This window comes from Acinetobacter sp. FY731 (assembly GCF_059515905.1).
Map to the genome: position 1 here is coordinate 345,766 of NZ_JCAKNB010000003.1, position 57,671 is coordinate 403,436.

56 protein-coding genes and 1 other RNA gene (2 of these 57 only partly in view) are annotated in these 57,671 nt (G+C 36.4%); 21 read left to right on the top strand and 36 right to left on the bottom strand.

The annotated features are described in order from the left end of the window. The 10 genes from AC5YC8_RS05825 to AC5YC8_RS05870 all read right to left on the bottom strand — a co-directional run. Positions 1–386, bottom strand: partial view of a YqaJ viral recombinase family nuclease gene (locus AC5YC8_RS05825; protein WP_496163917.1) — the beginning only. It extends 634 nt beyond the left edge of the window; only the first 386 of its 1,020 coding nucleotides appear in the window; the start codon lies at positions 384–386; its stop codon lies beyond the left edge, outside the window. A gap of 191 nt (positions 387–577) precedes the next feature. Continuing rightward, positions 578–1,612 carry a DUF932 domain-containing protein gene (locus AC5YC8_RS05830; RefSeq protein WP_496163863.1) on the bottom strand — a complete coding sequence of 345 codons (1,035 nt, stop codon included), beginning with the start codon at positions 1,610–1,612 and terminating at the stop codon, positions 578–580. Between the two features lie 13 nt (positions 1,613–1,625). Beyond that, on the bottom strand, positions 1,626–1,814 hold the full coding sequence (locus AC5YC8_RS05835; RefSeq protein WP_496163864.1) for a hypothetical protein: 189 nt from the start codon (positions 1,812–1,814) through the stop codon (positions 1,626–1,628). Between the two features lie 245 nt (positions 1,815–2,059). Continuing rightward, entirely contained in the window at positions 2,060–2,401 is a 342-nt protein-coding gene (locus AC5YC8_RS05840) for a hypothetical protein (protein ID WP_496163865.1), read from the bottom strand. 113 nt (positions 2,402–2,514) lie between these two features. Beyond that, positions 2,515–3,207, bottom strand: coding sequence for a J domain-containing protein (locus AC5YC8_RS05845; protein WP_496163866.1), 693 nt, complete (start codon positions 3,205–3,207; stop codon positions 2,515–2,517). Positions 3,208–3,415: 208 nt separating this feature from the next. Further along, the gene (locus AC5YC8_RS05850; protein ID WP_496163867.1) at positions 3,416–3,712 is read right to left on the bottom strand and encodes a hypothetical protein; all 297 of its coding nucleotides are present in this window, start codon (positions 3,710–3,712) and stop codon (positions 3,416–3,418) included. A 645-nt stretch (positions 3,713–4,357) separates the two neighbouring features. Further along, positions 4,358–5,299, bottom strand: coding sequence for an ankyrin repeat domain-containing protein (locus AC5YC8_RS05855; RefSeq protein ID WP_496163868.1), 942 nt, complete (start codon positions 5,297–5,299; stop codon positions 4,358–4,360). Positions 5,300–5,880: 581 nt separating this feature from the next. Further along, positions 5,881–6,585, bottom strand: a complete 705-nt coding sequence (arsH, locus tag AC5YC8_RS05860; RefSeq protein ID WP_496163869.1) for an arsenical resistance protein ArsH — start codon at positions 6,583–6,585, stop codon at positions 5,881–5,883. A 5-nt stretch (positions 6,586–6,590) separates the two neighbouring features. Next, entirely contained in the window at positions 6,591–7,631 is a 1,041-nt protein-coding gene (gene arsB, locus AC5YC8_RS05865; protein ID WP_496163870.1) for an ACR3 family arsenite efflux transporter, read from the bottom strand. Between the two features lie 4 nt (positions 7,632–7,635). Further along, the gene (locus tag AC5YC8_RS05870) at positions 7,636–7,950 is read right to left on the bottom strand and encodes an ArsR/SmtB family transcription factor (protein WP_496163871.1); all 315 of its coding nucleotides are present in this window, start codon (positions 7,948–7,950) and stop codon (positions 7,636–7,638) included. Positions 7,951–8,032: 82 nt separating this feature from the next. Between AC5YC8_RS05870 and arsC the strand changes: the two genes are divergently transcribed. Next, the gene (gene arsC, locus AC5YC8_RS05875) at positions 8,033–8,461 is read left to right on the top strand and encodes an arsenate reductase (glutaredoxin) (protein ID WP_496163872.1); all 429 of its coding nucleotides are present in this window, start codon (positions 8,033–8,035) and stop codon (positions 8,459–8,461) included. Between the two features lie 126 nt (positions 8,462–8,587). Here the strand turns inward: arsC and AC5YC8_RS05880 are convergent, their stop codons facing one another. Next, positions 8,588–8,785 carry a hypothetical protein gene (locus AC5YC8_RS05880; protein ID WP_496163873.1) on the bottom strand — a complete coding sequence of 66 codons (198 nt, stop codon included), beginning with the start codon at positions 8,783–8,785 and terminating at the stop codon, positions 8,588–8,590. A 362-nt stretch (positions 8,786–9,147) separates the two neighbouring features. Continuing rightward, positions 9,148–10,389 carry a mechanosensitive ion channel family protein gene (locus AC5YC8_RS05885; protein WP_496163874.1) on the bottom strand — a complete coding sequence of 414 codons (1,242 nt, stop codon included), beginning with the start codon at positions 10,387–10,389 and terminating at the stop codon, positions 9,148–9,150. A gap of 310 nt (positions 10,390–10,699) precedes the next feature. Here AC5YC8_RS05885 and AC5YC8_RS05890 point away from each other — a divergent pair, with 310 nt between their 5' ends. The 3 genes from AC5YC8_RS05890 to AC5YC8_RS05900 all read left to right on the top strand — a co-directional run bounded on the left by AC5YC8_RS05890 (position 10,700) and on the right by AC5YC8_RS05900 (position 11,957). Next, the gene (locus AC5YC8_RS05890) at positions 10,700–11,020 is read left to right on the top strand and encodes a transcriptional regulator (RefSeq protein WP_496163875.1); all 321 of its coding nucleotides are present in this window, start codon (positions 10,700–10,702) and stop codon (positions 11,018–11,020) included. Next, a complete protein-coding gene (locus tag AC5YC8_RS05895) occupies positions 11,004–11,309 on the top strand; it encodes a helix-turn-helix domain-containing protein (protein ID WP_496163876.1) in 306 nt (101 codons plus the stop codon). Before AC5YC8_RS05890 ends, AC5YC8_RS05895 begins: the two co-directional genes overlap by 17 nt. Before the next feature lie 291 nt (positions 11,310–11,600). After that, positions 11,601–11,957, top strand: a complete 357-nt coding sequence (locus AC5YC8_RS05900; protein ID WP_496163877.1) for a roadblock/LC7 domain-containing protein — start codon at positions 11,601–11,603, stop codon at positions 11,955–11,957. Between the two features lie 192 nt (positions 11,958–12,149). On the opposite strand, the gene AC5YC8_RS05905 is transcribed toward AC5YC8_RS05900, so the two are convergent. Further along, positions 12,150–13,001 carry a YagK/YfjJ domain-containing protein gene (locus tag AC5YC8_RS05905; RefSeq protein WP_496163878.1) on the bottom strand — a complete coding sequence of 284 codons (852 nt, stop codon included), beginning with the start codon at positions 12,999–13,001 and terminating at the stop codon, positions 12,150–12,152. Positions 13,002–13,940: 939 nt separating this feature from the next. Between AC5YC8_RS05905 and AC5YC8_RS05910 the strand changes: the two genes are divergently transcribed. Beyond that, entirely contained in the window at positions 13,941–14,690 is a 750-nt protein-coding gene (locus AC5YC8_RS05910) for a hypothetical protein (protein ID WP_496163879.1), read from the top strand. Here AC5YC8_RS05910 and AC5YC8_RS05915 read toward each other — a convergent pair. Next, complete coding sequence (locus AC5YC8_RS05915; RefSeq protein ID WP_496163880.1) at positions 14,687–15,823, bottom strand: tyrosine-type recombinase/integrase; 1,137 nt, start codon at positions 15,821–15,823, stop codon at positions 14,687–14,689. The two genes, AC5YC8_RS05910 and AC5YC8_RS05915, sit on opposite strands and share 4 nt — an antisense overlap. Before the next feature lie 184 nt (positions 15,824–16,007). After that, positions 16,008–16,366, bottom strand: a transfer-messenger RNA (tmRNA) gene (ssrA, locus tag AC5YC8_RS05920). Between the two features lie 130 nt (positions 16,367–16,496). On the opposite strand from ssrA, the gene glpK reads away from it, so the two are divergent. Then, entirely contained in the window at positions 16,497–17,981 is a 1,485-nt protein-coding gene (glpK, locus tag AC5YC8_RS05925; RefSeq protein WP_496163881.1) for a glycerol kinase GlpK, read from the top strand. Between the two features lie 72 nt (positions 17,982–18,053). Here the strand turns inward: glpK and AC5YC8_RS05930 are convergent, their stop codons facing one another. From AC5YC8_RS05930 to AC5YC8_RS05940, 3 genes are all read right to left on the bottom strand, one after another. Then, the gene (locus tag AC5YC8_RS05930) at positions 18,054–19,583 is read right to left on the bottom strand and encodes a DHA2 family efflux MFS transporter permease subunit (RefSeq protein WP_496163882.1); all 1,530 of its coding nucleotides are present in this window, start codon (positions 19,581–19,583) and stop codon (positions 18,054–18,056) included. A 6-nt stretch (positions 19,584–19,589) separates the two neighbouring features. Continuing rightward, a complete protein-coding gene (locus AC5YC8_RS05935; RefSeq protein ID WP_496163918.1) occupies positions 19,590–20,741 on the bottom strand; it encodes an HlyD family secretion protein in 1,152 nt (383 codons plus the stop codon). Between the two features lie 298 nt (positions 20,742–21,039). Then, entirely contained in the window at positions 21,040–21,537 is a 498-nt protein-coding gene (locus AC5YC8_RS05940) for a thioesterase family protein (protein ID WP_496163883.1), read from the bottom strand. A 107-nt stretch (positions 21,538–21,644) separates the two neighbouring features. Here AC5YC8_RS05940 and hemB point away from each other — a divergent pair, with 107 nt between their 5' ends. Further along, entirely contained in the window at positions 21,645–22,658 is a 1,014-nt protein-coding gene (gene hemB, locus AC5YC8_RS05945) for a porphobilinogen synthase (protein ID WP_496119528.1), read from the top strand. Positions 22,659–22,737: 79 nt separating this feature from the next. Further along, positions 22,738–23,856 carry an NAD(P)/FAD-dependent oxidoreductase gene (locus AC5YC8_RS05950; protein ID WP_496163884.1) on the top strand — a complete coding sequence of 373 codons (1,119 nt, stop codon included), beginning with the start codon at positions 22,738–22,740 and terminating at the stop codon, positions 23,854–23,856. A 32-nt stretch (positions 23,857–23,888) separates the two neighbouring features. Here the strand turns inward: AC5YC8_RS05950 and AC5YC8_RS05955 are convergent, their stop codons facing one another. The 3 genes from AC5YC8_RS05955 to AC5YC8_RS05965 form a co-directional block, all read right to left on the bottom strand. Then, positions 23,889–25,133, bottom strand: a complete 1,245-nt coding sequence (locus AC5YC8_RS05955) for a diguanylate cyclase domain-containing protein (RefSeq protein ID WP_496163885.1) — start codon at positions 25,131–25,133, stop codon at positions 23,889–23,891. A 280-nt stretch (positions 25,134–25,413) separates the two neighbouring features. After that, complete coding sequence (locus tag AC5YC8_RS05960) at positions 25,414–26,313, bottom strand: TIGR01777 family oxidoreductase (protein WP_496163886.1); 900 nt, start codon at positions 26,311–26,313, stop codon at positions 25,414–25,416. Between the two features lie 76 nt (positions 26,314–26,389). Then, positions 26,390–26,839 carry an ABZJ_00895 family protein gene (locus AC5YC8_RS05965; RefSeq protein ID WP_496163887.1) on the bottom strand — a complete coding sequence of 150 codons (450 nt, stop codon included), beginning with the start codon at positions 26,837–26,839 and terminating at the stop codon, positions 26,390–26,392. A 408-nt stretch (positions 26,840–27,247) separates the two neighbouring features. On the opposite strand from AC5YC8_RS05965, the gene AC5YC8_RS05970 reads away from it, so the two are divergent. Both AC5YC8_RS05970 and AC5YC8_RS05975 read left to right on the top strand, forming a co-directional pair. After that, a complete protein-coding gene (locus tag AC5YC8_RS05970) occupies positions 27,248–28,501 on the top strand; it encodes an exonuclease SbcCD subunit D (protein WP_496163888.1) in 1,254 nt (417 codons plus the stop codon). A 9-nt stretch (positions 28,502–28,510) separates the two neighbouring features. After that, on the top strand, positions 28,511–32,104 hold the full coding sequence (locus AC5YC8_RS05975; RefSeq protein WP_496163889.1) for an AAA family ATPase: 3,594 nt from the start codon (positions 28,511–28,513) through the stop codon (positions 32,102–32,104). 33 nt (positions 32,105–32,137) lie between these two features. On the opposite strand, the gene AC5YC8_RS05980 is transcribed toward AC5YC8_RS05975, so the two are convergent. Further along, positions 32,138–32,938, bottom strand: a complete 801-nt coding sequence (locus AC5YC8_RS05980) for a thioesterase family protein (RefSeq protein ID WP_496163890.1) — start codon at positions 32,936–32,938, stop codon at positions 32,138–32,140. 115 nt (positions 32,939–33,053) lie between these two features. Next, positions 33,054–33,746 carry a YggS family pyridoxal phosphate-dependent enzyme gene (locus AC5YC8_RS05985; RefSeq protein ID WP_496163891.1) on the bottom strand — a complete coding sequence of 231 codons (693 nt, stop codon included), beginning with the start codon at positions 33,744–33,746 and terminating at the stop codon, positions 33,054–33,056. Positions 33,747–33,869: 123 nt separating this feature from the next. Between AC5YC8_RS05985 and AC5YC8_RS05990 the strand changes: the two genes are divergently transcribed. Together AC5YC8_RS05990 and AC5YC8_RS05995 are read left to right on the top strand one after the other, a co-directional pair. Beyond that, positions 33,870–34,907, top strand: coding sequence for a type IV pilus twitching motility protein PilT (locus AC5YC8_RS05990; protein WP_154772396.1), 1,038 nt, complete (start codon positions 33,870–33,872; stop codon positions 34,905–34,907). Between the two features lie 33 nt (positions 34,908–34,940). Continuing rightward, positions 34,941–36,062, top strand: a complete 1,122-nt coding sequence (locus AC5YC8_RS05995) for a PilT/PilU family type 4a pilus ATPase (RefSeq protein WP_496163892.1) — start codon at positions 34,941–34,943, stop codon at positions 36,060–36,062. A 58-nt stretch (positions 36,063–36,120) separates the two neighbouring features. Here the strand turns inward: AC5YC8_RS05995 and fur are convergent, their stop codons facing one another. Then, entirely contained in the window at positions 36,121–36,558 is a 438-nt protein-coding gene (gene fur / locus AC5YC8_RS06000) for a ferric iron uptake transcriptional regulator (RefSeq protein WP_496119506.1), read from the bottom strand. 112 nt (positions 36,559–36,670) lie between these two features. Between fur and AC5YC8_RS06005 the strand changes: the two genes are divergently transcribed. Further along, a complete protein-coding gene (locus tag AC5YC8_RS06005) occupies positions 36,671–37,069 on the top strand; it encodes an outer membrane protein assembly factor BamE (RefSeq protein ID WP_496119504.1) in 399 nt (132 codons plus the stop codon). 42 nt (positions 37,070–37,111) lie between these two features. Here the strand turns inward: AC5YC8_RS06005 and AC5YC8_RS06010 are convergent, their stop codons facing one another. From AC5YC8_RS06010 to AC5YC8_RS06055, 10 genes are all read right to left on the bottom strand, one after another. After that, on the bottom strand, positions 37,112–37,438 hold the full coding sequence (locus tag AC5YC8_RS06010) for an RnfH family protein (RefSeq protein ID WP_496163893.1): 327 nt from the start codon (positions 37,436–37,438) through the stop codon (positions 37,112–37,114). Continuing rightward, on the bottom strand, positions 37,438–38,520 hold the full coding sequence (locus AC5YC8_RS06015) for a hypothetical protein (RefSeq protein ID WP_496163894.1): 1,083 nt from the start codon (positions 38,518–38,520) through the stop codon (positions 37,438–37,440). Before AC5YC8_RS06015 ends, AC5YC8_RS06010 begins: the two co-directional genes overlap by 1 nt. A 155-nt stretch (positions 38,521–38,675) precedes the next feature. Then, complete coding sequence (locus tag AC5YC8_RS06020) at positions 38,676–39,131, bottom strand: bacteriohemerythrin (RefSeq protein WP_496119498.1); 456 nt, start codon at positions 39,129–39,131, stop codon at positions 38,676–38,678. 273 nt (positions 39,132–39,404) lie between these two features. Next, positions 39,405–40,253 carry a class II glutamine amidotransferase gene (locus AC5YC8_RS06025; protein WP_496163895.1) on the bottom strand — a complete coding sequence of 283 codons (849 nt, stop codon included), beginning with the start codon at positions 40,251–40,253 and terminating at the stop codon, positions 39,405–39,407. Between the two features lie 187 nt (positions 40,254–40,440). After that, complete coding sequence (locus AC5YC8_RS06030) at positions 40,441–41,220, bottom strand: GNAT family N-acetyltransferase (protein ID WP_496163919.1); 780 nt, start codon at positions 41,218–41,220, stop codon at positions 40,441–40,443. 123 nt (positions 41,221–41,343) lie between these two features. Continuing rightward, positions 41,344–42,249, bottom strand: coding sequence for an acetylglutamate kinase (gene argB, locus AC5YC8_RS06035; protein ID WP_496163896.1), 906 nt, complete (start codon positions 42,247–42,249; stop codon positions 41,344–41,346). 10 nt (positions 42,250–42,259) lie between these two features. After that, positions 42,260–43,684: a phosphomannomutase/phosphoglucomutase gene (locus AC5YC8_RS06040; RefSeq protein ID WP_496163897.1), complete on the bottom strand. Its 1,425-nt coding sequence runs from the start codon at positions 43,682–43,684 to the stop codon at positions 42,260–42,262. Between the two features lie 174 nt (positions 43,685–43,858). Beyond that, on the bottom strand, positions 43,859–44,311 hold the full coding sequence (dut, locus tag AC5YC8_RS06045; protein ID WP_496163898.1) for a dUTP diphosphatase: 453 nt from the start codon (positions 44,309–44,311) through the stop codon (positions 43,859–43,861). A gap of 25 nt (positions 44,312–44,336) precedes the next feature. Beyond that, a complete protein-coding gene (locus tag AC5YC8_RS06050) occupies positions 44,337–46,379 on the bottom strand; it encodes a UvrD-helicase domain-containing protein (RefSeq protein ID WP_496119485.1) in 2,043 nt (680 codons plus the stop codon). A 140-nt stretch (positions 46,380–46,519) separates the two neighbouring features. Further along, positions 46,520–47,170 (bottom strand): YiaD family glycine zipper/OmpA-like lipoprotein, encoded by a 651-nt coding sequence (locus AC5YC8_RS06055; protein WP_496163899.1) that lies wholly within the window; start codon positions 47,168–47,170, stop codon positions 46,520–46,522. Positions 47,171–47,414: 244 nt separating this feature from the next. On the opposite strand from AC5YC8_RS06055, the gene yihG reads away from it, so the two are divergent. From yihG to AC5YC8_RS06085, 6 genes are all read left to right on the top strand, one after another. Then, positions 47,415–48,338 (top strand): 1-acylglycerol-3-phosphate O-acyltransferase, YihG family, encoded by a 924-nt coding sequence (yihG, locus tag AC5YC8_RS06060; protein WP_496163900.1) that lies wholly within the window; start codon positions 47,415–47,417, stop codon positions 48,336–48,338. A gap of 11 nt (positions 48,339–48,349) precedes the next feature. Continuing rightward, positions 48,350–49,420, top strand: a complete 1,071-nt coding sequence (locus AC5YC8_RS06065; RefSeq protein ID WP_496163901.1) for a preprotein translocase subunit SecA — start codon at positions 48,350–48,352, stop codon at positions 49,418–49,420. Between the two features lie 118 nt (positions 49,421–49,538). Beyond that, positions 49,539–50,252, top strand: a complete 714-nt coding sequence (gene minC, locus AC5YC8_RS06070; protein ID WP_496163902.1) for a septum site-determining protein MinC — start codon at positions 49,539–49,541, stop codon at positions 50,250–50,252. A 67-nt stretch (positions 50,253–50,319) separates the two neighbouring features. Continuing rightward, positions 50,320–51,132, top strand: coding sequence for a septum site-determining protein MinD (gene minD, locus AC5YC8_RS06075; protein WP_496119475.1), 813 nt, complete (start codon positions 50,320–50,322; stop codon positions 51,130–51,132). Position 51,133: 1 nt separating this feature from the next. Further along, entirely contained in the window at positions 51,134–51,406 is a 273-nt protein-coding gene (gene minE, locus AC5YC8_RS06080; RefSeq protein WP_496119474.1) for a cell division topological specificity factor MinE, read from the top strand. Between the two features lie 245 nt (positions 51,407–51,651). Next, positions 51,652–51,939, top strand: a complete 288-nt coding sequence (locus AC5YC8_RS06085; RefSeq protein ID WP_496163903.1) for a PA4642 family protein — start codon at positions 51,652–51,654, stop codon at positions 51,937–51,939. A gap of 60 nt (positions 51,940–51,999) precedes the next feature. Here AC5YC8_RS06085 and AC5YC8_RS06090 read toward each other — a convergent pair whose 3' ends face one another. After that, the gene (locus AC5YC8_RS06090) at positions 52,000–52,623 is read right to left on the bottom strand and encodes a LysE family transporter (protein WP_496119470.1); all 624 of its coding nucleotides are present in this window, start codon (positions 52,621–52,623) and stop codon (positions 52,000–52,002) included. A 92-nt stretch (positions 52,624–52,715) separates the two neighbouring features. Continuing rightward, on the bottom strand, positions 52,716–55,811 hold the full coding sequence (locus AC5YC8_RS06095; protein WP_496163904.1) for a DNA translocase FtsK: 3,096 nt from the start codon (positions 55,809–55,811) through the stop codon (positions 52,716–52,718). Between the two features lie 250 nt (positions 55,812–56,061). Here AC5YC8_RS06095 and trxB point away from each other — a divergent pair, with 250 nt between their 5' ends. Then, on the top strand, positions 56,062–57,015 hold the full coding sequence (gene trxB, locus AC5YC8_RS06100) for a thioredoxin-disulfide reductase (RefSeq protein WP_496163905.1): 954 nt from the start codon (positions 56,062–56,064) through the stop codon (positions 57,013–57,015). A 110-nt stretch (positions 57,016–57,125) separates the two neighbouring features. Further along, positions 57,126–57,671 carry the start of a methyltransferase regulatory domain-containing protein gene (locus AC5YC8_RS06105; RefSeq protein WP_496163906.1) on the top strand. The gene runs 1,002 nt beyond the window's last position, so the window shows 546 of its 1,548 coding nt (coding positions 1–546); it begins with the start codon at positions 57,126–57,128; its stop codon lies off the right edge, out of view.

Sequence of the window (57,671 nt, forward strand, 5' to 3'; positions counted from 1 at the left end):
GCATAATCAAGATTTGCCAACATAAAAGATTTGTCAGAGTCAGGATGCTGTAACACAGCATTGACTCGACGTACCTTATGATGGGTATGCATGCTGTAATACTCAGCCACTAAAGGTTCAAGTTGTTTACCCCAATACAAGGGTGCAACACCTGTACTTTCATCTTCAATGGATTGTATTTGGCGTCCTGTTTTAATCATCCACAGTTCAAGCATCGACATATAGGGATTTAAACCACAAGCAGTGGCTGCATCACTACTGCCGATCCCCTGTTTACGGATATTTAACCAATCTTGATAGGCCATGTTTTTTGTATTGACTAAGCGTTTCGCTGCATTGGCTTTTTTATGCGTAATCAATTCTGAAAGAACAGCACCTGATGAAATGACGGGCTGTGATTGAATAGAGAGATTGTTTTGATTCATGATTCTTTCCTCATCGTTGTATGCAGTGAAACAAACGACATAAAAAAACCTGCCTGACTTTCGTCAGACAGGTTGTGATATGTCATGTGCATTGATGTTAATTTTGAATAATTCAGGCGTTTTAAATCTGAAGTGAAAGGATAGATTTCTGCTTAGGCTATAAGCTGTAAAGCATTGTCTAAGGCACGTTGTTTTAATCCAGCACCTGCCCCAAACCACGCAGAATCCAAACGGTGATCAGTACTCATGGCTCGACGTTCATGATCTACAAATTCCGTCATCGCACATAACAAGCCATAAGCGGTATCTTTAGCTGAAGACAACTCTGCTCCTCGCCCTTGACCATTAAACATGTTCATCGCTTTGGTCATCGCTCTGCCATTCGGTTCTGTTTTATTGGCTTGGTTCTGAACATTTGATGAGGCAACCTGGCGATAGAACTGAATAATGTTCTCTTCAGCATCAAGCATCGTGCTGTTATTAAATACAGAATCGAAATAAGCAGCAGCTTCTTGCTGTGATACTTTACGCTGGCTTAGTTGTTTCATTTCATACATATGTTCATTCCAGCTATTCACTGAAATACCCAATTGTTGTTTAACCTTTTGAGCATCAAACTTCGTGCTATGTGGGACTTTCACCACACCTGCACTGGCATTCGCACCTTTCAGTGCGATCGCTAAGGTGTTATTACACACCACACGAATTGAGGTAAATTGAGCCGTGGTTGCTAAACTACCATCACATGCAGTGGCGAGAAGAATATAACCGTTACTGACATCTTTGCCTTTTAAAGCGGTGGATTGTCCTGTTCGTGCTAAAGCCCACAACTTCTTACCGCCTTTTAATACCCCTGCGGTTTCTAACTCAAAGCCTGATTGCTCAGTCAAATCTCGATAAAATTCGAGGATTTCAATCGGCTGTACTTCTTGATAGCGTTGGCTGACAACCGATAAGGGTGCATGGGTATCAGAACGATACAGCACACGTTGCTCTTCAAAGGGCATGATGATGCTTTGCCCACGTTGGTTCTTGGCCATATAACTGACATCAGAAGATTCAATCCGCCAATCCATTCCTGCTTGTTGTGCCCAGACTTCAATCGGTTGTTTTTGTATAAGCTGATTGCCTAGACCATGCCAAGGGGTATCACCCACATAAGCCATGTGTTCAATATGATGTGCCATGATGATGTTCTCCTTAGCTTGTCGTATGGGTATTAAAGGGTTGATCTGGATTCGGATAATCGAAACTTTGCTGACAATCAGTGCATAGCATCACGGATAGCAAATCAGGCAGTTTCTTTGGGGTGAGGTGTTCTTGAATCGCGATGGCTACCCCACTCACCACAATCCCCACAGCTGTACCAATTAAAGGCGGGATCTTCATCCCTCGTGCAAGCTGAGTACATATTGCTGTAATGGTGGCTGAAGAAAATAAGCTGCTGGATGGATGGGCATTCCCAGTAGACAGTCGATCAATACGAATCAGTTGCTCTGATCCGCAATATGGACAATATTTCATTGTAGTTATTCCGATATAAAACCATAAAAAAAGCCATGCCCCCGAAAGGACATGGCTTAGATAACAGTGGTGACTGAAGTTAAGTTGAATTGAATAAAGTTAAATTAAGCTTAGTTAAAGCTGTAACTGAGTGTACCTTCAGTGGTTTCGATTTCTACACGCACCACATTACTGACATGACACTTCAGTTGTAACTTCAACATCTGCCCCATTTGGAAGTAACGTGGGAAATCCATATGCTGATAAGTACACTGTCCATTATTCACGGTGACATTAGTGACATCTACTTGCTCGGGAACATTGGAACGAATAATCAGTACTGAAGCGGTTTGATAACCTGCCCACCAGTTACTGGTGTCTTCTACTGAAGTTTGCACACTAAAGGTATCTGGATCTAAAGATGAGGATGTTGAACCACATGCGGTTAAAGTACCAATTGATAATAAAATCATAAAAAAGGTGCGAATGAATATTTTCATTGTTGAATCTCTCGCTGAATAAGATGAGTCCCTCGCCTGAATTCATCAGGCTGCTTTCATCTTGGTAATATGTATTTGAAATTGCTTTATTCTGATGTTGTTAACTCATCTTGCAGGAGATCACGTGCTTGATTGAGCTTTTGTGCATGCTCAATCAGTAACACTTGAACTGCTGTTGGCAATTGCTGATACAGATCAGGATGAAAGTCTGCAATTTGTTTACGGTAAGCTTGCTTTAAACTCATACGATTTAATTGCTTTGGGTCAAGCTTGAGTAAGGCAAAGGCTTGGGCAATCGACATTGCCCCATCCTCATGCACTGAATGGTCTTCGCTTTGTGATGAAGATTGTGCCTTGCCATGTAGTTGCACTAAGAAGCTATTCAGGAGCTGTGCAAAAAGCGTAATGCCCTGCCGAGAAGGTTGAACCAAATTCAGTACAATCCCCTGATTTAGAATCAAGTCATGATTCAGTACACCCAAATGAGCCTCTGCTTTTTTTAAGGCATAAAAAGGGAAATAACACATCGAACCAAAGTCAGGACGATAAAATAATCCTGATTCAGTCAGGGTTAAGCCTGCTTTCGCACTGCCAAATAAAGTGTCATCTAAGACTAAAAGTATCTCTGAACGTTCTATGTTCGGTGGTAAATAGTACTGTGCACCTAATAACTTTTTATGTGGAATATCTGGTGCGATATAAATACATTCTTCGGCTTTGAGTTGATGTCCCAAAGCCGTCTCTTGTAAAAAATATTGAATCGCCATTGCAGTCATCATAGATCCTCTTCTGTTCAGGATTGATCTTTAAAAGATCGATCCGAGTAGTTGAAAAGGCCATGTCAGGGCTTTACCAAATAAAAATGCTTTAGAGTACAAATCTGGATAGTTATAGATTAAATAAAACCAATAGATGAAGACCACAACAAAGTAGAAACCAATCATATTTCTCATTTTTTTTAAATCCTAAATACGTGAAGTTATTTTTTTATTTCAATTTATTGAGACATTGCAGCGTGTACGCTGAACCCCGTTCATTAAAGTCCGCAGGTACTTTATGAATATCTTCAATGTCTTTTAAGGTCTGTGTACCGTAATGTGCATCTAACTTAGTGTAGACACATGAACAGAACGCCTTATTCCCCCCTGCATCTTTACAGCCTTGTTTAAACTGCCGTTCGATTTTAGGGGCGCAGGCTGAAAGTAAAACAGCGGAAACAAATATAGAAACAATACGTACAGAAAAACGCGGTAAAGTTTTTACCGACAAAAAAGATGGATGCATCTTCACACCTATAAATCATGATTATTTTTTTATGGTGACTTCAGCAAAAAAGATAAAACTCATGCCATTAGCCAACAAGATTTTAAAAACTTCAGTGAATTAACATCGAAGCCATGATGAAGGTATGGAATCAAAAAAAGAGAAAAAGAATGAGGTGCGCATGGCGGACTCCTTGTGTAATAAGAAGTTCTACCGCATCACTGCTAAATAATGGTGGCAGAACGAAAAGGGGTTAGCAGACTGATACACAAGAATCAGCACACCCGAAGGTGTCCCCCTCCCGTTCTACCGCAGAGGGAGCACGAGGGTACTCACCAAAAAAATACATTTTTGGTGTGCTTGTGTAAAACGGCCTGCTAAAACCGACTGACAATGTGGTCAGCACCGCAAAGGATAATGAGCCAACTACGACTCGTCAAGTGCAAGCGTTTTAATATAAGAGCGATTCAATATAAATTTTTAATTATTGAGATTATCTAAATTAAATCGTGGAACATTGTTTAGATATTAAGCGTGGAACCATTCAAAACAAAGAAAAAGCCCACTCAATGGGAAGTGGGCTTTTTAAACATAGATAACATGATGAAAAATAACAACTAACTCACATCATTTCGTATAACGTGTATTATGTTAATTTTAGGAAAACTAATTAAAAGCTTCTAAATAGTCTATTAATTCAGTTTTCCCTTGTTTCTGTGCTCTTTCAAAAGCTGTTTCCTTGTATTTATTTTTATGTCTCATATCTATCCCATATTCAGCTAAGAACTGCAATCCGTATAAATTATTATAATCTACGAAAACATGTGGCATTTGGAAAACTGGATCTTTACCTAATGGGTCACAACCTAAATTTATCAGTAATTTATAAATTTCAGCGTTCTGATTAAGTCCCGCAATAGCTAAGCCTTTTTGTGTCACTGTCTTAATAAAATACTCTTTAAAATGATCGAAAAAATAAAAAACCATTTCATCTGAATATCTAAATGCCAATTCAAGTGGTGTGTAGGCAAATGATTTTTTCTTTGGATCTGCACCAAGCTTTAAGAGCTTTTTAGCTAAATCAGTATTATTTTCCTGAATGCTCAAACCTAAAGGTGTTCCTATTCCTTTAAGATTTCTATTTAATTCACCTTTACTTATTTTTTTTGAAAGTAACAAATCTATTTCATCTACTAAATTAAGATAACAGGCATATACAAGCGTTTTCTTGATTTTTTCTTGTGAAAGGCTTTCTTCTAATTGAGCTTTTCGTTCAGTATCAAATGGAATTACTCCATAAGTTTGATATAGGACTAATTCCATTGCATCATCCCAAAATAATTCAGGATTGTAGTTAGTGTGGTGGATTATTTTTTTATCAATAGAATAATAACTGTAGATGCCATTATCTAATTCATCATTATCCATAAGATCATGTATTTCTTGAAATATATCTTCAGCATTCCCTAGATTTCTGAATCCTATTCCATCTGTTTCATAAATAGTTGCATACCTTAAATGAGTGGTTTTATTCATCACAAAGAAAAAATCTTGAGTGAGCTTTAAGCTGTCTAATTTTCTTAAAATTGTCTCGATTGTTGGATTCATAAGTTGAGTCAAATATCATAAATTTTCATTTAGTATAAAAGAAAATTTCTCGAATATTGATACCATTTAACATAATGGCGCTTATACGAAACGCGCTTTATAAAACCCTTGTTTTTCATATAGTTAAAAATTTTTGACCGACTTAAAAAACAGCAAAAAACCGACCTGGAAACAAGTCGGCTTTTTTATGAACAGTTTTGATATATTCCGCCAATAAAATTGATCATTTTTTAATCAAACTAAAACTTTTCTCAATGTTCCCGGACTTGCCAGGGCAAAAAATATCCCCAATTTCTGCGGATAAAACCGGGATAATTTTTAGCCAACTTTGTAAGCATTTGCTCACATTAATTCCAGTATATGGCTACTAGTTCCAATACTTGAAAGTTCATATGATTAATACATCAGGAACAGGATGTTCCAGAACGTAAAAAGGAATTTTATGTTCTAACGCAAGGAATGTGAGGTACAACAGGATGTCGTACCAAGAACGGAATACGAAAAACCCCGACAGGATGTTGGGGTTTTTTATTGTTTAAAATTCAGTTCGCATAATTCGTATTATGTTAATTTTAGGAAATCTAAATACTCTTCTGATTCACACGTTTTGAAAGCTCTCCCGCACTTTCTACACGTTCAGAGTAACGATCAGTTAGATATGCTGATTGCCCCCTGGTTAAAAGTGTAAATTTATAAAGCTCTTCCATTACATCTACAATCCTACGGTAATAAGAAGAAGGTTTCATACGACCATCTTCCTCAAACTCAAGAAATGCTTTAGGAACTGAGGACTGATTTGGTATCGTAATCATACGCATCCAACGGCCTAAAATACGTAACTGATTTACTGCATTAAATGACTGAGAGCCGCCACATACTTGCATTACAGCTAAGGTTTTACCTTGCGTGGCACGTATTGCTCCTGCTGCTAATGGAATCCAATCAATTTGAGCTTTCAATATCGAACTCATTGAGCCATGACGCTCGGGAGAGCACCAAACCATGCCCTCTGACCACGCTAAGAGTTCATGTAGTTCTTTAACCTTTGAATGTTGCATATCACCATCTTCAGGGAGAGGTAGTCCTTTTGGATGGAAGATTTTCACCTCCGCACCAAAATATTCAAGGATTCGACCAGCTTCCTGAACAGCTAAACGGCTATAGGATCTATCACGATTTGAGCCATACAGAAGCAGTATTCTTGGAGGATGGTCAAGGTTCTTTGCCTGAATTTTTTCTAAAGTCGGTTTTTCTAAAAGACTAAGATCAATATTTGGTAAGTTCATTAGATTCATACCTCTTTAAACACTTTTTTTCTAAGCCATAGTGAAACTGTCACTAAGGCAACCAATACAGGTACTTCAACCAATGGGCCAATCACGGTGGTGAAGGCTACAGGAGAAGCTAATCCAAAAGTGGCAATCGCTACGGCCAGTGCTAATTCAAAATTGTTGCCTGCCGCAGTAAAGGAAATAGCAGTCGTTTTAGGGTAATCGTTGCCCATCCACTTACTCATAAAGAAGCTAATGAAGAACATTGCAACAAAATAGATCGTCAAAGGAATAGCGATTCTAAGCACGTCTAGAGGAAGGCTAATCACTTCACCACCTTTAAGACTGAACATGGCTATAATCGTGAATAAAAGTGCAATGAGGCTGATTGGGCTAATTTTTGGGATAAATTTAGTTTGATACCAATCCAAACCTTTCTGTTTGACTAAAATCAGCCGGGTTAAAAAACCAAGTAAGAATGGAATACCTAGATAAACTAGAACAGCATGGGTAATAGTCCAAAAGCTTACATCAATGATTTGTGCTTCTGCCCCAAAGAATGGCGGTAAGAAAGTCAAAAACAACCAAGCATAAGTACTAAAGAACAAGATCTGGAAGATACTATTAAATGCAACTAAGGCAGCAACATATTGATTATCGCCACATGCCAGACCATTCCAGACGAGGACCATCGCAATACATCGGGCTAAGCCTATGAGAATTAGACCAGTCATGTATTCAGGATAGGCATGTAAAAAAATAATTGCCAAAGCAAACATTAAGCAAGGTGCGATGATCCAGTTTTGAACAAGAGATAATGTAAGGGTACGCTTATCCTCAAAGACTTTAGGCAAGGTTGCATAGTCAACTTTGGCAAGTGGTGGATACATCATCAAAATAAGCCCTATTGCGATAGGGATATTCACTGTATTAATGCTTAATTTATATAATACAACAGATGTTTGAGGGAAAAACACCCCTATACATACGCCTAATGCCATGGCAATGAAAATCCATAGAGTTAGGTTTCGATCTAAGAATGAGAGCTTTGATGCGGACATTGAATTACTCGCATTGCATAGAGATAGATAAATTGCTCGCAGGTGTATTCAGTACTTCATCATTCAAAACATTGAGAACTGCATTTACCCATTCTGGTAAATCAGGATTTAATCGGTAATACACCCATTGTCCCTTGCGCTCATCTAGCAAAATTGAAAGGTTACGAAGTAAAGCCAAGTGACGAGAAATTTTAGGTTGGCTCAGTTGTAATATCTCTGTAATTTCACAAACACATACATTTTGTCTTTCTAAAATAATTTTTAAAATATCTAGACGTGTCGGGTCAGATAGGCATTTAAAGAAATCTGCTTGATCCATAATCTATACTCCAATATACGCTATTGCGAATATACGAATATCCATATATAAATGCAATATTATTAAATCCTGAGTAAGTCCAATGTCATCAAAAGTTAAGATCTATCATAATCCAGCGTGTGGAACATCAAGAAATACACTGGCGCTAATTAGAAATACCGGAGAAGAACCCGAAATTATTGAATATCTTCTCAACCCTCCAGGTAAAAGTGAACTCATTAATTTAATTGAGAAATCAGGTCTCTCTGTACGTGAAGCTATTCGCAAAAACGTGGAACCTTTTGAAACGCTCAAGTTGGATCAGCAGCACTGGACAGATGAGCAACTTATTCAGTTTATGCTGGAGTATCCAATTTTAATTAACCGTCCATTTGTCGTGACTGAACTGGGGGTAAAACTATGTAGACCATCTGAACTCGTTTTAGATATTTTGTCTGCACCTCAATTAGGAGCTCTTAGCAAAGAGGACGGTGAAATGATCATTGATAAAAGTGGACAACGAATTAAGTAAAAATAACCTATTTAATCTATTGAGCATTATACAAGATTTAAAAAAAATTATTAAAAATGGGAGCTTATAACTCCCGTTTTCGATTTCAAATAGTGTGTATCATACTAATTATAGAAAACTATAAATTTATCTTTCGAATAATTGACCTATTTCTAATCTGGTATAACCCCGTTCTTTAAAGATCAAAACAATAGCTTGTCTATAGTCTTCAGAAGTAGAAGTTTTATATTTATTGATTAATTGCAGCTCAGAATTAAGCTGAAGGTCATTTTTTATCGTCAATACTTCCGTAGAGACTTTATTAAAACTCTTGAAATTAAACATACAGGTGCTCTTTATCAACATTGTAGCGGCCCGACTACAACAAACACCTGCCTTAGCTTAGCTAGACACCCTTGGTGGCAAGGATTACAAATTAGAAAAGGATCTGCAAGCTTTTCTCAAAGCAAAGAGTGAATTTTCCACCAATTCACTATCCACTTAACATAATGGCTGTTATACGAAATAAAAAAGCCTAGACACTGGCCTAGGCTTTAAACTTTTAAAAATACATAAAAATCAGTGCCATAAATTCATTTTTAGAACTTCGTATAACGTGTATTATGTTAATTTTGGGTTTCCTTAATATATTAAGACGACATAATCTTTATTTTTCAACCATAAATTTCTAAAATTTATTTCTTAAACTAACACTTAGTTTCAAATAGTTTTCTTAAATCATTACTTGATGGTGCCATATATAGGCCTAAACCAAACTCTGGCAAAATTGCAATGAGGTGATCAAAAATATCTGATTGAATACTCTCATACTCTTTCCATACTGTGGTATTAGTGAACGTATATATTTCGAGTGGTAAGCCTTCACTAGTTAGTTCTAACTGGCGAACAATTAAAGTTTGAGTTTTGCTAATACCTGGATGTTGTTTTAGATAAAATTCAACATAAGCACGAAAAGTGCCTAAATTTGTTAATCGTCTATGGTTAGATTTTGATTGATTTATTAATTGATTATTAAATTTTTCAAGCTCTTCTTCTTTCAAGTCTAGATACTGATCTAGTAAAAGAAATTCTTTAAGTTTTTTTTGCTCTTCTTTAGTCATGAAGCGCACTGTAGTTTGATCGATCAATAAACAGCGCTTAATTCGTCGTGCTCCTGTATTTTGCATACCACGCCAGTTTTTAAATGTATCTGTAATCAACTTATTCGTTGGAATAGTGGTTAGTGTTTTATCCCAATTCTGAACAGTAACAGTATGTAATGAAATATCAATTACATCTCCATCAGCATTCAAAGATGGCATCTCAATCCAGTCTCCTATTCGAACCATGTTATAAGATGCAATTTGAACAGAAGCAACTAAAGATAAAATTGTATTCTGAAAAACTAACATTAATACTGCGGCCATTGCACCAAAGCCAGCAAGTAATGTAAAAACATCTTTTTGTAAAAATGTTCCGATAACCATCAATCCACATACAACAAAAACAAGAAGTTTTATTAATTGAAGATAACCTTTAATTGGCTTATTTCGTGAATGTGGATTTTTTTCATAAATGATATTAAAAATATTTAAAAATTCGGCAATAGCTAATGCAATCGTTAAAAAAATGAAAGCTTGAGCACCTACTTGAATAAAGCTTTCTGCTCGATCTGATAGATGCGGAACTGTCACAATTCCGTTCATAATAATTAGAGCAGGAACAATATTAGAAATACGCCTAATTACACTATATTGTGCAACAATATCACTCCTACCTGCTGAAATTTTGTAGATAACTTTACGTATTCCTTTAACAATAAATTGTTTTGCAACAAAAGTTGCTATAACGGCAACAACAATAAGAATACTTAATGATGTAAGCATTTCTAACCAAGGATATTGATCAGACCATTCTTGAATGTTTTTAATAAAAATTAAATCTTGCAAAACATACTCTCTCTACTATTTAGATGTGATTTTTACATTTATAACTTAAAACTTACTAAGAACCTATCTAGAATATTTTCTATTCAATATTGAGGTTAAAAAGACTAAATTAACAAATTGAAAGCTCCTATTTAAGTTCTATCGCACTAAGAATATTTAGAGCTGTTTTTAATATTAATATACAAATACTTATGAATAATAATTTATTTAACATAATGGGTATTATACGAAATTCCAAAAAATTATTGATTAAGTACTACTATGTAGTACAGTAAAATTACTACATAGTAGTAGATATTATGGAAGCTTGATGTATACAATATGTGAGACGTCTTTGTTCAGTAAGTTTTATTCAGACTATTGGACAGAAAAAGAGTACAACGAGTTTAAAGTTTTTCTTGCTTCCAATCCTGAGGTTGGAGATGTAGAACCTAACTCAGGTGGAATACGTAAAGTTCGTTGGGGATCTGGTAAAACAGGAAAAAGCGGTGGAGTCCGAGTGACCTATTACAACCGTTTAGCTAACGGACAAATATGGTTACTCACCATTTATGGAAAATCTGCTGTTGATCAACTCGATAAAAAAGTACTACGTGCTTTAGTGGAGAAGCTGAATGAATCACTTAAATAATATTGAAAGCCGTGATGCGGAACGAGATATTGGCGCTGAGTTACTTATGGCTGTCGGTGAAATGCTTGCCAATACTCCCGTAAAAACTTATACGATTACTCAAACAGATGTCGCTTTAGCTCGTCAAAAATCAGAGTTAAGCCAACGTCAATTTGCCGATACTTTGGGTGTATCTGTACGTACTTTAGAAAGCTGGGAACAAGGTGTACGTAAGCCATCTAAAGCAGCACAATCCTTAATTAAGCTGTTTATCAAAGACCCTTCTTTTGTCAGAGAGGCTCTTCGATAATTTCAAAAAACACAGTAAAAATGGGAGCTTAAGGCTCCCATTTTTATGTTATTCCCGAATAAAAATGTCCAATGCTGACACCTCCCATACCAAAATTGTCACTTGAGTTTGGTTCAATTAGAAGCGTGTAATTTTTCAATTATTTGTGTAACAAAGCCATTCATTAAATATATTTATGACTAAAAGTAAATTTTTACCATTGTTTTAAATCAATAAAAATGAGATTTTTAACTTAGGCTAATAAATTTCAATGCCTATTTTCAAATAAATTTAAAAGGGAAATATTTTCCAATGGCTAGATTAAACTTAGAAAATTTAAATGATATAGATGGTTTTATTGTTGGAGCACTAGTTGATAGTGAAAGTGGTTTAACATTAGCTTCTACTGGATTCGGCCTAGATTTAGAACTTGCAGCTGCTGGAAATACAGAAGTAATTCGTGCTAAACGTAAGGTAGGAAAGTCTTTAGGTCTAAATGACAAAATTGATGATATTTTGATTACTTTGGGTAAGCAATATCACTTAATACGACCGCTTGAAACAAATGATATGCTGTTCTTATATATTGTATTGGATCGTCAGAAAGCTAATTTAGCGATGGCTCGACATGAATTAAAGACTTTTGAAAAAGAATTAGATTTTTCTTAAACTTTAGAACCTATAGTTCGGAAGTTAAAAAATGGGAGCTCATATCCCATTTTTCTGATTTAACATAAAATCTCTTATACGAAATGTATATGTAACTCCAAAATAGAAATGTCCGCTTTAGAATATGCAGTTTTGCAATTTCCTCAGCGGACGGTTTGATAGGCTGGTATCCATGTCGGAAAAGCTTAGAGACTAAATAGGCTTTTTAATCCCTCTACGCTTCTTAATTTCAAATCGCCCCGTACCAAAGGTACGCATTCGAGGCAAGCGAACACGAAGATGCTGTAACTCCTTTTCAGGATTCACTAGATATCGAGCAATATTTAAGGCATTCCATACTTCTTGTGCATTGTTACGATGAATCATCCCAATCCCTAAAGTACCCTGCTCTTCAAATTGCTGCTTATATTTAGGATCATTACAAACAAAGCAGTACCCCTTTCCTTCTGTTAATTCAGTCCAATACTCGGCAATCTGTGATCCAAGCCAAAAATCCTTTTGATGTTTATTTCCATCATAGATCAGCAAAGTATGGCAATGCAGGCCTTTGTCTACCCCTTCCTCAATCGCCCATGCATAGCCCTGTAGATCAGAAAAACATCCATCTTGATTGGAGTAGCGATTATTCATAACTTTTAAATAGACCTGAAATTGCTCAATATCAATTTCAGCCTGATATTTTTTTTGAATCGAAAAATCCACACGTATAACGAGCAATCGTGCATAGTGCTTAAGAAGCTGTTCAACGTAATGGTGTAGAGTAATTTGATTTTGTTTTTCACAATTTCGGTAATATGCATCTTCTGCTTGAATACGCTTCTGCTGTGAAGAAATATAATCATATAATTCTTGATGTACTTCTCTCTGCGTAAACACTCGACCTGATGTCAAAATAGAATTAAACGCCTCATTCGCAATTAAAGTCGAAGCATTGTAGCTATAGTCAGGATTTAGTTTGAGTGGCCATCGTTTTGAGATAGTAGAAATTTGCTGAATAAAATCTTCTACTGAAATCTGATTTTTAACAACAGTACGAATTAACATATCCAATGATCGAATCATTTGATGATTAACTTCCATGATTATCTCGTGTTTGGTTTATTTCATACCAAACACACATGATGTAATTTTTTAATTCTTTATGTATTTCAGTATTCGTCTATTGGTTAATACAGATATAGATACAATTACTAGAATTCAATATCTTCACTTATATTAATAATACCTTCACTTCTATTAATAATGATCATAGTATCACTCAGTATTAGATCAGAATGAATACTGGATAATAATAGATTAAATATAAATAATATTAATAACCTGCTAATACCCCATCGAATAAATAAAGCTAATCCTATAAATCCCCAAATGCAACTATCTTAAAATTTCTTTTACAGCAGGAAAAAGTTAAAAAATCACTCAAGCTAAAGTTAATTCATCAGGCGTAATTCCAATGAGCAAATCCAACTACAACTAAGACCTCTCTTTTGCCTACAGCCCCTAAAAATCATCGTCCAATCAGATCTATCTTCCAACTCAAAGATCTGTACATGAGACCCATTTTAGATCATGAATACAATTTTTATTTATTTTTTGTATACAACAAAAATATACAGCAATGAAAGTAGACATTGTAATACTCTATTAACCCTAAACCCTTGTTTATCAATAACAGTAAGTAGAATGAATCTACGGAAAGTACTACGCAAACACCACGGCAATAAAACCAAAACATCTTGAAACGATAAGAAAAACAGTTAAATAAAAACTACATAAAAATAGCGTAGTAAACGTAAAAATAACCCACTTATTTTTACTTAATCTTTACTGTAGAATTTTATAGCGATGTTATACCAAAACGAAAAAACCGAAATTATCAATCAACTTTTGAACTCTTTTAAAAATAGGGAAACTGATTTAGTAAATTACATAATTTATTCGATTAACAATAGTTGCTGTAACGACAAGATATATACGATGAGAATGGCATTAAAAACCGCACCCGATCTAAAAAAGATCGATACACTCTCAGAAATATGGCTTAAAGATTTAGATTATCCAACATTACAAAATATCAAAAATTATGATGAGCATAATTTCAATATATTTATTAACATTAATGAAATTAGAAATATAATAAAGGATAAAAGACTCTTAAATTTATTAAAGAGATATGCACAATATAGTGATTATTTTTTTAGCTATGAATTTAATTTTGCCTTAGATGAACTTTACTTAAATGACTTTTTTAATATTCAAAAAATCATATTATCAAAAGCAAGCAAAGAGCTTGTTTTAACTGATATTGATTATAGATATTCAAAACTAATCAACCACAACAAAAATTTAAAAAAATATATAGCGAATGAAGATTTCTTAATATGGGCATATCAATACTTAAGCAAGAAGAATACGTATGCTCTTAATCCAGCAACAACAAATAATGAATATTTAGAAAGCATAAATCTATATTTTGATTTAACTTATTTCCACAACAATCTGTTCTATGAAACAGAAATCGACACAATCAAAAAAGCATGGAGACAGAAAAAATTCAGAGATCAAGGAAAGGGAAAAAAAGCATATCATCTACCCCTAACTAAAAAAGCCAAGAAGGAATTAATGCTCTTAGCTAACATTAATAACCTGAATGAAAATGCAATGCTGGAGCAACTTATTCATAAAGCCCATACAGATCAATTCTGCGATGAGAATGGCAAACCTGTTTATTAAGCCATCCATTTCTTAACTTTATCACTATACCAATCCATGATCTTTACTCGCTCATCCCAATACTGTGCTCGGTTATATGCAGAACGAATACGATTCTGGGGTACATGAGCGAGTTGTCGTTCAATAGCATCAGGATTAAAGAGATTAGACTCATTCAATACTGTACTAAATAAGGATCTAAAACCATGTGTTGTCATTCGACCTGCATAACCAGAACGCTTAATCACAGCTAATATTGATTCACTACGCATGGATTCTTTGTTATTTAAACGATGTGGAAACAACAAATTTTGGTTGTGTGTTAGACGCAGTGCTTGAAGTTCATCAATCATCATGTCCGTTAAGGGTACTCGATGGGGTAAACCGTTCTTCATGCGCTCAGCAGGAATATCCCATGTACGCATATCTAAATCAAACTCATCCCAACATGCTTGCAGCAACTCACTTACTCGAACACCTGTCAACATAATCAAAATTATTGCATGGTGGGTTTGAGCATCTGCTGGATAAGCTTTAATACGCTTCAAAAATTCTGGTATTTCTGTTTCAGGTAATGAAGCCAAGTTCTTCACTTTTTTATTCTTAAGCGCATAAACTAAATCACTTGCAGGATTATCATATCTATATCCATGTGCAATTGCATACTTCATCACCATACCGCAACGTGACAAGGTACGTTTAGCCACCTCTAATGAGCCTCTAGCTTCGATCTTTTTAATGATCTGTAATATCTCTGGTGCTTGGATTTGATTGATTCGTTTGTTTGCGAGAACAATATAAAGCTCATCTAAAGATGCTCGTACATTACTAATGTGCTTAGATGACCAAGTCTCTCTTTGGTTCTCAAACCAGTCCTCTGCAACCTCTTTAAAGAATGGCTTGATGTCTTCGTATAAGACTGACTTGGAATGTTTGTATTTCAATTCAAGTGCAAGCTCCCTTGCTTTCTTCAAACTTAGTTCTGGATATGGACCGAGTGACTCAGACTTACGCTGACCATGAACGGTATAACGTACATTCCAATATTTTTGTCCAACTGTTGTGACCAAGAGTGATAAACCATTTTCATCTGAAAGACGATAACGCTTTTCTTGAGGTTGTGCTTTTCTACATTCCGTATCAGTCAATTTCATCTGTATTTACCCTTTATTTAGACTAAAAATTATTGGGTAAATTTTCCCAATAATTACCCACAAAAGGCAAAAATTGGGTCACACAGCTTAGGATAGTATCGGACAATACAGCCAATGAAAAAGCCCTTAAACATTGAGTTTAAAGGCTTTTTTACATTCAGTCGAACATCTCTGAATTGAATTTTGGTGGAGATGGCGGGAGTTGAACCCGCGTCCGCCAGCATTACGCTCGAGAATACTACATGCTTAGATATCGTCAATTAGTTTAACCCGTTGCGACCCGACGAACAGGGTGCTAAGGCGATCCTCTAAATTTAGTACAAAGCCCCGAGGCGTGACTTTAATACGGACTTGTGTGCGTGCGCTTCAGTCGGACTCTCTAACCACAAGTATTCGGAGAGGCGGACAAGCTGCCCTTAGGCAGCTAGAGCGTATGATTCGTCGTTTGCGACTAAAAAATGCAAATTTGATTTACGAGAGAAAATGCGCTCTCGGCATGCATCTATGAGTTTCATCACCAGCGTCGAAGCCAGAAACATCCCCAAAGTACCCAATCATCATAGCATAAAACTCCAAAATCAATGCTTGTTTTTTACACACTTACACAACTAGATGCGTTTATTTACAAAATTGCGCTAATATTTAAAGCTTCAAATCTTATAAATGCATTTCTATGAGCTACTTACTTGCACTCGATCAAGGAACGACATCCAGTCGTGCAATTATTTTTAATGAACACGGCATTGTTCAGGCGACAGCTCAACGTGAAACACACATACAAACACCACAATCAGGTTGGGTGGAACAAGATGCTAAAGAAATTTGGTCATCACAAATTTCCGTTGTTCAACAAGCTCTCGCAGATGCAAGAATTTTAGCCAAAGATATTAAAGCCATTGGTTTAACCAACCAACGAGAAACCACTGTCATTTGGGACAAACGCACAGGTAAACCTCTTGCCCCTGCTATCATTTGGCAAGATCGTAGAGCGACAGATTGGTGTAATGATCTTATTCAACAAGATTTAAATCAGCTAGTACAAACAAAAACAGGCTTAAGAATAGACCCATATTTTAGTGCAGGAAAATTAGTTTGGCTTTTAAAAAATATCGATGGTTTAAAAAATTTAGCGGCTCAAGGACATGTTGCATTTGGCACAATTGATAGCTGGCTCATTTGGAATTTAACCCAAGGTGCAGAACATGTGATTGAAGCAAGTAATGCTTCTAGAACTATGCTTATGAATTTAAAAAGCCAGTCTTGGGATGAAGAATTACTCGAATTATTTGATATTCCGAAATCAGTTTTACCTAAAATTATTCATTCAGACCATTATGTTGCAGACACAGCCGAAGGCTTATTAGGTGCAACTATTCCTATTACAGGTATTTTGGGAGATCAGCAATCTGCCCTATTTGGTCAATCTTGTTTTGAAATAGGAACAGCAAAAAATACTTATGGCACAGGTTGTTTCATGTTATTTAACACAGGACATGACATTCAATATAGCCAAAATAAATTACTTTCTACACTCGCTTGGCAAGCTCAGGGGCAAACAACCTATGCACTAGAAGGTAGTGTATTTATGGCGGGTGCAATTGTTCAGTGGCTCAGAGATAGCTTAGGTATTATTCAAAAAAGTTGTGATATCGAAAAGCTTGCATCTACTGTTGAACATACAGACGGCGTTGTTCTTGTACCTGCCTTTACGGGCTTAGGTGCTCCACATTGGGATAGCGATGCTCGTGCCCTTTTATGTGGTATGTCACGTGGAACAACCAAAGCTCATATTGCTCGTGCAGCTTTAGAAGCAATTGCCTTTCAAGTTTCAGATGTATTAAGTGCAATGCAGTCTGACATTGCTCAACCCCTTAAAGAGCTTCGGGTAGATGGTGGCGCAAGCCAAAATGATATGCTCATGCAATTCCAAGCAGATATTTTAAACGTACCTGTTTTGCGTCCTAAAATGTTGGAATCTACCGCTTGGGGAGCTGCAGCCATGGCAGGTTTAAAAGCAGGTGTATTCACAGATTTGTCAGATATTTCTGCCTCTTGGAAACTTGACCGATGTTTTGAACCAAACATGAAACAAGATCAACGTGAAAATCATTTAGAACATTGGAAAACTGCACTCAAACGTGCCAAATCTGATATCTGAATGTAAAGTAAATAGAAGATAGATCTCTGTCCTTTTACTGGAATAGAAATGACAGAGATCTAAATCATTCAATTAATGTGCATGACCACCGCCAGATACACCTATTTTAGGTTTTGGACACAGCCAAATTATTAAGCCTGCAAAAATAAAGACCATTGCTAAAACAAGAAACACATGGTTAGCAGACAAAGTGCTGGCTTCTTTATCTACAAGACTAGATATATATCCTAAAGCACCTTGCGCACTAAAACCTGTTTGCATCAAAGTATTTTGCGCCTCTTCCACATGTAAATTTCCAACCAATTCACTTCGGGAAAGCTTCGCGTGATCATCCCAAATGGTGACTGCAAGAGAAGCACCTATTGCACCCGCCATAGTCCGTAGAAAGTTCATCAAACCTGCAGCGGAAGCCATTTCATGTGGCAAAACTGAAGCAAGTGCCATATTTGATAATGGAATGAAGAAAAATGGGACAGCAAAACCTTGAATAATTTGTGGTAAAGCCAATGCCATGAAATCTGCATCTGTTGTCCAAAATGCACGCATTAACGTCACAAAACCTAGCAACATTAAGCCAAAACACGCCAACGCACGCTGGTCGTATTTGGTTGCAAGTTTAGCGGCAATGGGCGACATCAATAAACTACCAAAGCCCATGGTTGCTGTTAAATATCCCGCCCATGTTGCGGTATAACCTAAATTGATTTGTAACCACTGCGGAATAAGCACAATACTGCCAAAGAATGCCCCAAAACCAAAGGCAAGTGCCAATACGGAAATGGTAAAACCCCTATATTGAAAAATCTTAATATTTACAATAGGGTTGCGTTCGGTTAGTTCCCAAATCGTAAATACAATTAATCCAACAAAAGCGGTAATTGCCATAATGCTAATGGCTGGATGATTAAACCAATCATATTCGTGCCCCAAATCGAGCATGAGCTGTAAAGCACCAATCCACAAAACAAGAAGGAATAATCCACCTGTATCAATCTTCAGCTTATCTGTTGGTGTTTCGGCAGATTTTAATAAGCGCATTGCTGCAAAAGCACAAAATATGCCGACTGGAATATTAATAAAGAAAATCCAGTGCCAAGAGACGTTATCGCTTATTGTACCGCCTAAAATAGGTCCAAGAATTGGTCCAACCACTGTAGTCATTGCCCACATTCCCATTGCCTGAGATTGCTTTTCAGGTGGAAATATTCGCATGAGTAACATTTGGCTAAGAGGCATAATAGGACCACCAAAGATCCCCTGCCCAATTCGGCAGAACACCAACATTTCTAAGCTTGTAGATAAACCACATAAAATAGAAAAAATAGTGAAGCCCAATAAACCAACACTAAATGTACGAACTGCGCCAAATCGTCCTGCTAACCATCCTGTTAATGGAACACAAATCGCCTCAGCAACAGCATAAGAGGTAATAATCCATGTACCTTGCGAGGCAGATACCGCAAGACTTCCTGTAATATGTGGCACAGACACATTGGCAATGGTCATGTCTAAAACGACCATAAAGTTTGCCAATGCCAATACAAACGCAGCGAGTATTAAGCGACCACCTTTAAGGTCACTCAGTGCAGTATCGTATTTCATAAGTGATTACTTCGACTTCAAATCGACTTTAGCTTCCATCGACAAGCCAACACGAAGTGGATGTTCTGCCAACTCTTTCGGGTCTAACTGAATGCGTACAGGTAAGCGTTGAACGACTTTAATCCAATTACCTGTGGCATTTTGTGCAGGAATCAATGCAAATGCAGCGCCTGTACCACCAGAGAAACCAACAACCGTGCCTGTATATTCAACAGCATCGCCATATAAATCTGAAATTAAAGTGACCTTTTGACCTGGTCGTACTTTTTCTAATTGGCTTTCTTTAAAGTTTGCATCTACATATAACTGATTTTCAGGAACAATCATCATTAAAGATGTGCCCGGTGAAACACGCTGTCCAACTTGAATATTTCGGCGTGTCACTACACCATCAAGAGGTGCTTTAATTTGCGTGCGTTCTAAATCAAGTAAAGCTTGTTTTAGTCTTGCTTGCGCAACCAATACATCTGGTGTGCTTTGCTCATTCGCACCACGAATTAATGCTTCATTTGCTTCCAAGTTACTTTGTGCTGCTTTTTGGCTAGATTTTGCTTGAGCTAAACTTGCTTGAGCAACATCAAATGCAGCTTTTGCTGTATTCACAGCTGCTTTCGATGTACTAAGCTCTTCTTTAGAAATCGCACCCGAAGAACTTAATTGCACACGGCGATTATAATCGTCTTGCGCTTTACTCAAGTCTGCTTTTGCTTTAGCAACTTGAGCAACTGCACTTTGAATTACATCACCACTCACAAAAATTTGTGAACTTAAAGAACTGCTATTTGCTTGAGTTTGCTTATATTGACGCTGTGCTTTAATTAATTCTGCTTTAGCTTGAGCCACTGCAATTTCAGCATCTCGTGGATCTATTTGAACAAGTAAATCACCTTTTTTGACTTGCTTCGTGTCACTTGTAAATACCTCAGAAACTTGTCCAGTGACCATAGATGTAATAGATGCTGTTTCAGCACCCACATAAGCATTATCTGTAGATACCGTGTTGTTAAAAACAAACTTCCAAATTAAAAATAAAACCAAAGCAATCACCAAGAAAATGGCTACTAAACTCAGCGTTTTTTTACGTTTGGCTTTTAATTGTTGATCTGTTACCTGATCCGAAAATGGTGTTTCTGGCAGCGTATCTTGAACATCTGTCATCGATTTTTTCCTAAATTCGATAAACTTGGTCATCAGGCATCCCCTTGTAAAACAAGGAATGGACTTTTTATGTCCTCGCTGAGGTGTCGATGAGAAAGTCTTGCTTTTTTTAATTGTCGTATTTTATAGATAAAAAATCACATTTTGAGAATAAAAATATAACTCATCAGTATTTTTTCATGATTTCACTATAGTTTTCAAAGTTATATCAAATGTATAAAAATCATTATAAAGGCCTCTTTCACAAAAAAGAGGCTTTTAATCTTCAATTAAATCATTTTTTTGGGACTTATCAAGGTTAATACGCATACGATGCTATTGCAGTTGCTATTGCTTTATTTTCATCATTTATTAACGTCATACGCATGGTACAACCTTTGCGTCCCAAACGTAATGTTTCCGCACGTGCAGTAAAATATTGTCCACGACCTGGTGCTAAGTAATCAACACGCATATCTACCGTAGCTAAACGAGAAACCTTTTTGCCTGTTTCAGCAAATTCATCTATAGATGCTTTTTTATAGAGCTCCCCCATTGCGGTAATTCCACCAATACTATCCAAAATAGTCGCAGCAACTCCACCATGTAAAATTTGGAAAGCAAGATTGCCTATTAAATCTTTTTGCATTTCTACATGTGCTTCAATTTCACCATCTACAACACGCATGGTCATGCCACAAAACTTATAGAAGGGAGAGCCATTAAATGCCTGACATAATTGTTCTAACAGAACGTCTATTTCAACATTCGAACCTGCTTCAATATTCCCTGTCCAACTTTTTTCCATTTCTTTCATCGTTAACTCGAATTACCAAAATTAAATAAAAAAATAAGATGTATCGCGCACAACCCAAGATAAGCGACTACAATAGACGAAGTTTAATACTGATCAATGAGATTGTTATGACTTATACGTTCAATCGTCCTGCTTTTCCTGCTACGCGTATGCGCCGTATTCGTAAAAATGACCAATTACGCTCCATGGTAAGAGAAACCCATTTGACGGCTGATCATCTCATTTATCCTGTATTTGTTTTGCCAGGTCAAAACCAAACTCAAGATATTCCAAGTATGCCAAATGTTCAGCGTTTATCTGCTGATTTACTTCTTAAAAAATCTGAAAAACTATTAGAGCTTGGTGTATCTAAACTTGCTTTATTTCCAGTTACTCCACAAGAAGACAAAAGTTTAACGGCTGAAGCTGCTTGGCGTGATGATGGCTTAGTTCAAAACACCGTTCGTTTGTTGAAAAAAGAATTACCTGAGATGGTACTCATTACTGATGGTGCACTAGATCCATACACGACTCATGGTCAAGATGGCATTATTGATGACACAGGCTATGTACTAAATGATGAAACTGTCGAATGCTTAATTAAGCAAGCACTCAGCCACGCAGAAGCTGGGGCAGACGTTATTGCTCCTAGTGACATGATGGATGGTCGTATTGGTGCAATTCGTCAAGCATTAGAAGCAAACGGACATATCTATACCAACATCATGGCATATTCTGCAAAATATGCGTCTAGCTTCTATGGTCCTTTCCGTGATGCTGTTGGCTCTGCAAGTAATCTAAAAGGTGGTAATAAATATAACTACCAAATGGATATTGGCAACCGTGCAGAAGCGTTACATGAAATTGCGCTTGATATTCAAGAAGGTGCAGACATGGTGATTGTAAAACCAGGTATGCCTTATTTAGATATCGTTCGTGAAGTAAAAGATACTTTTGGCGTACCAACTTTCGTTTATCAAGTCAGTGGTGAATACGCTATGCTTGCAGGTGCAATTCAAAATGGCTGGTTATCGGACAATGTGATTATTGAATCACTCATGTCTTGCCGCCGTGCTGGTGCAGATGGTATTTGGACTTATTTTGCCGAAGAAGCTGCAATCAAACTTAAAGAAATGAACTAAATTATTTCCTTAAAAGCCCTCCCTCTATGTGAGGGCTTTTTTATCTCTCCCATTTTCAGGAATAAAGGATTCAAACCTGATGCACATTGCCATCATTGGTGCAGGTATTAGCGGATTAATGACTGCATTGGAACTGATTGAGCAAAATTGTTCTGTCACTATTTTCGATCAACAACACGCTGGTAAAGCAGCCTCTTGGGCGGGTGGCGGAATTCTTTCTCCTATGTATCCTTGGCGTTATAACCCTGCTGTTAATGCACTCGCAAAATATGCAAAACCCCTGTATCAAGAATGGAATAAAAGATTAATTCCACATACGGGCATTGATTTTCAAGTTCATGAAACAGGTATGCTTATTTTTGATGAAGATGATTTCGAAATTGGCTTAAATTATTCAAAACAACATCATGAACCATTACAACATGCAGAATATTTACAACGAGAGCAACTCGAACAAATTAATCCATTTATTCATGAAAACTATAAGCATGCGCTATATTTCCCACATTTAGCCAATGCACGAAATCCTAGAGTTTTGCAATCCATCACAGCTTATTTAAAACAGCATCCTAAAGTTCAATTTTATGAACATTGCCCAATTGAACAGTTAAAAATTCAAAACCAGAAAATTATCTCTATACAAGATGCTTCAGGAATATCACATCAAGCCGATGCTTTTGTTATAGCAACAGGTGCTTGGTCTAAACTTTGGGAAGAGCAACTCGATTTACATATTCCAGTAGAACCAATTCAAGGACAAATGGTGCTATTTAAAACACCTGAAAACTGGCTACCAACCATGTGCATGAACAAAGTGATGTACCTCATCCCACGTATGGATGGTCATGTCGTTTGTGGTTCAAGTATGCGTCAAATCGGTTTCGATTTATCTTTAGATGACACCGTAAAATCGAATATTTTAGACGCCTGTTTCGATATGGTACCTGAACTTGAAAACTTCCCCATTGTTCAGCAATGGGCTGGTTTAAGACCAAGCTCACCTAATGGCGTGCCATTTATTGGACAAGCGCCCAATACAGAGAACCTATGGTTTAACTTTGGACACTTTAGAAATGGTTTATGTATGGGCGCAGGTTCTGCACGTTTATTACGCCAACTAATGTTAAATCAAAATACTTTGGAAGATGCTGCAGCCTATAATCCAAAGCGTTTAGCTAAACTTGATTTGGTGTATTGATAAAATATGAAATTAGAATCTGCATAGTTATGCTATGCAATTTTTTCTGCAAAATAATATCTATTTTTACCCTTCGCTTTTGCTTGGTACATTGCTTGATCTGCAACACGTAATAAGTGTTCTGGCTCTTCACTATGTACCTTGTAAACTGCTGCACCTAAGCTTACAGAAATATGAATTGATAAATCTGAAATCGTAATTTGCTCACTCACAACATGAACAATTCTTCTTAAAATATTTTCTGCTTGCTCTATTGATTCTACTTCATTCAAGATAATGACAAATTCATCGCCTCCGATTCTTGAAATAAAATCATTTGCTTTAATTACACCCGAAAGTTTTTGAGCAACAACTTTTAAAAGTTGATCGCCTACTTCATGTCCATACGCGTCATTGACTGCCTTAAAGCCATCTAAATCTAAATAACACACCACCACTTTATGCTTTTCATTGTTATTATTTTTAATAAAATTATCGAGTTTAATATTTAATAATCGTCTATTTGCTAAATTGGTTAAAGGATCGTACATCGCAATTTTTTTCAATTGTTCTTTTTGCTCTAACATTGTGAGTATTAAATACGTTAACCACATCATCAAGCTTGCCCAAACCAATACAAACACAACTTCAAGCACTAACTTATAAAAACTGATTGGAGGATTTAAAGACGAAACTTTAAGCTCCCAATCTGCACCATATAGCTTTATTGGAACTTTGACAGCCGTGTTAGAAATAGGCTCTTTTGATTGATCAATAATCTCTTTTTGCTTCGTTAGTGGATTAATTCCTGATAACTCATAAGCATAGCCATTTTTTGCTAATCTATTTAAATGCACATCAGAAAAGGCATTCGGCAGCTGTAAAGTCACTACGGTATATCCCCAGAAATACTTTGTCCCATCTTCTTTTTTAAGAAATACAGGAAGCATTCCAATCGCACCTTGAGGACCTTGTATTAGCTTAAATGGACCTACAAACTTAAGATCACCTTCTTTAATATTTGCAATTTCTTTCTGTTTATCTTTACCTTCAAATATATCGTGATTTTTAATTAATGTATTTTGTAATGTTGGTTCTATTTGCTGCAGAACACCATCAGGTGCCGTTGATAAAGCATAGGCTCCTTCATACATTGGCAGCATGTACCGAGCAAGTTCTCCATAATTTGGAATAGAACCATTACTTTGATGTACCAAAACAGCTAAGCTATTTACAGAAGACAAAGAGTGGCGGATTGTTTTTTCTAAAGAGCTCGCATAACTATTTGAAATTTGCATAGTATGAGCTGTTTTGGCTTCTGTTTCTGCCTGATTGAGCTTTAAACAAAAAAAAGCGCCTATTGCACAACATAAAAAAAATACACTTATCGATATATTTTTTTTATTCAAAAACCTGTTTTCCTTAAACAGCGCAACCATACAAAACAACCCAACCCAAATACTTAAAATTTCACCGATTTTTACAAGATTATTTTTCTAATATAATCATCATTGGTATACAGCTTTATTTTAACATATCCTTGTTTCCACTTATAAAATTCCGATAAACCAACTCCTTTTATAACAAATTTTTTAACGCTTCTTTTAAGGTAGGATATTTGAACTCAAAACCCGCATCTTGCAAGGCTTTAGGCTGTATATATTGCCCATTTAATATCAATTGAGATTGCTCGCCCAATATCCATTTCATAATAGAACGAGGCAATGTAAATAAAGGTTTTTTCTTTAATATAAGTGCAGCCAATCCTGCAAAAAACTTTTGATTCACTTTTTCTGGTGCAACGAGATTAAAAATTTGTGCTGTAGTGTCTTTTTCTATCAGAAATTCAATGGCAGAAATCACATCATCTATGTGAATCCAAACACAAGGTTGCATACCCGTACCAATGCGTCCCACTAAATTGAAGCGAATAGGCAACAACATTTGTGGCAAAATACCACCACCCATACTAAACACGACACCTAAACGAATAATTTTTGTATTTTGTTCAGGATATTGCTGTGTGACAGCTTCCCATTTTTGGCAAAGTTCGGACATAAAAATTTCTTGAGATGAGGATGCTTCCGTACAATCATCGCCCCACTTTTCTTCAACATCTATACCGTAATAACCTACAGCCGAGCCCGAAACAATTCGCTTTGGCTGTATGTTTCGTTTATTTAAATATTGATAAAGTTGCTCTGTCGTTTTAATTCTACTTTGTAATAATTGTTCTTTTCTATCATCTGTCCACCGACCTTTACCTATACTTTCACCTGCTAGGTTAATGACATAATCAATCTGATCTGTTTTCAAGTCATTTAAATCTGAAATCCACTGTAAACATGGGTGATGAGGTACTTTATTCTTTTGTCGTGTAAGACCTACAACCTGATAATCTTGTTTTAATAAGTGCGTCACTAACCTAGAACCAATAAAGCCAGAAGCACCTGTAATTAAAACCAAAGGCTTGTTCATTCAGTAATCTCATTATTATAGCGAATTCATCTATTCTATATAAAAAGATTGCTGAATAATCAAGCATTAATAATCATTAATTATTCATCATTTTATCAGCCATACGCTGAGCTTGTTTTCCATAAAACCAATATGTTAACAAATACAATGGAATTGCAATGAGTAAAAACATTATGAGAGTAATCATTAAAAACTGTGTATTTTGTAAATATACGATTAAATCTTGCCATACCGTAGGATTTGACCGTGAAGCAATTCCGATACCTAAAAGTAAAAAGCACAAATTATACAGCCAGTAAATTACACTAAAACCCAAAGTAAATTTTTGACGTTCTGCTTGTGTAGGTGCACGACTTTGTTGTTTTAAAAATTTAAATAACACCCAAATCATCGCTGTTAAATACGGGACAATAGTTAAAACAGCTCCCATTCCTTCGGGCATAAGCGCAGCAAGTACACCGCAAATGCAAGTCAAGACTAAACAAATAGCAAAAAACCAAATAAAATAACGAGTTAAAGCGACCATTAAGATGACCAATACAACTTCAAAGTCTTAGTATAAAAAAAAATGAGTTTTTTTTCATGTTCATGTCAACCATCTATGTATATATCTCGTTATATAGGGAGCAAGGTCAGCAACAACCGTAAATTTGTACCGGCATCCACAATATTTTCGGTGACCTTAAACCTAAAGCAATAAGCTTGCTTAAACATAAAATTTGATTAGTAGCCAAATTTTTGTTCTAAGCAGATTTTTTTGACCGACGATTCCCCCATCACTCGAATCGTCGGTCTTTATTTTTGTCTAAAAGATTTTTCTCATTAAAATGATAAAATTCTCTTACGACTTATATTGTCGTTTTCATGCTGTTCAGTACTAGAATTATTCTATAAAGATTCGTTACTATGCCAATAAGGGCATAGGACAATAAATATGAGCGTTCGTTTTTTTCATACGTCAGATTGGCATTTAGGGCAATTTTTTCACAATCATGATCGTGAATTTGAACATACCCAATTTTTAAATTGGTTACTTGAGCAAATCAAAGAAAAACAACCCCATGCCTTACTCATTGCTGGTGATATTTTTGATGTCATTAACCCAGCATCTGCCGCACAAAAACAACTTTATCAATTCCTTGCCGATGCGCACGATATTGCACCAAACATGCAAACACTCATGATTGCTGGTAACCATGATTCAGGTTATCGCATTGAACAAGTAGAGCCATTACTAGAAAAATACAATGCGAAAGCTGTGGGTGTGATTGCTTGGAATAAAGATAAATCACTCAATATTGATCGTTTATTACAACCTATTTATAACGAAGAAAAACAAATTGTTGCATGGTGCCTTACCCTGCCCTTTTTACGTTCTGCTGAAATTACAGGTTTTAATGATCAAACTACCAACAGCCAAAATGCCATTGCCTATTTACATCAAAAATTGATTGCCGAAGCGAAAGCTCGAAAAACAGCAGATCAAGCTTTGATTCTGATGTCACACGCCCACATGCAAGGTGGTGAAACGTCAGATTCTGAACGCCCTATTATTATTGGTAATGAAGAAGCCCTTTCCACTACCCTGTTTGATGATGTGATTGACTACGTAGCACTTGGACATTTGCATAAACCGCAAAAAGTTGGACAAGCCCATATTCGCTATAGTGGCTCACCTATTCCTTTGTCATTTAGTGAAATTAATTACAAGCATCAAGTGGTTGAAGTAGAAATAGACCCCTTACTTAAAGATGGAAATCGTTTTAAGTTTCAAGTTTTAACCATTCCACGTAGCGTACAACTGCATAAAATTTCAGGCGAGTTGCAACACGTTTTTGAGCAATTAAAAGCATTGCCATCGGGTGAGATTGAAGCTATTAATCAGCGTGAATATGTCGATATTGAATACCACACAGATACACCACCTCAACCCAATTTACGCCAACAATTTGAAGAATGTTTAGCACCAAATCGTTACAGGTTGGTGCGAATTTCACGTAAATATTTAAACCAACAAAACGATCACAACGCTGAAAATAAAATAAGCTTAGAGCCACCAACACCAGAAAAGCTCTTTCAACAAATTTGGGAGAAACAAGGCTACAGTGCAGATGAATCCGTCTTAAAAGATTTTTTAAGCTTGGTTGATGAAGCACAAAAATCACTTGAAGATGATGCGAGCGTTTAAGGAATTGCCATGAAAATTTTATCTATTCGTATTAAAAACTTGGCATCCTTAGCAGGTGAGCATTTTATTGATTTTGAAAGCGAGCCTTTAGCAAGCGCAGGTCTAGTCGCTATTGTAGGAAAAACAGGCGCAGGGAAATCGACTATTTTAGATGCCATGTGTTTGGCATTGTTTAATCAAATTCCTAGATTAAAAGGCAGTGATGGAAAACTCATTGATGTTGATGGTTCAGAGCTATTAACCAACTCCCCTCAAACGATATTACGTCGTGGTACAGCGCATGGTTTTGCTGAGTTAAGTTTTGTCGCACAAGATCAAAAAGTCTATTTGGCACGCTGGGAAATTAAACGCGCGCGTGAAAAAGCCGATGGCAAGCTACAAAGTGTTCAACGCTCACTCAAATGCTTAACCGATGGCAATGTGGTCGCAGATAAAACCAAAGCTGTTGAAGAAAATATTAAAAGAATTACCCAACTGAGTTTTGAACAATTTACTCGTGCAGTATTATTAGCTCAATCTGAAGTAACTGCTTTTTTAAAAGCCCGTGATAATGAACGTGGCGAACTATTGGAATACTTAACCAACTCTAGTATCTTTGCAAAAATTGGGCAACTCGCATTTGAAAAAACCAGAGAAATTGCCAATCAACGGAAAGAAATTGAAAATGTTTTAGGACATATCGAAATTTTATCTGATGAAGACTTAGCAACAACAAGCAATCACTTTGATACGGTTTCTACGGCGTACAAAAAACTAGAACTAGAAAAATCTGCGCTAGAAAAAAATCAGCAATGGTATGAACAAAAGCAAAAATACGAAATTGATGTGCAAACACGTCAGCAACAATTACAACATCAGCAGCAACAACTTGATGCCCTTGCACCTGAAAAGCTACAACTGCAACAACTTGAACACTTTTCCGCTATTCGACCAAGTGTGATTCAACAAAAAAATATTCAGCTTGAAGTTGCACAATTACAGCCTCAATTGACACAAGCCCAACAGCAATTTGCAGAGATTGAACAACAATTTAATGCTGAAAAAATCATCTTTGAAAAAATTGATCTAGAACAAAAGCAACAATACCAATTTGAAGTTCAGCATCAAGACAAAATTAAATTAGTACGTGAACGAATTGCTGAGCGCCATTTGTTAGAGGGACAATTTAGAAAAGTACAAAGTGATTTTAAAGAACTTGAAAATCAGCTTATTCCTCATATTAACAATGAAAAACAGATGAAGGAACAGCTTGAGCAACTGCAAAATAATATTGCTCAACATACGGCGCAGCTAGAAAACTCAAACCACTTTGCCTCACTCGATGATGCACTTTCAGCACATATCACACAAACTCAACGCTTTATTCAAAGCTATGCGCAATTTGAAAAAAACTATGGCAATGTGCAACAAGCCAATTCTCAATTACACATGCAACAAAAACAACATGAAGAATTAATGCAAAAATTTGGGCAAGAAGATGTGCTCAATCAGAAAATTTCATTGCTACGTTCCGAGCGTGATCAGCTTATACAGCAGTTAAATCAACTCAGTGTTGTTCAGCAAAAAATACAAAACTTCCAAAATATTGATGCTGAAAACAACCATTTAGTAACGGTGAAAAATACACTCTCTCAACAAATTAAACAGAGTCATACACAGCTCAAAACGACTGAACTTGCCTATCAAACACAAAAAAACGAGCGTGAAAAACTGCAACAAATGTTGCAACAACAACGCTTACTCAATACGGAAAATATTGAAAAACTACGTGCAGATTTAGTCGATGGCGAAGCATGTTTAGTCTGTGGAAGTACCCATCATCCTTATGCAGAAAAAGAAGCTTTTTCTGATGAATTATTCAAGTTACAAGTACAACAAGAACAGCAAGCACTTGAGTTGGAAAAAATTTCTTTCGAAGCTTGGCAAGAATCACACACTACCTTCACTCAGCAAACTGCTTTAATGGATGCCAATGCGCAACAGTTAGCAACCTTAACCATACAACTTGATCAGGCAAAAAATACGCTTCAACAACAATTAAGTGCCTTAAATATTTCTTTTGATTTTTCACAGAAGTATGAAGCCTTAACGCAACTAATTCAGACAAAAATTAATGAAGCACAACAAATGCAAAAACAAACTGAAGATGCCTTAATTTCACATGAAAAAGCTCAACAACAAAGTCATGGACTTGTAAGCTCAATCCAACAAACCACACAGCATTTATCTAGTGTGCAACAAGCTGAAATCAATATTCAGCATATTCTGAACGTATTGAATGACACAGAAAAACAATTATGGGAACAATCGACATTAAATACTGCTGAAAAAGTTTGTCACGTACTACAACAACGTCAAAATTGCTTAAAGCAACTCAATCAATTAAATACTCAATATAATCAAACTTCTCAACAATTTGAGCAATATCAGCAACAAGTTAAATTTAGTCAGGAAAAAATTCAGTCAGCTCAAGATCAAATTAAAAATTTAACAACAGAAGGTAAAAAAAATAGTGATGTTGCGATTCAAGCAATTCTTGAAATGACAAATGATACTGTTGAAAAACCACATGATTGGTTGAATGATTTTGACCAAAACAGACAACGATTACAAACAAGATTTAATCAGGCACGCCAAACATTCGACCAAATACGTCAAGCCTTTGAAACAGCTCAAAGTCGCTTAAAAGAATGCCTCACCCAGCAAGCACAATTACTTACTCAAATGAAACATGTTGAAAATACAATTCAACAGTGGATGAGCCAAAATTTAGAATTTAATCAAACACAATTAGCGCAACTGAGTACAATTTCACATGAACAAGAACAGCAACTTAAACAGCGTGTTTTAAATGTAGAACGTGCTTATTCAGATGCTCAAGCAGGCATTCAAGCTATTCAGCAAACATTAGCTCAACACCTACAAACACAGCCAGAAATACAAATAGTACAACTTGAACAAGCGATTGCGAATAATCTTAAATTATTATCAGAACAGCAAGAACTAAGAGAGCAACTCAAAAGTAAACTAGATATCCATCATGCGAATATCAATAGACAAAAACAATTTGCTGAGCAAATTCAGCAAATTCAAACCGAAGAACACCGTTGGAATAAAATTTCGAGCTTAATGGGTGACTCTACGGGTAAAAAATTTCGTGATGTTGCTCAGCAATATAACCTCGATATTTTAATTGAATATGCCAACCAACAATTGGCACAACTATCACAGCGTTATATCTTAAAGCGTTTAGATAACTCTCTTAGCCTTGCCATTGTCGATCATGATATGGATGGTGAAACCCGTTCGGTTTCATCACTTTCTGGTGGTGAATCTTTCTTAACAGCCCTCGCCTTATCACTCGCTATTGCGAGCATGGCTTCAGGCTCAATGAAAATTGAATCATTATTTATTGATGAAGGCTTTGGTACGCTTGATGCTTCATCACTGCATATGGTGATGAATGCACTAGATCAACTACAGAGCCAAGGGCGTAAAGTTGTGCTCATTTCACATATTCAAGATATGCATGAGCGTATTCCTGTGCAAATTCAGGTACAGCCTATAGGTGCTGGTGCAAGTCAAATTGAAGTAGTCGGATAAAAATAAAAAAGCCGTCATCATGACGGCTTTTTCTTAGTTCACTTTACGTAAAGTCAAAATCTGCTCACTGCGTCCAAAAGAACCTTTTTCATCGTGAAGAATTGAACTTGTTAAGCCAACACCATCTGCCCCATATTGTTGAACTGTTTCAAGCCCAAGCCATTTCCCTTGCGGAATACGGTACAAATGGATTTGCAAATCTAAATTTGGAAAAGCATATTGAAAAGGAACATCTTGACGCGTTGCTACGCCATTTGCTGTATCTACCATACCCATTAAACGTACAAAATCCGAAGATTGCTCATTTTCAATCATCGAGTATGGATTGCTTAACCAAACTATACCTTTACCCTGACGCCTTTGAGAAGATCGAGCTTCTAATGATGCAATATAACCACCAGGCCATGTACAAATTTCATTCCAAACAGGCTGATGTTCAGGACTTTCTATTCGTTGATCTTCTATACCATAAATTGAAGATGTATCACTGATCATCATTCGCCACGTATGAGCTTGAATACATGCCTTACCTTGAGCGCTCATTATTGACTCGATCAATTCAATGGTTTTACCAGCACGAATGACCTTTGTTTCTATTTGAAATTCGCCAGCAGGAATCAACCCTAAAATATCTAAGCTTATACGCCCTATACGTACATCTGACCGCGGTGAAAAAAGATCTAATTCAGCACAAATAATTCCTGTTGCAGGTGCCATATGTTGTTCATGTTCATTCCATGCACCTTGGGCATGGATAGTAGATCTATACTTTGCGATTACACTGCCATCTTCCTGAACTTGTCGATCAATGAGTTGATAGTACGCTGATGTCATTTCCCTATTCACTTATTTTTCAGATCAGGGCTTAGTCTTACATATAGCTGTTTTCATACTCAATCGCAAAATAGACCAAAAGGTGAACGCACAATTCACCTTTAAATTTATTTGATTATTCTTCTTTTGAATAATCCCTCGCCCCAAACAATGCTGTTCCTACACGAACCATTGTCGAACCTGAAGCAATTGCAGCCTCCATATCTCCTGACATCCCCATACTTAAAGTATCCCAGTCTTCAGGATGAGCATGATTCACTTTTACTTGTTCAAAAAGCATCTTTGCATCTGCAAATGCTTGTGTATTATTTGGTGCAGGAATCACCATCAGACCACGCAGTTTCAAATTGGGTAATTGGCTAATTGTTTCTACTAATTCTGCAACTTCCGCAGGCTGACAACCATCTTTAGTATCTTGAGCATCAATATTCACTTGCAAACAGATATTCAAAGGTGCCTGAGATGCTTCACGTTGATTCGACAAACGCTCAGCAATAATTAAACGATCAATACCATGCACCCATGCAAATTTTTCAGCTAAATGCTTTGTTTTATTACGTTGTACATGACCAATAAAGTGCCATTCAATTTCTAAGTCGTTTAAAGCTTCAATTTTATCTAATGCTTCTTGTAAATAATTCTCCCCAAATGAACGCTGCCCTGTTTCATACATTTCTTGCAACATTTCACTTGGATGTGTTTTTGAAACAGCCAATAACTGAACATCTTCTTCTAAACGATTCGCTAATTCACATGCACTTTTTATTTGTTCTAAAACTAAATTTCGCGATGTTTGTAGACTATTCATTGACGTATTTCTCATTTCAAGATGATTATTTACATTCGACTTGAACAAACTGTTGGTTAAGCCGATGGAAAACCGTATTATTCTAACAAAATAATTAAGATTTACTCACTATCGGGGACTTAAATGGATATTACAGAACTACTCGCGTTTTCTGCAAAAAACAATGCTTCAGATTTACACCTTTCAGCAGGCATGCCACCCATGATTCGTGTGGATGGTGAAGTACGTAAAATCAACTTACCTGCTTTAGAGCACAAAGAAGTTCATAAACTTGTTTATGACATCATGAACGATAAACAACGTCGTGACTATGAAGAAAAATTAGAAACTGACTTTTCATTTGAAGTTCCTGGTGTAGCTCGTTTCCGTGTGAACGCATTTAACCAAAACCGTGGTGCAGGCGCAGTATTCCGTACAATTCCATCGAAAGTACTCACTATGGAAGATTTGGGCATGACCCAAATCTTTAAAGATATTTGTGAATATCCACGCGGGATTGTTTTAGTTACAGGTCCTACTGGCTCGGGTAAATCAACAACACTTGCAGCAATGATTGACTACATCAACGACAATCGTTATGACCATATTTTAACAGTCGAAGACCCAATCGAGTTTGTACATCAATCTAAAAAATGTTTGGTTAACCAACGTGAAGTTCACCGCGATACGCATGGCTTTAACGAAGCACTTCGTTCTGCACTGCGTGAAGACCCTGACATTATCTTAGTCGGTGAGATGCGTGACCTTGAAACCATTCGTTTGGCACTTACTGCTGCTGAAACAGGTCACTTAGTTTTTGGTACGCTACATACCACATCTGCGGCAAAAACCATTGACCGTGTAATTGATGTATTCCCTGCCGAAGAAAAAGATATGGTTCGTGCCATGTTATCTGAATCACTTCAAGCTGTTATTTCACAAACACTTTTAAAGAAAAATGGTGGTGGTCGTGTTGCTGCACACGAAATTATGATTGGTATTCCTGCTATTCGTAACCTTATTCGTGAAAACAAAGTGGCACAAATGTATTCTGCAATTCAAACAGGTGCAAACTACGGCATGACAACACTAGATCAAAGCTTAAAAACTTTAGTGAATAAAGGTGTTATTAGTGCTCAAACTGCGCGTACTGCAGCAAAACAGCCTGAAACATTCTTATAAAGATGGCATTAAAATTCAATTAAGGATTTGCTTATGGACTTTAATGACTTATTAAATCTTATGATTCAGCAAAAAGCATCGGATCTATTTATAACGGCAGATGTTGAACCATCAATGAAAATTAATGGTCAAATCGTTCCTGTGGTTAAAACCAAATTATCTGGTGAGGTTGTTGGACAGCTTATACAGTCTATTATGACCGATAAGCAAAAACTAGAATTTGCTGAAACACGTGAATGTAATTTTGCTATTTCCAATAAAGATAAAACAGCACGATTTCGTGTAAGTGCATTTCAACAACGTGACCAGCCTGGCATGGTATTACGTCGTATTGAAACACGTATTCCAGAAATAGAAGAGTTAAACCTTCCACCTATTTTAAAAGATCTTGCTTTAAAAAAACGTGGCATTGTGATTTTTGTAGGTGCAACGGGCACTGGGAAATCAACTTCACTAGCATCTATTGTTGGATTTCGTAATCAAAATTCTAAAGGTCATATCATTACCATTGAAGACCCAATTGAATTTATTCACGAACATGCAGGCTGTATTATTACCCAACGTGAAGTTGGTATTGATACAGACTCATTTGAAGTTGCATTAAAAAATACGCTACGTCAGGCACCAGATGTCATTATGATTGGTGAAATTCGCTCTCGCGAAACCATGAACTATGCCATTGCATTTGCAGAAACGGGACATCTTGTATTTGCAACCTTACATGCAAACAATGCGAACCAAGCTTTAGATCGTATCATTCACTTTTTTGATGCAGATCGTCATAGTCAATTGTTTATGGATTTATCTTTAAATTTACAAGCAATTATTGCTCAACAACTAATTCCAACTGTTGATGGCAATTCTAGACGTGCAGCAATTGAAGTTTTAATTAACTCACCTCTTATTTCAGATTTAATTCGAAAAGGTGAAGTCAATGAAATTAAAGAGCTTATGAAACGTTCACGCGAGCTAGGAATGCAAACCTTTGACCAAGCATTATTTGATTTGTATCAAGCAAAACAAATTAGCTACAAAGAAGCACTGAAGCATGCAGACTCTCCAAATGATTTACGCCTACAAATTAAACTCTCTGAAGAAGGTGGTTTAAACCGCTTATCAGAGTCGACAAGTCGTATTACATTCGATGGTCAATAATTTTAGTTCCATTCTGAAATAAAAAAGGCTTCTTTACGAAGCCTTTTTTATTCATATCTTATTTTTTACGGAATGCTTCTTGGCACTCTGGAGCATCGCAATAACCATAAAGGTTAAGCGAGTGACCTGTTAGCTCAAAACCAAACTTTTTCGCAACTTCGTGCTGTTCGTTTTCAATAATATCATTGTGGAATTCCACAACTTTATTACAGTTTTGACAAACAATATGGTCATGATGATCATCTTGCATAATTTCAAAAACAGAATGATTGTTTTCAAAATGATGGCGCTGAATAATACCGGCAGCTTCGAACTGTGTTAATACACGATATACAGTTGCTAAACCGACATCTTCCCCTTGATCGAGTAAAGTTTTATAAATGTCTTCTGCGCTTAAATGATGTTGTTTTGAATTTTCTAATAATTCCAATATTTTAATTCGCGGAAGTGTAACTTTTAGTCCAGCTTTACGTAAATCTTGATTTGAAATAGGCATGTAATTAAGTCTCTCAACAAAATGAAAGTTGGAATATGCAACAAAGTTTAGATGCAGTATGATCTATCCTTGGATCAAATGCATCATAATTAATTCGGGATAGTGTAGCAAAATGCAAAAAATCATGTTGACGTTATTCGTCGCTTCACTGCTCACAGGTTGTTCAACCTTGGGCGTTTATAAAGTAGATATTCCTCAGGGTACACCTTTAACCCAAGCTCAGGCATCAAAAGTACAGGTTGGTATGAGTCACCAGCAAGTACGCTTTTTGCTTGGAAGCCCTACAATATCAGACCCTTTAAACCCTTTACGCTGGGATTATATCTATAACTACATCCCAGGAACTTATGCTAAAAAAGCAAAAATTTCCGCAGCATCTGGTCAGCATTTAAAAATTTACTTTGATGCAAATGGCATTGTACAAAATATTGAAGGCTTAGAAACGATTCCTGAAACACAACCAGGTTTACCAGGATCTAAAGAAGCAATTCTTGATGCGCCCCCACTATAACTAGTTTAAATTTAAAAAAAACCCCTCAATGAGGGGTTTTTTTTATGACGTCGATTGTTTAAAGCGATTACTTCTACAATAACGGCTTGTTGGATTATTTTCTGCACGTTTTCTTCGAATATCTTTAGGGTTAATCGTAAGTGCCCTATAAATTTCTACACGATCTCCAATTTCAAGCATTTGAGATAAATCTTTTATACGTACACCAAAAATCCCTAACTGTAGGTTTTCAGGTAATTCTATTTGCTTACGAATACCACTTTTTTCAATGGCATCTAGTGCTGTCATACCTTCAACATAATCTACACGTATATGAAATTGTTGATCTTGGGCTGCATAAGCAACCCAAACATCCTGATTCACTGACATTATAAAATTTGTCCAAAGTACGACACAATCGCAAGAATAATCGCAAGTGGTAAAACAATACGAACAGCAATACGCCAAAGGTTATAAACTGCTTCATTACTAAAATTTAATGCTTTTCGTAAGTGGCTAATTTTCATTATCCAGCCGACAAATATTGCATAGATGAAGCAAATCAATAAGCCCCAAAGTACAAGTACAATATTAAAGATAGGTGCTATAGATGGAATCGCCCAGATTAGGGTTGCAATAACCAGCATAGCCCATTGAATGGCACTATTTATATTGCGTTGTGCTAGCTGTTCACGTGCAAGCTGTAAAACTAGTGCTGCTGAAGTGATCACTGCAAAGATAAATGCAAAAGCTGGAATTTCTGCTTGAGCAGCAAAAAAACCAAATGCTACAACAGCCAATAATTGGGCAATCCAAATAGGAAGCGCTGTTTTAGTTGCAACATCTTCATTTTTAACAACAGCTAAGCTACTTTGCCAGTAAATTCCCATACCTAGCCCACTTGCGACTAAAGCAAGAATAGTGGCATTTGCCCACTCACCAAATACCAACGAAGTTACCGTCCATTCTGGTAATGTAGTACCTGTTGTATTTGCTAAAACAATCGATGCAATAACTGCAACTGCTGTTAAAACAACAACAACTTGACGTGATACAAAAGAAATAACAAAAGCAGCAATCGCAAGTCCAACAAAAATAAAATGCGTTTCAATTCCTGTCACAGCAAATTGGCTCAGTAATTGACCTGCATTAGATAACATTCCACCTGCAAGAAAAGGAATGAAAACCACAGCTAACCAACCCACTAAACGCCATCTTTGAGAAGCATCAGCATCACGAGTTAAACTAGACAACGCCTCTAAAGCTGTTGTTTTTGAACGCTTTGCTAAAGCTATTTCTAAGTAACAAATAGGTAAAGCTAAAATCACCATTGTTCCAAGCCAAAGCAGCCAAAAGTCAATTTGACGCTCAACTAAAATACCTGTGACTGGTGCGAGTGTTGCAATAATAATAAATGATAGACAAAACGCCATCAGCGGCGAGATCCATCTTGATATAGCATTATCTTGCATTGATGCTTTCCTAATAAAAATCTATGGCTATTTTGCCCTGCTCATCACGGAAAATCAAAACCCTATAAAAAGAAAAGCAAACTATCTCGAAAGATAATTTGCTGCGCTGAATATTAAAACATGCCTCTAATTATTATTATTTCATTTATCCCCAATTATGAAAAAAAGCGAGCGAACCAATTTTTACCTTTCTTCTGCTCTTTTTCTTTAATAATTCCCATCATATTTTCTTTTACAGCGCCAACATAATCAGCATCATCGTGCTGAATATGATTAATTAACCACTTCGATAATACTTCGTGTAATTCAGCCTCAATCGATTGCCCCATATCAAAACGATCACGATAAGACTCAATTTTTTTAATAAATATGTCATGTACACGTTTATGTGGCACACGATATTTATAATCTGCTTCTTCTTGTAAAGATTCTTCAAACGTAAAATGTGACTGCGTATAATCAATAATATTGTCTAAAATTTGTTTGATACGAGATCTATCCGTATGCCCCTCAATATCTACAATTTCATTGATATAGTCTAGAATTCGTCTGTGTTGATCGTCTATCACATCGATACCAGTATTATATTCTGGAATCCATTTCATCTTCATACGATCACCTGTTGATCTTAAGTTACTAAACGCTTACAAAGCATAGTAGCCAACTTGTGATGAAATAAAAATCAACTAAATTACTCTACTTTTCACATTTTTCAGGAGAAATACAACAAAGCGCTGTTATATATAGCTTTATTTCTTAAACCCTACTAAAAGAATCAATTATTTATTAACCAATATATTATTTTTTAACAATATAAAATACTGTCCACACTTTACAATAAATATGTGGACTATTAGACATATTAATAATTTATTGTAGAAAATCTAATATTGATCAGCCTTTGTTATACGCTTTAATTCAGGGTTTAAACGCTCACGTTCCAATCGTTCAATTCTTGTAAGCTCATGACGGATTGGACGTCCATGCTGAAATAAAATCATTTCACCAGATTCGTATGCTAACCACTTTTCATTCTGCGTTAATGGCTCTGTAGTAATTACTGCAACACGATCTTCTGGTGTTGTCACTTGGCTGAAATCGACCTCAACATCAATATCAATTAATTGTGCAGGTTGAAATGGATATTCACGAACCAACCAATGTAATTTTGTTACGGCATAACTAAAGAGTGCCTGACCATTCGATAAACAAAAATTAAATGTTCCGTGTTCCGCAATTTTAGGTGACAATTCAACTAATAAATCAAAAATCTGATCTAAACTTGGCTCTTTATAACCAAATTTTTCAACAAGTTGGTCTAATAAATAACAAAATGACAATTCACTATCTGTGTTTCCTACAGGTGTATAACGACCTGAAAGCTGAGGACTAAAGCCATGTAAATCACCATTATGAGCAAAAATCCATTGTCTCCCCCAAAGCTCGCGTATGAATGGATGTGAATTTTCTAAATTAATCTTACCTTGCGTTGCTTTACGAATATGTGCGATTACATTACGTGATTTAATTGGATAGTTACGTATTAATTCAGCAATTGGCGACTCAACAGCCGACTGATTATCAACAAATAAACGACAGGCTTTATCTTCAAAAAAAGCAATTCCAAAACCATCACAATGATCAGAAGTAATACCAGCACGTTGTGAAAACCCACGAAATGAAAAGGTAATATCCGTAGGTGTTGCGCAATTCATTCCAAGTAGTTGACACATATTTTTTAATTCAACAAATCAATTTGTATTGATCTATATTCTGCATGAGCCATAGACAAATTTGCAAATCACATCACTCAATATTCTCTTCTTTTTTCTACTTATTTATAAATACATATTCTTGTTGTGATGGACTTAAAATCTTAGACATAGATATCCGAGTAATTATTGATTATGCAATAAAATATCAAACTGCCACCTTCTTTTGTAGAATAAAATTTTTTGCCATATTTTTAACATCTAAAAAGACAAAATAATCCAAACAATTAAAATCTTGATCATAGAAAGCTTCTTTAGAGAGCTTCGCATTCATTTTTAAATATACATCAAATAACTTTGGAATTTTTTCATCCTGTACAAAACTAAATTTTGGATGTTGTGGTTCATATTTTTTTTGTGCTGCAATTGTACATGTTTGCTGTTCACCTAAATTTTTAATGTATTGGTGAGTAAAGTAAGCTCTGGCTTCATTACCGACCAACCGAATGCTCACACATCCAATCAAATATTTAGCACGCATTTTCCATAAAATTTTAGGTAATAGATTCATCCACAAAACTGACAATGCTTTGCCAGAACGATAATGTGGATGAACACAAGTTCGACCTATTTCAACAACATTTTCTAAATGATTAAGCTCAGGAAATATTTTAAATTCATGCTGACTATAACTTTGAGCTAAATCTTTCCCTTGTAAGAGTTTCAGTCGTGTATAAGCAACTATTTCATTTTTCCATTTATCTCGAAGTACGGCATGTTCACAATTAAAATCATAGAGATCTTGATCTAAGCCTAAAGGAAAATGAATTCCAAACTGTTCTGAAAACTGCTCTGCTCGAAACTTTTGTACTTCAATAATTTGCTCTAAATCATCAACCCATTCGAATTTATATTGAGTTGGCTTGTTTATTTTTTTTATAAGAGGAAAAGTAATCGCCTGACTATACTGAGTAATTTTATCTAGCATCATCAACTTCTCATGTTGTTTTTTATACCCTAATCAATCCTTATGACATATTAATGACGAACAGTTTCAAATTTTAAAAATAAAAAAAGAGGCAAATAAAGCCTCTTTTCCTGTTTTAAATACTTACTTTTTAACTTGATTACGGTTAGTAATTAAAGTTCCAACACCATGATCTGTAAAGATCTCTAGTAATGTTGCATGTGGTACACGACCATCAACAATGTGAGCACTTATTACACCGCCTTTAACAGCATCTAGCGCACAGCCCACTTTAGGAATCATACCGCCATAAATCACGCCTGTTTCAATTAAACGATCAACTTCTTGTGTCGTTAAACCTGTCAACAAGTTTTTGTTTTCGTCTAATACACCTGAAATATTAGTCAGTAATATGAGTTTTTCTGCACCCAAAGCTTCAGCAACTTTGCCTGCAACCAAATCTGCATTGATATTATAAGTATTCCCTTCATCATCAACACCTAAAGGTGCAATTACAGGAATAAAATCACTACTTGTAAACATCTCAAGTACATCAGTTTTAACACCAACGACTTCGCCAACTAAACCAAGATCAATCTCTTTAACAGAACCATCTTCAGCAGTTTTTTGCATCAATAACTTTTGTGCACGAATTAAGTTGCCATCTTTACCTGTTAAACCAATGGCACGACCACCATGTTGATTAATCAAGTTAACGATTGATTTGTTTACGCTACCGCCCAATACCATTTCAACAACTTCCATTGTTGCAGGATCTGTCACGCGCATACCATCAATACGGTCAGATTCACGACCTAATTGCTTCAGGAAAGAATCAACTTGCGGACCACCGCCATGAACAACAATAGGGTTTAAACCTACTGTTTTAAGCAATACGATGTCACGAGCGAAAGAACTTTCTAACTCAGGATCAGTCATTGCATTGCCGCCATATTTCACGACCAGCGTTTTACCTGCAAAACGTTGAATATACGGCAAAGCTTCTGTCAGAATTTGTGCTTTGTCGATGCCTGTATGCTGATATGGCATTCGCCTCTCCTTATTGAGCATCTAAAATGTCTTGAGCGATAGTTGGATACTTATCGCGAAGCATTGTAACAAATGTATTTCGAATATCGTCTAATCGTGCAGAATTATCGGCATCAAATCGTACTGTAAAATATTCACCTGTATTCGAAGCTCGAATAATGCCAAAACCATCATCAAAATCAAGCCGAATCCCATCTATTTTACTTAATTCTGCATTCAAACTTTGGCTATATTTTTCAATATCTTGTAAAACTTGAGCTGTTTTAAATCCTGAAGTATGAATGTATAAGTCTTCTGTACTTGCGCGTTCAGGATATGCTGCAAATAAATCAGATACTATTTTAAATTCAGATTCACTTAAATATTCTAAAATACGTAAAGCGGCATATAAGCCATCATCATAGCCCAATCCACGACCATCATTAAAAACATAATGTCCTGCGTATTCTCCACCAAATACAGCGTATCCATTCGAGTGTGCTAAATATTTACGTAGAAATGTACTACCTGTTCGAATCATTTTAGGTTTTCCACCTAAATCTCGAATCGTATTTCTCACCATCGTTGAACATTTCACATCAAAGACAATTTCATGCTGAGGATAAGTTTTAAGGCACATTTCGCTAAACAATGATAATAATTGGTCTGCAGAAATAAGTTGTGCATGTTCATCAACAATCACAAGACGATCACCATCACCATCTAAAGCAATACCAATATCTGCCTGATGTTGCTGTACTGCAGATTTAAGCTTTGAAAGATGCTGTGCTTTTGATGGATCTGGTGCATGATCTGGAAAATTACCGTTCGCCTCACAGCGTAATGCGATTACATCGCAGCCTAACTTTTCTAAAATATGAGCAGCACACTGTCCTGCTGAACCATTTAGACCATCAAGCACAACTTTAAATTTTCTTTTTAATTTTATATCTGAAATAAGATGTTGCTCATATGCTTCACAAAATTGTGGAATATGCTCTGATTTATAATTTTGCAGAATAATATCGTGCGCTTTTAAAAAATGTTTTTGCGCTTTTAATGCAACATCTTGAATCATTTCAGGAGTTGGCGGCAAGCCCTTGAGTATCCACTTAATACCATTGTCTGTTTTTTCATTATGGCTTGCGGTCACCATAATACCATTGCCATCATTTCCACGTGAACTAAAGTACATAAGCGGACTAGAACATAACCCAATTAACGTGACATTCAATCCTTTTTCAACACAAACTTTTCGAATAATTCCTGCATATTCTGCACTAGTTAAACGCGCGTCATAGCCCAATACAATACGACTTTGCTTTTGCTCAATAAATTGTTCTGCCAGTCCATTTGCCACAGCATAAATTAATTCGGGCGTCAGTATGCTGACCTTGCCACGAATGTCATAAGCGCGGAAAATTTGTATTGGAAACATTTGCTGAGTTAAATTCATAAGCAATAAGATTTAAAATGGATTTTAGGAAATAGATAAATGTGATTTGAGGAAGATTGTAGAACTTACAATTTTTATTGTCGCAGTTATCTGTAATTTTTAATACACTTTTTGTTACATGTAAATAAAAAGCGATAAAGCTACAATGTCTTTATCGCCTTTGAAGGTCAAATTTTAGTTTTTACCTGTATGTCCAAAACCACCCGCACCACGCTCAGTTGCAACAAACTCTTCAACTAAATCAAATTGTGCTTGAACAACAGGAACAAGAACATATTGTGCTAAACGCTCACCTGGCTCTAAAGTAAATGCTGTTTGGCTACGGTTCCAAACTGAAACCATAAGTTCACCTTGGTAATCTGAATCAATTAAACCAACAAGATTACCTAATACGATGCCATGTTTATGACCTAAGCCCGAACGTGGCAAGATTAAACCTGCAAAGTTAGTATCTTCGATATAAATGGAAAGACCTGTTTTTACTAAAACTGTTTGACCTGGCTCAATTACAGTTGCTTCTTCAACACATGCACGTAAGTCTAAACCTGCTGAACCTGTTGTTGCATACGTTGGCATCGGCCATTCTTGACCAAGACGCTTATCGAGCACTTTAACTTGAACTTTCATATTTATTTCCTATTGAATCAATTTATTAACGTTTAATGAGTGAACGTAAGTTTTCTAAATACTGTTGGGCTTGTAACTTAGGATCTATATCGCCTGCAAGCTTTTTCTTGCGACCTAACCAATCCAATTCATCTTGTGGTAATTCATCTAAGAAACGGCTTGGCGTCATTTGTTTCATTTGACCGCCTGCTTTACGTTGTTCAGCCAAGGTTATGGTTAAACCCTGACGTGCACGGGTAATTCCCACGTACATTAAACGACGTTCCTCTTCGACTGTATCGGCAGCAATTGAGTTTTTGTGCGGTAGAATTTCTTCTTCCAAACCAATTAAATACACATAAGGAAATTCAAGTCCTTTCGAAGCATGTAGCGTCAATAAGTTTACTTTGTCAGTATCTTCCTCTTCCTGTTGCTGCTCTAACATATCAAGCAACACCATTTTACGAATCACACTTTCAATGTTCTTTTCATCTACATCTTCTGCACGGTTAATCAAACTTTGAATACTGCTATATAAAATTTCAATATTATCGAGTTTCGTTTTTTCCTGAGCAGGCGTTGCAGCTGTTTCTTTAATGTAATCGATATAACCTGCTTCTAGCATCATTTCGCGAATAATAGGTACAGGTTCATCATCTTCAATTAAGTTACGAGTAAAGGTATTAATAAAGTCTGCAAATTCCGCCAATTGCGTTGTCGCTTTTTTCGGAATCGCCATTGTTAAGCGTTGATCGCCCGCAGCAGCTAACAAAGACAAATTACTTTCTTGGGCAAATAGCCCTAGTTTTTCCAAAGTTACAGGACCAATTGCACGCTTAGGTGTATTGATAATACGTAAAAATGCACTGTCATCTTCAGGGTTAATAATGAGTCGTAAATAACTCATAATATCTTTGATTTCCGCACGACCAAAGAAAGACTGACCACCCGAAAGCTTGTATGGAATTTGCATTTGGCGAAGCTGTGTTTCTAAAATGCGTGCTTGGAAGTTACCACGATACAAAATCGCATAATCTTTCCAACTTTTACCATTCATCAACTTATGCGTAATTAAATCTTTAACAACACGTTCTGATTCATCGTCATCATTACGACAGGTAATAACTCGGATAACCTCACCATGACCTTTATCTGACCATAATTTTTTGTCAAATAAATGTGGGTTATTTCCAATAACCGTATTGGCTGCTCTTAAAATACGACTGGTTGAACGATAGTTTTGTTCAAGCTTAATCACTTTTAAGTTACGGAAATCTTCCTGTAATAACGCCATATTTTCAGGCTTTGCACCACGCCATGCATAAATAGATTGGTCATCATCACCAACGGCAGTAAATTGCCCCATTACCCCTACAAGGAGTTTGACCAAAATATACTGTGCGGTGTTGGTATCTTGATACTCATCGACCAAAAGATAACGCACACGGTTTTGCCACTTATCACGAACTTCTGCATTCTCTTGCAAAAGACGCGTTGGCATTACAATTAAGTCATCAAAGTCTACTGCGTTATAGGCGCGTAAATTACGTTCGTAAAGCTGATACAAATGTGCAAACTGAATATCTTCTTGAGTTTCACATGTTGTATGTGCCTGTTCAGGTGGAATAAGATCGTTTTTCCAATCTGAAATCATTTTCATTGCTTTCGCAATCAATTCTTTACTTTCAGCACCTGACAAATTATCACGATGCATTAAATCCATTAAAATGCGCTTACAGTCATCTGCATCTAAAATAGAAAAGTTATTTTTAAGCGGTGTATGTTTAAGTTCTAATCTGAGTAAATTCAAGCCAAAGTTATGGAATGTAGAAACAGACAAGCCTTTGGCTTCTTCACGAGTCATTAGCTTCGTTACACGCTCTTTCATTTCACGTGCAGCTTTATTGGTAAACGTCATTGCTGTAATACGATGCGATGGAATACCACAATGCTTAACTAAATATGCAATTTTACGCGTAATTACCGAGGTTTTACCTGAACCCGCCCCTGCAAGTACTAACAAGGGTCCTTGAGTATATTTCATGGCTTCAAGTTGCTTGTCATTCAATTGACCTGCCAGCGACGACATAGTTTTTCCTCTTTGGTATTCGATGTCGATTATAGACATCTCACCACAACTTTCATAATGAAAAAATTGAACCTGTTATTTTTTATTGAATACTCAATAAAAAAACCACCCGAAGGTGGTTTCTTTTTCACTCAATAAAATTATTGAGTTGCATAAACACTAATTTCTACACGGCGGTTTTGTTCACGACCAGCAGCAGTAGAGTTATCAGCGATTGGGTTAGCAGCGCCTAAACCTTGTGCATTGATGCGAGTTGTAGAAACACCTTGAGATGCAATGTAGCTCGCAACAGCTTGTGCACGTGCTTGAGATAATGGAAGGTTGATTGAATCATTACCAGTATTATCTGTATAACCAGTTACAAGAATCGCACTCTTGTTATCTTCAGCCAAAACTTGAGCAACTTTGTTTAAAGTTGAATAGAAGTTTGGTTTGATTGCAGATTTGTTTGTATCAAATGTAATGTTACCTGGCATAATTAAGCCAACAGAACCATCTGGATTACGGCTTACATCAATACCCGTACCTGCAGTAGCTGCACGTAATTTTTTCTCTTTATTATCTAGGTAAGCACCACCAGCACCACCAAGTAAAGCACCGATTGCTAAAGCACGGTTATTTTGACTTGATGAATTATTATTACCTTTTGAAAGTGCATAACCTGCTCCAGCACCTAAAACAGCACCAATTGCTGTCTTGTCGTATTCAAAGCCACCAATATTATTACCTGTAGTTTGGCAACCTGAAAGAACCATTGCCCCTACTACTGCTGAAATTGCTAGTGCACGCATTTGCATGACTCCTATGTTAATGTTTTGTTGTCGTTAAAAATAATGGAATAATTTTTGTAGTTAGACCACCTATTTTTTGTTAATAATAAGTTGTTTGATTACAATTTGTAATATTTATTTGAATTATTGGACCAACTTCACCATATTTTCTACATAGTTGAAGATTAACTCTTTTTTGTATTAGGAAGTCGCTTTATATTTAGCTTAAACTCTATTCAAAATGATTTTATCCTAAGGATGAGATATGTCTACACCATCAAAGAAACAACCTGTGTTAAAAAAAATCACAAAAGGTCTAACTGTTGGTTCCGTTATGACTGGAAGCACATTCTTTCATGGCCCTCCTGTTCTTGCTTTAGGTTTTACCAAACTATTTAAAAAATCACGCAAAGTTGATGAAACAAATATTCAAATCACGAACAGCTGGTTAAGTGTTAATAATTGGCTGATTGATCACGTATTACCGAATACACAATGGGATATTTCTGTAGATGAAAATTTAGATTTAAATCTACAAGGTCGTTATCTCATGATGTGTAATCATCAAAGTTGGGTTGATACAACAGTTAATCAATATTTTGGTTTAACACGCATGCCACTCACCCGCTTTTTTACAAAATGGGAACTTATTTTCATTCCATTTGTAGGGCAAGCCTTTAAAATTTTAGGCTTCCCTATGATGAAACGTCACTCAAAAGAGCAAATTGCAAAAAATCCTGCGTTAAAAGATCGTGATATGGAAGAAGCTCGTAAATCATGTGAGCAACTTCTTAGCCAACCATTTACCTTACTTAACTATTTAGAAGGTACGCGCTTCACAGCAGAAAAACATACTCAGCAAAAATCACCATACAAACACTTACTTAAACCTAAAGCAGGTGGTTTAGCCTTAGCTTTAAATATTTTAGGTGAAAAAATTGATGCGCTTGTAGATATGACCATTATTTATCCTAATGGTGTACCCGGTTATGGAGAGTTTTGGTTAGGTGATGTTCCCCAAATTGCGGTCAATTTACGGAAAATAGACATTCCTGATTGGGTACATGGTGGCAATTATGAAGATGACCTTGAATACCGTGCTCGCTTTCAACAATGGGTTGACGATTTATGGCAAGAAAAAGATGACCTTATTGAAAGTATGAAACAAAAAATTGCCTCAGCGGAGTAGTGTTCAAAAAGATGAGTAACAACACGAATAAAAAGCAAATTAAACCCACCTTTAATTTTGTGCAACAAGGATCATGGGGCTGGAAAGTTGCTTTAGCTTATGATGTGTTCATGATGTTTTTAATCATCATCAACCTATTTTGCTTATGTTCTAATGCAATTTTAATGAGTGATTTTGGTGAATGGTTATTTAATTTAATTCACCTTCCTGATCTTTTACAATTTTATAAAAATGAGCTTAGACCCTGGGTTGTTATTACCGAAGGTTGGTTCATTGCATTCTTAATTACCGAGCTTTTTATTCGTTGGTTTATTGCCATTATTCTAAAACAACATCAACGTTGGTTCTTTTTCCCCTTTATTCATTGGTATGAAGTTCTCGCAATTTTACCTCAGTTACGTTTTTTACGCTTATTACGTGCAGGTGTGATTGCATATCAACTACATGATCATGGCTATAAAATTTTCCCAAATAGTTGGTATAAACAAGTTAATTTCTATTACAACTTAGTGATGGAAGAACTATCTAGCCGAATTGTACTCACTGTTTTAAATGGTATTAAAACTGAACTTAGTACAAGTACTACGCATAAAAAATTAATTGAAGATTTAGTCAATCATCATCGAGAATTATTTGCTGTTGCTTTAGCAGATATTTTACAAGACTCTTTGGGCAAAGAATTACAGCAACATCGTCAACTTATTGCCAAAAATGTGGGGCAAATTGTGAATAAAGCGATTGAAGATACACCCGAACTCACCCAGTTACTTCGCCTCATTCCAATTGTTGGAGGACGTATTGAACAGCAAATACAAAGTATTGGACAGCGTTTAGGGGAAAATATTACTCAAGGTCTTATTGAGCCCTTTGCAACAAACCAAGAAAATAATGAACTTAGTAGTTATAAATATATCTCTGAGCGCATTAGTAAGATACCATTTGAAAATAATGTACATATTGAACAACTTGTTGAATCTGCTGTATTTGAAAGTTTAGAAGCTATTCAACAACAAGTTAAAGTCAAACAATGGCAACAAATACTTGAAGAAAGCAAAAATGAGAGCAGAAAAAACAAAGACTGATCAAATGTAAAAAAAATTGAAAACCATGCTAGAGAAATGATTAAAATTGCTCTAGCATTTGCCTCACGAACAATAGTGCTTCAACCTTAAAAAAGGCGAGAAGATTTAAGGAAAAAATATGGCTGAAATACGGATAAAAGGCAGAATGGTCAATGCAATTCGCATTAGCCTAGATACAAACGATCATGATGCTATCCGCAAGCAATTATCACCTATGCTTGAAAAAACAGCACCTCAAGGCACACTTGCTGTCATTGAAAGCTCAGTCGACCAAGAACTTATTGCCCTTATTCAATTATTAATCGATCTCGATTTACAACCTATGGCAGTCACGGAAGGTCCTTTAGCAGAACAAGCACGTGCAATTCAGTTCCCAGTTATTCCACCCGATCGCCAAATGCAGCAAGTCAAAGCAACCAAAGAGCAAGTGGTTGAACTAAAAACTGAAGCTCCACAAGATCAAGTCCAAGCTACTGTAGCAATACCAACAGTTGCACATGTCACATCATATCATGATGAAATATTACGCACGGGTCAAAGTCTTGTACAAGATCATGGCGATATCATTCTAAACAATGGTATTAATAGCGGTTCTGAAGTAATTGCTTCAGGAAATGTGCATATTTATGGTAGCGTCCGTGGTAGAGTTATAGCGGGTGCAAATGGGAATCATGCAGCACGTATATTCTGTCACTCCCTAGAAGCTGAACTAGTTTCTATTGCAGGGACATATTGTGTTGCAGATGACATTCCACAACATGTGGTAAAAAAAGCAGTCCATATATATTTAAATGATAATCAAGAGCTCGTATTTGACGCCTTGCAATTTTAATGTATAAATAAACACCAAAAAGCCCCAAACAATAGGGGAATTTGAAACCATTACAGGAGTGGATTCGGTGGCGAAAATTGTTGTCGTAACATCAGGCAAAGGCGGTGTAGGTAAAACTACAACGAGCGCATCATTTGCTACAGGCTTAGCCCAACGTGGCCACAAAACAGTTGTTATCGATTTTGACGTAGGTTTACGTAACCTAGATTTAATTATGGGGTGTGAGCGTCGTGTCGTTTATGATTTTGTAAACGTATTAAATAACGAAGCTCGTTTGCAACAAGCATTAATCAAAGATAAAGACCTTGAAAATCTCTTTATTTTACCTGCCTCACAAACACGTGATAAAGATGCCTTAACGGATGAAGGCGTGGCTCGCGTAATGGATGAACTTTCACAAGAATTTGATTATATTATTTGTGACTCACCTGCAGGGATTGAACGTGGTGCTATTTTAGCCATGTATCATGCAGATGAAGCAATTATTGTAACAAATCCTGAAATTTCTTCTGTTCGTGACTCAGATCGTATTATTGGTATGCTAGATAGCAAAACCAAAAAGGTAGAGCAAAACGAAGGTCGTATTCGTAAGCATTTATGTATTACACGTTTCAATCCTGAACGTGCAGATAAACAAGAAATGTTAACAATTGACGATATTTCTAAAGATATTTTACGCATTCCAACACTTGGTGTTATTCCTGAGTGTAAAAGTGTCTTACAAGCATCTAACGAAGGTAAGCCTGTAATTTTATTTACAGAAGAGTCTGCAGGACAAGCTTACGATGACTTAGTTGCACGTTTCCTTGGTGAAGATCGCCCTTACCGTCATATTACGGTTAAGCCTAAAGGTTGGTTAGCACGTTTATTTGGAGCATAAGATGGCTGGATTCTGGAGTAAGTTATTTAGTAGCGAAGACAAACCTTCTAGTGCACAAATGGCAAAAGATCGTTTAAAAGTTATCGTTGCATCTGAACAAGGTCTTGGTAAACGCTTAAGCCAAGATAAAATTGATCAAATGAAAAAAGAAATCATGCAAGTGGTTAATCGCTATGTTCGTGGCGTAGATGAACAACATATTCAAATGTCTGTTCGTTCTGAAGCAAACATCGAAATGCTTGAAATGAATATCAATTTGCCTGAAGAGCGTTAATCTGATTTTTGATTAGTCAAGCAATTTAAATCAGGGCAAAATATGAGGCTAGATTGCAAAGTATACTTTGCCTAGCCGCAAGATGAAAAGCGATGCTTCGAGTGGGCTAGATTGCAAAATATGCATTCTCAGCCGCAAGACAAAAAGCTACGCTTTGAATAGACGAAGTAAATTAAATTACCAAGTCACTTGCTTACTCATATTTTGCCCTTTTTTATTGATATATAAATACCAAGGAGCTAGTAATGGCATTGTCTCAACCAGCAACGTTTAATGAAGAATGGTCAGATGAGCGTGTATTTGCCTATTTAACTCAGCTTCCTCCTGAAGGTGTAAATGCTGACTTTTATGTGCTTTACCATGCATTCAAGCACATGCGTCCTTTTGACTACACACGCCTATTAACACAATTTGTTGCAGATGGTCGTGATGTCAATGCTACGAATCCTGAAGGTCAACGCATTCATGATGTGATTGCTGAATACCCACGTCAAAGTGCAGAATTTTTAGATGTTTTAGCTCAATTTGCTTAAATGCCTTTAAATAAAAAAGACCGCTTATTGCGGTCTTTTTTATTTTCTAAACTTTTATCTTTATTTACTAAAAATTAAATAACCACCAAAAGTACTAAACAAACCGCCCACTACTCCATCAATCCATTTTGTAGACTTTTGATATGCGTGTTTAAAACTTGGTAAAGAGAAAATAAACACCACAAATAAGAACCAAATAAGGCTCTCTACCGTCACAATAGCCAATAATAGTGTATGTGATTCATTCAACATCGGGTTAGCGAGGAACATTGAAAACACACTACCAAAATAGATGACTGCTTTGGGGTTTGATAAGTTGGTGAATAACCCTTGTAAGAAAAAACGCATGTTACTTTTAGGTAGCACAATTTCTTTTATCTCAGCAGTTTCAGTTTTCTTAGCAAATGCTGACTTAAGCATTTGGAAACCTAACCAACATAAATAAATTCCACCTAAAACCAATAAAACTTTACGTAACCAGACAAATTTTTCAAAAATATAATTTAATCCTAGAAGTGCAAATAATGCCCATAAAAAAATCGCACATGTGATTCCTAACACAACAAAAATAGCTTGCTTACGTGAGCGGCTAATTGCAGTTTGAGACACCATAAAAAAATCTGGCCCAGGTGTCACCAAAGCACATAAATGGATAAAAGACAGCGTTAATAAAGCCCACAACATTCGATATTCTCACAATAAAAAGCAGCTTGTGATACAAACTGCTTTAAGCTAATTTTCAATTGAACAAGAAAAAGTTTTATTCAATACATGAATTAAACCAAAATATCTCGCTTACCATTTGGTCCCATTGCACTCACAATACCACTTTCTTCCATTTGGTCGACAATACGTGCAGCTCGGTTATAACCCAAGCTAAATTTACGCTGTAAGGAAGATGTCGAAACTTTACGTGTTTCTAGTACAAAGGAGACACATTGATCATATAAAGCATCACGATCAGATGCACCATCACCATCTTCAAAGCCACGCGATGTTGGCTCTTCATCATATGGTGTTAAAATTTCATCGACATAATTTGGTTCACCACGTTCACGCCAAGCATCACAAATACGGTTCACTTCATCATCTGAAATAAATGCACCATGTACACGTTCAGGCTCAATTTTACCAGGTCCAAGGAACAACATATCACCATGACCAAGTAAGTCTTCTGCCCCACCTGCATCAAGAATAGTACGTGAATCGAGTTTACTGTTTACACGTAAAGCCGCACGTGTTGGGATGTTTGCCTTAATTAAGCCTGTTACAACATCAACCGTTGGACGTTGTGTCGCAAGTAATAAATGAATACCTGCCGCACGAGATTTTTGCGCCAAACGTGTAATCATTTCTTCTGCTTTTTTACCTACTTGCATAATCATATCTGCAAATTCATCGGCAACAATCACAATTAACGGCATAGGTTGTAAACGTGGTGCACGATTTATCGTTGCTGTGTCGTCAGGCTTCCACGTTGGGTCAATTAAATCTTCACCACTCGCAATGGCATCTTCAATTTTACGGTTAAAATCGCTTAATTTACGTACTTTCATTAAAGACATGAGCTTATAACGTCGCTCCATCTCATTTACACACCAATTCAATGCATTAACTGCATCTTTCATATCTGTCACAACTGGTGTTAACAAATGTGGAATATCGTTGTAGTTCGCAAGCTCGAGCTGCTTCGGATCGATCATAATTAAACGTAATTGTTCTGGCGTGTATTTCAATAACATCGACAATAACATTGCATTTACAGCAACTGATTTACCCGAACCCGTTGTACCTGCGACCAACATATGCGGTGCTTTAGCTAAATCGGCAAGTACAGGATTTCCTGAAATATCTTTACCCATTGCCATACTTAATAAGGCATTTGGATCACGATATGCGGGTGTTTCAAGTAATTCAATTAAACGCACCATTTCACGTGTGCTATTTGGCACTTCAATACCAATATAGGGTTTACCCGGAATAACTTCGACTACACGTACCGATGCCATTGACATAGAACGTGCTAAATCGCGTGAAATATTGGTGACCTTAGATGCTTTTACACCTGGTGCTAAATCAAGCTCAAAACGTGTAACAACAGGACCTGGTTGCGCCTCAATAACTTTAGCCTTAACGTTAAATTCTTGAAGTTTAATTTCGAGTAATTCAGATAAACGTGCCAATTGTTCCGCAGTAAAATTTACTTTTTTATTCGGATCGACTTTATCTAAAATTTCCAAGCCTGGAAGCGTTGGTAAATCACGGCGCTTTTCTGCCACTTGCATTGCACGTGACATTGGTCGACCAAATGCATCTGTTAAAGGTGCATCTAAATCAAAATCATCTTCTACAAGCTCATCTTGCTCAGCAACACCTGTTGTATCTTGCCAAGCTTCACGAAATGCATCTTTATTTGAACTAATTAACTGCTTTTCATCATCTGTAAGTAATGAAACGGGTGCTTGCACCTGCGTTTGAATTTTTGCATTTACAAAAGATGAAGATTGAGCGTAGCTACTTGTAGTTGTCGCAGCGCCTTGCGGTTCTACAGGTTTAACTTCATTCGCTTCATCAAGTAAGAAATCATCTAAGTCATCAAAAGAAATATGCGTAGGTGTAACTGTTGGGGCTACAGCTGAAGCTGCTTGTAGTGTTGCGGTTGCAACAGCAGGACTTGCAACATTGTCTATATCTACGGCTACATGACTCACATTTTCGCTATGATTAAATGGCGTATGTACATCTGTTGCTGTTTTTGCACTTGGTACAACGGCTAAAAGCTCATCGAAAATTTCATCATCATCCCAATTAATGTTTTGCTTGTTTACTGTTGGTTGATAATCATCAACTTGAGTATTTGGCTGCACAGAAGTTTCATAACCCTGACGAATATCTTGAGATGCTTTTAATAATTCATTGATATCATTTTTATGTTTTTGTTCTGAATCATCATGAATAGCACGCCAGACATCACCCGTTTCAACAACTTTATTCCGTTCTTGTTCAAGTTGATGTGCTTTTTCAAGCTCTTGTTTAAGTTCTAATTCATCATCTTGAGTAAATTGAGAAAAGTGTGTTTGATCTTGTTGTTGCTCATGTTGAATATGATCTTCACGTGCTTCACGATCTACCATATCGTCAAATAAACGATTGGCAACATGGTCATTCGCTGCCACAGATGTAGCAACAGTCGCCAAAGGTACTGCTTCAGCTTTAATGAGTTTAGATTCTAATTGCGTTGAAGTTGTAGATTCATTTTCTTGAATAGGCTTCGAAGTAAAATGAGTGTCAGCCTCTGGTACTTTTCTATAAAACAAATCTTGTAAATAAGCAGGAGTTGCTTTCATTGTGCTCCATGTTTTATTCCACTTCACACCAAACGCGAGTGTAAATAAAACCAACCAGAACACAATCAAAAATAGACTAGCACCATAAATGGTTAAAAGTGCAGAAAGGCTTCGACCTAACTCATAACCAATTATGCCACCTGAAGCATTTTCAAGCGTATCTGCAGGAACATTCCAAAATAGATACAAAATACTTGATGTCGATAGAACAATAAAAAACTGGGCAGCATAACGAAATGGCTTATTTAAAAAGCTTCTTGGCCACCACAACTGAATTGCCTCAATAAAAAAGTATAAAGGCACTAATAAACTTGCCCAGCCCAAAAAGCCGAACAACAAATCTGCAAGCCAAGCCCCAACCACCCCACTTGCATTCGAAACTGTTTGCGTGTCACTAGAAACATGCATCCAACCCGGATCAAAAGGTGTATATGTTACTGTTGCAAGGAACAGATAAATCCCAAACGAGATTAAAAATAATGTGATTATAAAGCGTTGTGCATACGCACTCGACACCGCTGTCATATACTATCCTGTAACCAATTATTCATCGTATTTTTTGTCGCAAACCCAATTCGAGTATGCAGATAATTAACTTTATATTATGCACCTGTTCACAAAAAAAAGATGCAAGATAATGTGAGTATGTTTTTAACATTCTCTATATAGTTCAAATCGATTTATATGATCAATAATATCGACTTTAATCTCACACAACTGTTATACAGTTTCACGTATAATTTCACAAATTTCTAAATAAAAAAGGATTCAACAGATGAGCGCTCGTCACTCACGTTTGGTTATTCTTGGTTCTGGCCCTGCCGGTTATAGCGCTGCTGTTTATGCTGCTCGTGCAAACCTTAAACCAACACTTATTGCTGGCTTACAACTTGGTGGTCAATTAACAACGACTACAGAAGTTGATAACTGGCCAGGTGGCGCTGAAGGCTTAACAGGTCCTGCACTTATGGAACAGATGCAAGCCCATGCTGAGCGTTTTGGTACTGAAATTGTATATGACCATATCAACGAAGTTGATTTAAACGTACGTCCTTTTGTACTTAAAGGTGATATGGAAGAATTCACTTGTGATGCTCTTATCATTTGTACAGGTGCCACTGCACAATACTTAGGTTTAGAGTCTGAAGCTAAATTCATGGGTCAAGGTGTAAGTGCTTGTGCAACTTGTGATGGATTCTTCTATAAAAATCAAAAAGTAATGGTTGTAGGTGGTGGTAACACTGCTGTTGAAGAAGCTCTTTATCTTTCAAATATTGCATCTCACGTAACACTTGTTCACCGTCGTGATACTTTACGTTCAGAGAAAATTTTACAAGACCATCTTTTTGCAAAAGAAAAAGAAGGTAAAATTAGCATTATTTGGAATCACCAAGTTGATGAAGTCATTGGTGATAACACAGGTGTAACGTCTGTACGTCTTCAGTCTACAAAAGATGATTCAACACAAAATATTGATGTAACAGGTATGTTTGTTGCTATTGGACACAAACCAAACAGTGAAATGTTTGATGGTCAATTACAGCTTCGTGATGGTTATATCCAAGTACAAAGTGGCACGGCAGGTAATGCAACTCAAACTTCAATTCCTGGTGTATTTGCTGCAGGTGACATTGCGGATAGTATCTATCGTCAAGCAATTACATCGGCAGGTTCAGGCTGTATGGCTGCTTTAGATGCTGAAAAATACCTTGATGCTTTAGGTGAATAATTATTTAATCAATCACTTAGCATAAAAAAACCACCATTATTGGTGGTTTTCTTTTTTGTAAAAATAAACTACTTTATAAAAAGATAAATAAATAACATTAGGAAATTATAATGACAACAAATTGGACTGATGGCTATCAAACCGAAGTAAATTATACCTATGGCTATTACAAAGATTTAAGCCCAAATTATCAAAAATTTTGTTTACTTTTAAATGGAATAAACACATTAGAAAACAATGAAGATCAAACACATTGTGAACTTGGCTTTGGTCAAGGGGTTAGCTTAAACCTACATGCCGCATCATCAATTGGTATATTTTATGGTACCGACTTTAATCCTGCTCATGCTGCTCATGCCAACATGTTGGCTGAAAAAACAGGTATCCAACATCATTTTTATGATTCTAGTTTTGAGGAGTTGCTTAATACCGACTTACCACAATTTGATAGCATAAGTTTACACGGTATTTGGAGTTGGATTAGTCACGAAAACCAAGCCACCATTTTGAAGTTTATTCGTAAGTATTTAAAGCCAAGCGGTATTGTGTATGTTAGCTATAATTGCCTTACTGGTTGGGCTGCAAATATGCCTATTCGAGAGTTATTTCATAGCCATTTCAAATTTAATAGTAAAAGCCATAACCCTTTACAAAAA

Coding starts and splice junctions, on each gene's coding strand:
- AC5YC8_RS06085 (WP_496163903.1), top strand. CDS start 51,652: ATGGCATTGTCTCAACCAGCAACGTTTAATGAAGAATGGTCAGATGAG.
- AC5YC8_RS06090 (WP_496119470.1), bottom strand. CDS start 52,623: ATGTTGTGGGCTTTATTAACGCTGTCTTTTATCCATTTATGTGCTTTG.
- AC5YC8_RS05995 (WP_496163892.1), top strand. CDS start 34,941: ATGGACTTTAATGACTTATTAAATCTTATGATTCAGCAAAAAGCATCG.
- AC5YC8_RS05870 (WP_496163871.1), bottom strand. CDS start 7,950: ATGGATCAAGCAGATTTCTTTAAATGCCTATCTGACCCGACACGTCTA.
- AC5YC8_RS05850 (WP_496163867.1), bottom strand. CDS start 3,712: ATGCATCCATCTTTTTTGTCGGTAAAAACTTTACCGCGTTTTTCTGTA.
- AC5YC8_RS05930 (WP_496163882.1), bottom strand. CDS start 19,583: ATGAAATACGATACTGCACTGAGTGACCTTAAAGGTGGTCGCTTAATA.
- AC5YC8_RS06015 (WP_496163894.1), bottom strand. CDS start 38,520: ATGCAAGATAATGCTATATCAAGATGGATCTCGCCGCTGATGGCGTTT.
- AC5YC8_RS06020 (WP_496119498.1), bottom strand. CDS start 39,131: ATGAAGATGAAATGGATTCCAGAATATAATACTGGTATCGATGTGATA.
- AC5YC8_RS05915 (WP_496163880.1), bottom strand. CDS start 15,823: ATGAAATTGACTGATACGGAATGTAGAAAAGCACAACCTCAAGAAAAG.
- AC5YC8_RS06040 (WP_496163897.1), bottom strand. CDS start 43,684: ATGAATTTAACTCAGCAAATGTTTCCAATACAAATTTTCCGCGCTTAT.
- AC5YC8_RS05960 (WP_496163886.1), bottom strand. CDS start 26,313: ATGAACAAGCCTTTGGTTTTAATTACAGGTGCTTCTGGCTTTATTGGT.
- AC5YC8_RS06010 (WP_496163893.1), bottom strand. CDS start 37,438: ATGTCAGTGAATCAGGATGTTTGGGTTGCTTATGCAGCCCAAGATCAA.
- AC5YC8_RS06050 (WP_496119485.1), bottom strand. CDS start 46,379: ATGTCGTCGCTGGCAGGTCAATTGAATGACAAGCAACTTGAAGCCATG.
- AC5YC8_RS06065 (WP_496163901.1), top strand. CDS start 48,350: ATGAGTAACAACACGAATAAAAAGCAAATTAAACCCACCTTTAATTTT.
- AC5YC8_RS06030 (WP_496163919.1), bottom strand. CDS start 41,220: ATGCTAGATAAAATTACTCAGTATAGTCAGGCGATTACTTTTCCTCTT.
- arsH (WP_496163869.1), bottom strand. CDS start 6,585: ATGAACTTACCAAATATTGATCTTAGTCTTTTAGAAAAACCGACTTTA.
- AC5YC8_RS05890 (WP_496163875.1), top strand. CDS start 10,700: ATGTATACAATATGTGAGACGTCTTTGTTCAGTAAGTTTTATTCAGAC.
- trxB (WP_496163905.1), top strand. CDS start 56,062: ATGAGCGCTCGTCACTCACGTTTGGTTATTCTTGGTTCTGGCCCTGCC.
- arsC (WP_496163872.1), top strand. CDS start 8,033: ATGTCATCAAAAGTTAAGATCTATCATAATCCAGCGTGTGGAACATCA.
- AC5YC8_RS05900 (WP_496163877.1), top strand. CDS start 11,601: ATGGCTAGATTAAACTTAGAAAATTTAAATGATATAGATGGTTTTATT.
- AC5YC8_RS05970 (WP_496163888.1), top strand. CDS start 27,248: ATGAGCGTTCGTTTTTTTCATACGTCAGATTGGCATTTAGGGCAATTT.
- AC5YC8_RS05910 (WP_496163879.1), top strand. CDS start 13,941: ATGGCATTAAAAACCGCACCCGATCTAAAAAAGATCGATACACTCTCA.
- AC5YC8_RS06005 (WP_496119504.1), top strand. CDS start 36,671: ATGCAAAAAATCATGTTGACGTTATTCGTCGCTTCACTGCTCACAGGT.
- AC5YC8_RS05975 (WP_496163889.1), top strand. CDS start 28,511: ATGAAAATTTTATCTATTCGTATTAAAAACTTGGCATCCTTAGCAGGT.
- minE (WP_496119474.1), top strand. CDS start 51,134: ATGGCTGGATTCTGGAGTAAGTTATTTAGTAGCGAAGACAAACCTTCT.
- yihG (WP_496163900.1), top strand. CDS start 47,415: ATGTCTACACCATCAAAGAAACAACCTGTGTTAAAAAAAATCACAAAA.
- AC5YC8_RS05990 (WP_154772396.1), top strand. CDS start 33,870: ATGGATATTACAGAACTACTCGCGTTTTCTGCAAAAAACAATGCTTCA.
- AC5YC8_RS05835 (WP_496163864.1), bottom strand. CDS start 1,814: ATGAAGATCCCGCCTTTAATTGGTACAGCTGTGGGGATTGTGGTGAGT.
- arsB (WP_496163870.1), bottom strand. CDS start 7,631: ATGTCCGCATCAAAGCTCTCATTCTTAGATCGAAACCTAACTCTATGG.
- AC5YC8_RS06025 (WP_496163895.1), bottom strand. CDS start 40,253: ATGTGTCAACTACTTGGAATGAATTGCGCAACACCTACGGATATTACC.
- AC5YC8_RS05935 (WP_496163918.1), bottom strand. CDS start 20,741: ATGACAGATGTTCAAGATACGCTGCCAGAAACACCATTTTCGGATCAG.
- hemB (WP_496119528.1), top strand. CDS start 21,645: ATGACTTATACGTTCAATCGTCCTGCTTTTCCTGCTACGCGTATGCGC.
- AC5YC8_RS05950 (WP_496163884.1), top strand. CDS start 22,738: ATGCACATTGCCATCATTGGTGCAGGTATTAGCGGATTAATGACTGCA.
- AC5YC8_RS05985 (WP_496163891.1), bottom strand. CDS start 33,746: ATGAATAGTCTACAAACATCGCGAAATTTAGTTTTAGAACAAATAAAA.
- AC5YC8_RS06055 (WP_496163899.1), bottom strand. CDS start 47,170: ATGCGTGCACTAGCAATTTCAGCAGTAGTAGGGGCAATGGTTCTTTCA.
- AC5YC8_RS05830 (WP_496163863.1), bottom strand. CDS start 1,612: ATGGCACATCATATTGAACACATGGCTTATGTGGGTGATACCCCTTGG.
- AC5YC8_RS05940 (WP_496163883.1), bottom strand. CDS start 21,537: ATGAAAGAAATGGAAAAAAGTTGGACAGGGAATATTGAAGCAGGTTCG.
- AC5YC8_RS05880 (WP_496163873.1), bottom strand. CDS start 8,785: ATGTTTAATTTCAAGAGTTTTAATAAAGTCTCTACGGAAGTATTGACG.
- dut (WP_496163898.1), bottom strand. CDS start 44,311: ATGAAAGTTCAAGTTAAAGTGCTCGATAAGCGTCTTGGTCAAGAATGG.
- glpK (WP_496163881.1), top strand. CDS start 16,497: ATGAGCTACTTACTTGCACTCGATCAAGGAACGACATCCAGTCGTGCA.
- minC (WP_496163902.1), top strand. CDS start 49,539: ATGGCTGAAATACGGATAAAAGGCAGAATGGTCAATGCAATTCGCATT.
- AC5YC8_RS05855 (WP_496163868.1), bottom strand. CDS start 5,299: ATGAATCCAACAATCGAGACAATTTTAAGAAAATTAGACAGCTTAAAG.
- AC5YC8_RS05905 (WP_496163878.1), bottom strand. CDS start 13,001: ATGTTAATTCGTACTGTTGTTAAAAATCAGATTTCAGTAGAAGATTTT.
- AC5YC8_RS05965 (WP_496163887.1), bottom strand. CDS start 26,839: ATGGTCGCTTTAACTCGTTATTTTATTTGGTTTTTTGCTATTTGTTTA.
- fur (WP_496119506.1), bottom strand. CDS start 36,558: ATGCCTATTTCAAATCAAGATTTACGTAAAGCTGGACTAAAAGTTACA.
- argB (WP_496163896.1), bottom strand. CDS start 42,249: ATGCCATATCAGCATACAGGCATCGACAAAGCACAAATTCTGACAGAA.
- AC5YC8_RS05980 (WP_496163890.1), bottom strand. CDS start 32,938: ATGACATCAGCGTACTATCAACTCATTGATCGACAAGTTCAGGAAGAT.
- AC5YC8_RS05895 (WP_496163876.1), top strand. CDS start 11,004: ATGAATCACTTAAATAATATTGAAAGCCGTGATGCGGAACGAGATATT.
- AC5YC8_RS06095 (WP_496163904.1), bottom strand. CDS start 55,811: ATGACAGCGGTGTCGAGTGCGTATGCACAACGCTTTATAATCACATTA.
- AC5YC8_RS05955 (WP_496163885.1), bottom strand. CDS start 25,133: ATGCAAATTTCAAATAGTTATGCGAGCTCTTTAGAAAAAACAATCCGC.
- AC5YC8_RS05845 (WP_496163866.1), bottom strand. CDS start 3,207: ATGATGACTGCAATGGCGATTCAATATTTTTTACAAGAGACGGCTTTG.
- AC5YC8_RS05840 (WP_496163865.1), bottom strand. CDS start 2,401: ATGATTTTATTATCAATTGGTACTTTAACCGCATGTGGTTCAACATCC.